We start from the raw sequence: 57,671 nt of genomic DNA, 5'->3' as shown, positions 1-57,671 counted from the left end.
GCCAACGCCCGGCCGTACGGGATGCTGCGCCACGCCGGATCGACCTCGTCGACCGGGTGGTGGATGGACCAGATGGACGCCTCGGTGGCGCCGCCGAGGCTCTCGACCCGGATCCCGGGCAGCGCCTCGCGCAGCCGGCCGGGGAGGGCGAGCGGGATCCAGTCCCCGGAGAGCATGGCCACCCGCAGCGACGCCGGCAGCGGGTGACCGGCGTCGGCGTGGTCGAGCAGCATGCCGGCCAGCGCCGGCACCGAGTTCCAGACGCTGACCCGGTGGGCGTGCGCCACGTCCGACCAGTGGGCCGGATCGCGGGCCAGCTCCGGGTCCAGCGTCACGACCGCCGCGCCGGCCGCGAGGGTGCCGAAGATGTCGAAGACGGAGAGATCGAAACTGAGCGCGCTGACGGCCAGGACCCGGTCGGCCGGCCCGACGCCGAAGCGCGCGGTGACGTCGAGGAGCGTGTTCACCGCGCCGCGGTGGTCGATCGCCACCCCCTTCGGCGTGCCGGTGGACCCGGACGTGTAGATCACGTACGCGAGGTCGGTCTCCGCCAGCTCGACCGGTCGCAGCGCGGGGGCGTCCGGGCCGACGGTGGTCTCGTCCACCGCCAGGCGCTCGACGCCCTCCGGCAGCGCCACCCGGTCCGACCCGGTCAGGACCAGCCCCGCCCCGGCCCGCTCAAGCACCCGGGCCACCCGCTCGGCCGGCCAGTCCGGGTCGAGCGGCAGGTACGCGCCCCCGGCGTGCAGCACCGCGAGGGTGGCGACGACCTGCTGCCAGCCCCGGTCGAGCAGCACCCCGACGAGCTGGCCGGGCCGTACGCCCCGCTCCTGGAGCCGCCCGGCCAGCCGGCGTGCCTCGACGCGCACCGTGGCGTGGTCCAACCGCCGGTCCGTGGCGAGCACCGCGGGCGCGGTGGGCGTCGCCAGCGCCTGCCGGTCGACCAGCTCGTGCAGGAGCCCACGGTTGGCCGGCGGGGCCGCCGGCACCGGCGGGGCGAGCGGACCGTCGAGGGTGGTGTGCCAGGCGTCGGGCTCCTCCAGCCGCCCGAGCAGCTCCCGGTACGCCGCGAACATCTCGGCGACGAGACCGGCCGGGAAGAGTTCGTCGATGCTGTCCCAGTTGACGTGCAGCCGCCCGTCGGCCTCCAGGACCGTGTGGTCGATCCACACCTGCGGCGTCTGGGTGATGCCGTGCACCACCTCGCCGCCGAGCGCCGCCGCGAGGCCGCTGTCGCCGACGTCGGGCGCGGCCTCGGTCAGCGTGCTGTTGAAGACGACCGGCAGGGCCGCGTGGCGGGTGCCCCGGGCGCGGGCGAGTTCGCGGTTGACCCGTACGCCGCTGACGGCCGAGTGGTCGATGTCCTGCCAGAGCTGCTCCTGCACGGCACGGGCCCGGGTCGCGAAGTCGACCCCGGCCGCCACGTCGACCTCCAGCAGCACCAGCGAGGTGAAGTCGCCGATCACCGCGTTGATGCCGGGGTGCAGCGGCAGCCGGTTGAACAGCGGCAGGCTCAGCGTGAACCGCGACTGGCGGCTCCACCGGGCCAGCACCTGCGCGAAGGCGGTGACCAGCAGCACCGACGGGGTCACGTGGTGCCGGCCGGCGGCCGCCTTCAGGCGGCTCCAGCGCTGCGCCGGCAGCACCTCGTCGTAGCGAGTGAAGCGCGGTCGTCCGACGCTCTCCGGCTGCCGTTCCAGCGGCAGCTGCGGGGCGGGGGCCAGCGTGGCGACCCGCTCCCGCCAGTAGTCGAGCGCCCGCTCGTAGCGCGGCGTGCCCCGCAGGGCCCGCTCGGCCAGCACGTAGTCGCGGAAGGTCACCGCGAGCGGCGGCAGGTCGGCGTCCGGGTCCGCGTAGAGCACCGCCAGCTCGTGTTCGAGGATCTGCCCGCTGGCCGCGTCGAGGATCAGCGCGTCGGTGCTGACGTGCAGGCGCGCCTCGCCGTCGAGCAGCGTCACCGCGAACTCGAACAGGGGCCAGCGGCGGGCGTCGAGCACCTGGTGGGACATCCGCTCGCGAATCTCGCCCAGCCGGCGGGCGGTGGTCTCCGGGTCGAGCCCGCGCAGGTCCTGCCGGGCCATCGCGTAGCGCGGCACGCTCGGCAGGACGCGCTGGACGCCGTCGTGGAAGACCGCGCGGAGCATGTCGTGGCGGTCGATCAGCCGGTGCAGCGCGCGGGTGAAGCGCTCCTCGTCGAAGTCGCGCAGCCGCAGCTCGCTGTAGCCGTGCGCGCCGACCCCGCCGAGTTCGATGGTCGACCCGCGCCCCACCCAGTAGGCCTCCTGGATGTCGGTGAGCGGGAACGGCTCGTGCCGGGCGTCGGGGTCGGCGACGAGGGGCGGGAGGGCGGCGACGGTGGGGGCGCCGGGGCCCGCCAGTTCGGCCGCCAGGTCGGCCAGGACGGGCCGGCGGAAGAGCGTACGCAGTGACAGCCGCGCCGACATCCGCTCGTTGATGGCGTGCACGAGCCGGGTCGCCAGGAGCGAGTGGCCGCCCAGCGCGAAGAAGTCGTCGAGGGCGCCGACCCGGTCGCGGCGCAGCACCTCGGCCCAGATGGCGGCCATCCGGGCCTCCCGCTCGTCGCGGGGCGCGACGTAGGCGGTGGCGACGTCGGCCTGCTCGGGCGCGCGCAGGGCGCGCCGGTCGAGCTTGCCGTTGGCGGTCAGCGGCAGGCGGTCGAGCACCACCCAGCGGGTCGGCACCAGGTGCTCGGGCAGCCGGCGCCGCAGCTGCTCGCGGGCCACCTCGGCGGTGACGTCGCCGGCCAGGTAGCCGACCAGGTGCGGGTCGCCGGGGACGTCCTCGCGCAGCAGCACGGCGGCCTCGCGTACGCCCGGGACGTGCCGCAGGGCGCTCTCCACCTCGCCCGGCTCGACCCGGAATCCGCGTACCTTCACCTGGTCGTCGGCGCGCCCGACGAACTCGATGGTGCCGTCGGCCCGGCGGCGGACGAGGTCCCCGCTGCGGTACATCCGCTCGCCCGGCCCGGCGAACGGGTCGGGCACGAACCGCTCCGCGGTCGCCGCCGGGCGGTTGAGGTAGCCCCGCGCCAGGCCGGACCCGCCGATGTAGAGCTCGCCGAGCACGCCCGCCGGTACCGGCTCGCACCGCTCGTCGAGCACGTAGAGCCGGGCGTTGGCGATCGGCCGGCCGATCGGCGGCAGCGCCGGCCAGTCGTCCGCCGTCGCGGTGGCCAGCGCGAACTGGCTGACCACGTGCGTCTCGGTCGGGCCGTACTGGTTGTAGAGGTACCGGCCGCCCAGCCCCGTGACCAGGGCGCGCAGGTCGTCGTCGACCCGCAGCGCCTCGCCGGCGGTGACGATCTCGCAGCCGGGCGCGAGCGGCGCGACGGGTCCCGTGAGGCCCGCCATCTGGTGCAGCACGGCGGCGGGCAGGAACGCCCGCCGTACGCCCTGCTCGGCGAGGACGTGGCGCAGCTGGCCCAGGTCGCGGACGCGCTCCTCGCCGATCAGCACCAGCGTGCCGCCCTGGCACAGGGTGCTCCAGACCTCCTGGACGGAGACGTCGAAGCCGATCGAGGCGAACTGGAGCACCCGGTGCGGCGTCGGGCTGCCCGGCGCGGCGTAGCGCAGCTGCCAGTCGATCAGGTTGTCCAGGCACCGCCAGGTCTGCGCCACGCCCTTGGGGCGGCCGGTGGAGCCGGAGGTGTGGATGACGTAGGCGAGGTGCCCGGGTCGGGTGCCGGGGTCGGGGCTGGTGGCGGGGTGCCCGGCCACGTCGGTGGTGTCGAGGTCGATCACGGGTGCGGTGGTCAGGCCGTCGAGGGTGGTGCGGGTGGCGGCGTGGGTGAGGACGGCGACCGGGGCGCTGTCGGCCAGCAGCTCGCCGAGGCGTTCGGCGGGATGGGCCGGGTCCAGGGGCAGGTACGCGCCGCCGGCCCGGGCGACGGCCAGCAGCGCGACGATCAGCTCCGGCGACCTGCGCAGGCAGACCGCGACGAGCGCGTCGGGGCCGACGCCGTACGCGCGCAGGTGGTGGGCGAGTCGGTTGGCGCGCGCGTCGAGGTCGCGGTAGGTGAGCGAGGTGCCCTCGAACGTGAGCGCCACCGCGTCGGGGGCCGCCTCGACCCGCCCGGCGAGGCGGGCGAGGACGCCCCTGTCCACCGGGGACGGCGCGGCCTGCCGCAGCGCCTGCTCACTTTCCCGTTCGTCGAGCAGGGACAGTCGGTCGATGGGTTGGTCGGGGTGGGCGACGAGTTGGGTGAGGACGTGGTGCAGGTAGCGGATGTGTCGTTGCGCGGTGGCGGTGTCGAAGAGTGCGGTGGCGTATTCGAGGCTGCCGGTGATGCGCCCGTCGTGCTCGGCCAGCGCGAGCGTGAGGTCGAACTTGGCGGTGGTGTGCGGCGGCGGCAGGGCGGTGACCCGCAGGCCCGGCAGGGTCAACTCGCCGTCGTCGGTGTTCTGCCAGGCGAACATGACCTGGAACAGGGGGGTGTGGGCGAGGTTGCGGGTGGGGTTGACGGCTTCGACGACGTGTTCGAAGGGGAGGTCCTGGTGGTCGAGGGTGGTGAGGGTGAGGTCGCGGACGCGGTGTAGCAGGTCGGTGGTGGTGGGTTGTCCGGTGAGGTCGATGCGGAGGGCGAGGGTGTTGACGAAGAAGCCGATGAGGTTTTCGAGTTCGGCGCGGCGGCGGTTGGCGGTGGGGGTGCCGATGATGAGGTCGTGGTGGCCGGTTAGGCGGGACAGGACGATGGCCCATGCGGTGAGCAGGGTCATGTAGAGGGTGCCGCCGTGGTGGGTGGTGAGGGTTTTGAGGGCGGTGGTGAGGTCGGTGTCGATGGTGATGGGTAGGTGGGCGCCGTGGTGGTCCTGTTCGGTGGGTCGGGGTCGGTCGGTGGGTAGGTCGAGCAGGGTGGGTGCGTCGGTGAGGATCTGTCGCCAGTGGGTTTCCTGGCGTTGCAGGGTGCCGTCGGTGAGCCATTGGTGTTGCCAGGCGGCGTAGTCGGCGTACTGCACGGGCAGGGGCGGTAGCGGGTCGGGCCGGCCCTCGTGCAACGCCGCGTACAGGGCCCCCAACTCGCGGGTCAGGACGCCGATCGACCAGCCGTCGGACACGATGTGGTGCATCGTGACGAGCAGGACGTGCCGGTCCGGGGCGAGGGTGACCAGGCGGCCCCGGATCAGGGGACCGGTGGTCAGGTCGAACGGGGCCGTGAACTCCTCGTCCTGGAGCCCGGCCAGCCGGGCGGCGGCGTCGGGCGCGCCGGTCAGGTCGTGCGTGTGCAGGGTGAAGCCGGCCCCGGGCGGGTCGACGTGCTGGTGCACGTCGGAGCCGGCGGGGACGATGCGGCTGCGCAGGGCCTCGTGCCGGTCGACGAGGGAGTCCAGGGCCGACCGCAGCGCGCCGTGGTCGAGCCAGCCGGCCAGCTCCAGGGCCAGCGGCATGTGGTAGGTGTGGCCGAGGCCGCCGAGCCGCTCCAGGAACCACAGCCGCCGCTGCGCGAAGGAGAGCTCCAGCGCGCCGCCCCGGTCGACCGGGCGGATCGGGGGCAGCACGTCGCGGCCGTCCGGCGTCAGCCGGGCGACGAAGGCGCTCAGGACCGGCGCCGCGAAGAGCGCCGCCGGCGAGACCTCCCGCCCCAGCACCTGCCGGAGCCGGGAGACCAGCCGCATGGCCAGCAGCGAATGGCCGCCCAGGGCGAAGAAGTCGTCGTGCCGGCCGACCCGTTCGACGCCCAGCACCTCGGCCCAGACGCCCGCCACCATGGTCTCCAGCAGGCCGACCGGCTCGACGTGCCCGCGCCGGCCGAAGGCCTCCCCGTCCGGCGCCGGCAGCGCCGCCCGGTCGAGCTTGCCGTTGGGCGTCAGCGGCCACGCGGCCAGCCGGACGTACGCCGACGGCACCATGTGCTCCGGCAGTTGGGCGGCGAGCCGCTCCCGCAGCCGCGCGGCGTCCGGCGCCTCGCCCGCCCCGCCCAGCACGTACGCGACGAGCCGCTGGTGGCCGCCGGCGTCCGGGCGCGCCACGACGACCGCCTCCCGTACGCCCTCGACGGCGACGAGCCGGGACTCGATCTCGCCCAGCTCGACGCGGAAGCCCCGGACCTTCACCTGGAAGTCGTCGCGGCCCAGGAACTCCAGTTCCCCGCCCGGCAGGCGACGACCCAGGTCCCCGGTGCGGTAGAGCCGCTCGCCCGGCACGAACGGGCTGGGCCGGAAGCGCCGCGCGGTCAGGCCGGGCCGGTTCAGGTAGCCGCGCGCCACACCCGCGCCACCGATGTGGATCTCGCCGACCACCCCGTCCGGCACCGGCTCGCCCTCGCCGTCGAGCAGGTAGATCCGCACGTTGGGCAGCGGCCGGCCGATCGGCAGGCAGGTCGCCTCGGCGAGATCGTCGGTCGGCAGCAGGTGGCAGGTGCTGTCGACGGCCGCCTCGGTCACGCCGTACGCGTTGACGATCCGCACCCGCGGCCCGCACCGGGCGCGCAGCCGGGCGGCGTCGGCGGCGCTCCAGGCGTCCGAGCCGCAGACCACCGTCTCCAGCCCGGCGAGGCTTTCGCCGGTGGACTCCAGGTGCTCCAGCAGCGGGTTGAGCACGGCCGGTACGAAGTCGGCGAAGTCCACGTCGTGGCGGCGCAGCAGTTCGTGGAGGCCGGCGCTGTCCAGCAGCAGCGGACGCGGGCAGATCACCAGCCGCCCGCCGAAGCCGAGCGCCCGCACCACGTCGGCGGTGAAGACGTCGAACGAGAAGCTCGCCATCTGCAGGTGCACCAGGCCGGGGCGCAGGTCGAGCAGGCGTTCCCAGGCGGCGGCGACGGCCACGAGCTGCCGGTGCTCGACCAGCACCCCGTTGGCGGTGCCGGAGGTGCCGGACGTGTAGATGACGTACGCCAGGTGCTGCGCGCCCAACCCGTCGACCAGCGGGTCGGTCGCCTGCTGCTGTGCCCACGCCGCGTCGAGGTCCAGGTCGAGCAGCGGGGTGTCGAGCCCGGCCAGCGCGGCGTGCAGCCGCTCGCGGGCCGGACCGTGGGTCAGCGCCGCCACCGGCGCGCTGTCGCGCAGCATGGCGGCGAGCCGCTCGGGCGGGTACGCCGGGTCGAGCGGCAGGTAGGCGCCACCGGCCTTGAGGACCGCCAGCAGCGCCACCACGGCGTCCGGCGACCGCTCGACGCAGATCGCCACGATCCGGTCCGGCCCGACGCCCCGGGCGCGCAGGTGGTGGGCCAACCGGTTGGCCCGCGCGTTCAGCTCGCCGTAGGTGAGCCGTACGTCGTCGCCGACGAGGGCCACCGCCTGCGGGTCGCGTGCGGCCTGGGCCTCGACGAGGTGGTGCACGAGGCGGCCCGGCGGGTACGCCACCGTGGCGTCGTTGCCGTCCTCGACCAGCCGGCGCCGCTCGGCGGCGGGTAGCACGTCGAGCCCGCCCACCGCCGCGTCGGGCGTGCGCTCCAGGGCGTCGGCGAGCGTCTCCAGCGCCCGTCCGACTATCGCGCAGACCTTCTCGGGCGCCACCCCGGCAGCGGCGGCGACGGTCAGCACGACGTCGTCGCCCAGGTCGTCGACGTCCAGCGCGAGCGGGTAGTTGCCGCGTTCCTGCGCGGCCAGGTAGGTCAGGTCGTCCGCGTCGGGCGTCGGCGCGGGCGTCTCCGACTCGGCCAGCACCTCGGCGTGCCGGTAGTTGAGCAGGGCGGTGAAGAGGGGTGCCGGCGGCGCCACCGCGCTGCACGACTGGGCCAGCGCCAGCGACGCGTGCTCGTGGCGGATCAGCCCGGTCAGCGCCTCGTGGGTGCGCAGCACGCACTCCGTGGCGCCGGTGGCGTCGACGGTGACCCGCAGCGGGAGCGTGTTCAGGAAGGGCCCGAGGACCCGGTCGCTGCCCGCGCCGGCGTCCATCCGTCCGGAGAGCACGGTGCCGAAGACCACGTCCCGGCGGCCGGCGGCCCGGGCCAGCACCTGCCCCCAGGCGACGTGGAAGAGACTGGTCACCCCGACCCGGAGGGACTGGGCCCGCTGCCGCAGCCGCCGCGCCAGCTCCGGACCGAGCCAGACCCGGGCGTCGCGCATGGTGTGCCCGTCGCCGTGGATGTCCCGCAGGCCGAAGGGCACGGTCGGGCTGTCGACGTCGGAGAGCATCCGGCGGAAGAAGCTCTCCTGCTCGGCCCGGTCGGCGCCGCGCCGGATGCGCGCCACGAAGTCGCGGAAGGGCAGCGGCGGCGGCAACCGGTCGCCCTCGCCGGCCAGGTACGCGCGGACCTCGGCCCGCAACTGCTTGAGCGAGGTGTTGTCGTCGACGATGTGGTGGATCAGCTCCACGACCAGCCACCCGCCGTCGCGCGGGTCCCGCCCGACCAGCAGCCGCAGCAGGGGAGCCCGGTCGAGGGGCAGGCGGCCGTACCGCCGGTCGACGTGCTCGCGGAGCTGCCGCAGCGGGTCGTCGCCCGCCGCGTCGAGCGGGACCTCCTCCACCGGCAGGGGCGCCCGGCGCCACACCACCTGCACCGGCTCGTTGATCCCGTGCCACACCACCGCGGTACGCAGCACGTCGTGCCGGGCGACCACCGCCTCCAGCGCGGCGCGGTAGCGGTCCAACCGGCCCCGGTCGGCGAAGCGCAGGACCGTGGTGACCAGGTAGGGGTCGCGGTCGCGGGCCATCAGGTGGTGGAAGAGCATCCCCTCCTGCACCGGCGCCAGGGGATAGATGTCCTGCACGTTCGGCGTCCCGCCGGGGACCGTGGCGACGACCGCGTCGATCTCCGGCTGGCTCAGCCGCACCAGCGGTAGCAGCTCCGGGGTGATCCGCTCGCAGTCGGCCGGAATCGGCTCCGGGGCCGCGTCGGCCCGGTCCGCGTCGGCACCCACGGCGGCGGCCAGGTCGGCCAGGACCGGGGCGGCGAAGAGCGCGCGTACGTCGGCGGACAGGCCCTGGCGGCGCATCCGTTCCAGCACCCGCAGGGCCAGCAGCGAGTGCCCGCCCAGCGCGAAGAAGTTGTCGTGCCGACCGACCCGCTCGACGCCGAGCACCTCGGCCCAGATGGCGGCGAGGGTGGTCTCCGTCGCACCGACCGGCTCGGCGTAGTGCCGGGTGGCGAAGGCCGACCCGTCCGGCGTGGGCAGCGCCCGGTGGTCGAGCTTGCCGTTGGGCGTCAGCGGCCACTCGGCGACCCGCACGTACGCGGCCGGGACCATGTGCTCCGGCAGGACGGCGGCCAGCCGGGTGCGCAGCGACTCGGCCGTCAGCCGGCGTACGGACGCGGTGTAGTAGCCGACGAGGCGCGGCTCGCCGGCGGCGTCGGTGGTGACCGTCACCACCGCGTCGCGTACGCCGGGACAGGCGGCGAGCTGGGCCTCGACCTCGCCCAGCTCGACGCGGTAGCCGCGCAGCTGCACCTGGGAGTCGTTGCGGCCCAGGTAGTCGAGGCCCCCGTCGGCGCGGTGGCGGACGAGGTCACCGGTGGCGTAGAGCCGGTCGCCCGCCACGAACGGGCTGGGCCGGAAGCGTTGCGCGGTCAGCCCGGGACGGTTGAGGTAGCCGCGGGCGACCCCCGCGCCGCCGACGTGCAGCTCACCGACGACGCCGGGCGGCACCGGCTCCCCCGCCCGTCGAGCACGTAGAGGCGCAGGTCGGCGAGGGGCCGCCCGATCGGGGACACGCCCGGCCGTTCGGCGTCGGCCGGGGTCATCGGCCGGTGGGTCACGTGCACCGTGGTCTCGGTGATGCCGTACATGTTGACCAGCTCGGTGCGTCCGTTGCGCGGGTCCGCGTACCACGGCCGCAGCATCGTCGGGTCCAGCGCCTCGCCGCCGAAGACCACCGTGCGCAGCCGGTGGGCCCGCGCGCTGTCGGCCTGCGCGGCGATCAGGCTGCGGAACGCGCTGGGGGTCTGGTTGAGGACGGTCACGCCCTCGTCGCACAGCAGCCGGTGGAACTCGGCGGGGGAGCGGCTGGTCAGTCGGGGGACGACCACCAGCCGGCCGCCGTGCAGCAGCGCGCCCCACATCTCCCAGACGGAGAAGTCGAACGCGAAGGAGTGGAAGAGGCACCACACGTCGTCCGGACCGAAGCCGAACCACCCCGCCGTGGCGGAGAAGAGGCGCACCACGTTGGCGTGCTCGACCATGACGCCCTTGGGGCGGCCGGTGGAGCCGGAGGTGTGGATGACGTAGGCGAGGTGCCCGGGTCGGGTGCCGGGGTCGGGGCTGGTGGCGGGGTGCCCGGCCACGTCGGTGGCGTCGAGGTCGATCACGGGTGCGGTGGTCAGGGCGTCGAGGGTGGTGCGGGTGGCGGCGTGGGTGAGGACGGCGACCGGGGCACTGTCGGCCAGCAGCTCGCCGAGGCGTTCGGCGGGATGGGTCGGGTCGAGCGGGACGTACGCGCCGCCGGCCTTGAGGACCGCCAGCAGCGCCACGACCAGCTCGGGCGAACGTTCCAGGCAGACCGCGACGAGGACGTCGGGGCCGACGCCGTACGCGCGCAGGTGGTGGGCGAGTCGGTTGGCGCGCGCGTCGAGGTCGCGGTAGGTGAGCGAGGTGCCCTCGAAGGTGAGCGCCACCGCGTCCGGGGCCGCCGCCACCCGCCGCGCGAACAACGCGGGGATCGTCTCCTCGACGGGGTGGGCGCTCGCGTCGCCCCAGGCCGCGAGGAGTTCGCGGCGCTCCCGTTCGTCGAGCAGGCTGAGCCGGTCGATGGGTTGGTCGGGGTGGGCGACGAGTTGGGTGAGGACGTGGTGCAGGTAGCGGACGTGTCGTTGCGCGGTGGCGGTGTCGAAGAGTGCGGTGGCGTATTCGAGGCTGCCGGTGATGCGCCCGTCGTGCTCGGCCAGCGAGAGGGTGAGGTCGAACTTGGCGCTCGTCCACGGGCTGCGCAGCGCGGTCACCTCGACACCGGGCAGGTCCAGGTCCACGTCCTCGTTGTTCTGCCAGGCGAACATGACCTGGAACAGGGGGGTGTGGGCGAGGTTGCGGGTGGGGTTGACGGCTTCGACGACGTGTTCGAAGGGGAGGTCCTGGTGGTCGAGGGTGGTGAGGGTGAGGTCGCGGACGCGGTGTAGCAGGTCGGTGGTGGTGGGTTGTCCGGTGAGGTCGATGCGGAGGGCGAGGGTGTTGACGAAGAAGCCGATGAGGTTTTCGAGTTCGGCGCGGCGGCGGTTGGCGGTGGGGGTGCCGATGATGAGGTCGTGGTGGCCGGTTAGGCGGGACAGGACGATGGCCCATGCGGTGAGCAGGGTCATGTAGAGGGTGCCGCCGTGGTGGGTGGTGAGGGTTTTGAGGGCGGTGGTGAGGTCGGTGTCGATGGTGATGGGTAGGTGGGCGCCGTGGTGGTCCTGTTCGGCTGGTCGGGGTCGGTCGGTGGGTAGGTCGAGCAGGGTGGGTGCGTCGGTGAGGATCTGTCGCCAGTGGGTTTCCTGGCGGTGCAGGGTGCCGTCGGTGAGCCATTGGTGTTGCCAGGCGGCGTAGTCGGCGTACTGCACGGGCAGGGGCGGTAGCGGGTCGGGCCGGCCCTCGTGCAACGCCGCGTACAGGACCCCCAACTCGCGGGTCAGGACGCCGATCGACCAGCCGTCGCTGACGATGTGGTGCATCGTCAGCAGCAGGACGTGCCGGTCGGGGGCGAGCGCGACGAGGCGGCCCCGGAACAGCGGGCCGGCCGCCAGGTCGAACGGGGCGGTGCTCTCCTCCTGCTGGAGGCCGGCCAGGGCGGCGTCGGGATCGGCGTGCCCGGTCAGGTCCTCGAACCGCAGTGGGAACCCGCCCCCGGGCGGGTCGACGCGTTGGGCGGCCTCCGCGCCGTCGGCCACGATGCGGGTACGCAGGACCTCGTGCCGGTCCACCAGGGCGTCCAGGGCCGCCCGCAGCGCGTCCCGGTCGAGCCGGCCGTCGAGCTGGAGGGCGAGGGGCATGTGGTACGCGTGACCGACCCGGCCGAGCCGCTCCAGGAACCACAGCCGCCGCTGCGCGAAGGAGAGCGGCAGGGGGCCGGACCGGTCCGGCAGGCGCTCGACCTCGGCGGATGGCGGTGCCGGTGGGACGCGACGAGGGGCCGGGACACGGATCGGGTTGTCGTCCGACAAGTGTTCCCCCTCGAGTCCCCGCTGGCCCGCCGCGCCGCCCGACATCGGCCGAAGTGGATCCACAGTAGATGACTCGCCGGGCCGAAACCAGGGGCCGACGGACGGGTCCGGGGGCCTCAATCCGACACGTCGCGCAGACTTTCGGCCAGCGCCCCGCCCAGCCGTCCGTACGCCGCCCGGAGTACGCGCGCCGCGCCCGCCCCGCCGGCCCGGTTCGCCGCCGCCAGGGCGTACGCGCGCGCCAGGGCGGCCGGGTACGCCTCGGCGTACGCCGAGGCGTCGGCCCGCGCCAGGGCCTGCGCCAGCGCGTCGGCGACGGCGAGGGCGTTGGCGTCGGCGAACGCCGCCGCGTTGGCCCCGGTGCTGAGGTCGGCGTAGTGCGCGGCGAACCCGGCCACCTCGTCCGGGCCGTAGCCGTTGGCGGTCGCGTAGGCGTGGGCGTTGGCGTGCGCGACCGCCCGGGCCTCGGCGTACGGGTAGGCGGCCCGGTACAGCTCGCGCAGGGCGGGCCGGAGCGCGTCGCGCCACTCGTCCGCCCCGGCCCGGTCGCCGGCGAGCGCCCGTCGGTGCAGGTCGCACACCAGCCGGCCGGCGTCGCCGCCGGGCGCCGGGGCGAGGACGCGCGCGTGCCAGTCGTGCACCACCCGGAACGGCACCCGGCCGGCGAGCCGGTCGAGTTCGACGTCCACCCGCCGCCGCCAGTGCGGCGCGGTGGCCGGGTCGTGGCCCTCGGCGAGCGCGGTGAGCACCGCCGCCAGCCAGGCCGGCGGCTCCGCAGGCCCGCTCATCCGTCCCACCCCGAGGGCCGGTCCATGCCGGCGAGGAGGTCGTCGACGTCGTCGTCGGTCAACGTGTCGAGGTAGCCCGCGCCGCCGGATCCCGCCGCGCCGGCGCCCTTGGTGGTCGCGGCCCCGGCGGCGCTGACCGCCGCGGCCAGCCCGGCCACGGTCGGGTCGTCGAAGAGCGTCCGGACCGGCAGGTCGATCCCGTACGCCGTCCAGATCCGGGCCATCAGCTGGGTGGCCTTCACGGAGTGCCCGCCCAGGACGAAGAAGTTGTCGGCGACCCCGACCGGGCCGGGCAGGCCCAGCAGGTCGGCCACCAGCGCCGCCAGCTCCCGCTCCAGCGGCGTACGCGGAGCCACCGGCACCCCGCCGAGGCCGGCACCCCTCGCCGGCACCGGCAGGGCGCGCAGGTCCAGCTTGCCGCGCGAGGTCCGGGGCACCTCGGGCAGCGCCACGAGGACCGCCGGCACCATGTGCGCGGGCAGGAACCGGCGCGCGTACTCGGCCAGCCCGGCCGGCGGGTCGGTCGCGGGCGGGTCGGTGACCACGTACCCGACCAGCCGCACCCCGTCGTGGTCCACGTCGGACGTGGCCGTCACGACGGCGTCGCGGACCTGCGGGTGGCCGCGCAGCACCGCCTCCACCTCCGCCGTCTCGACCCGGAACCCGCGCACCTTCACCTGCCGGTCGGCCCGCCCCAGCGGCTCGATGCGCCCGTTGGGCAGCCACCGCCCCAGGTCCCCGCTGCGGTAGAGCCGGCCGCCCGGGGTGAACGGGTCGGGCACGAACCGCCCGGCGGTCCAGCCCGGCGCGCCGACGTAGCCCCGGCCGACCCCCGCCCCGCCGATGCAGACCTCACCGACCACGCCCGGCGGCACCGGCCGCAGCCACCGGTCCAGCACGTACACCCGGCTGCCGGCGAGGGCCGGGCCGAGGTCCGGCGGCGCGGAGGACCCCGCCTCGACCTCGGCCCCCGTCGAGTAGACGGTGGTCTCGGTCGGGCCGTAGAGGTTCCACAGGCGCGTGCCCGGCTCCGCCAGGGCATCGGCCAGGGCCCGGGGCAGCGCCTCACCGCCACTGAGGCGCAGCCGCACGCCGGCCGGCACCCCGCCGGCCGCCACCAGCATCCGCCACGTCGTCGGCGTCGCCTGGAGCATCGTCGTCCCGGTCGTGGCGAGCAGCCGCCGCAGCCGGTTGCCGTCGATCACGTCGTCCTCGCCGGCGACCACCACCGGCGCGCCGCACAGCAGCGGCAGGAGCAGGTCGAGCAGGGCGATGTCGAACGCGAACGGGCTCACCGAGAGGACCCGGTCGCCCGGCCCCAGCGGGACCATCTCCCGGAACGCGTGCAGCAGGTGCGCCACCGCGCCCTGGGTGACGGTGACCGCCTTGGGCCGGCCGGTGGACCCCGAGGTGAACAGCACGTACGCCGCCGCCGTCGCCGGCACCGCACACGGCGGCGGCAGCACCGGCTGCGTCTCCGCGTCGGCCGGCTGCGCCCCGGGGGCGGCCGGCGCCTGCGCGGCCAGGTCGAGCAGGGTCACCGCCGCGGTCAGCTCGGCCAGCAGGGGCGCGGGGACGGCGCCACTGTCGGTGACGACCACGCGCACCCCGGCGTCGGCGAGCATCGCCCGCAGCCGCCCCGGCGGGTGGGTCGGGTCGAGCGGCAGGTACGCCGCCCCGAGCCGCCATACGCCAAGCAGCGCCGGGAGCGGCCGGGCTCCCCGGGGCAGGACGATGCCCACGGTCTCCTGGGCCCGTACGCCGAGCCCGCGCAGCCCGGCGGCGATGCCGGCGGCCAGCCGGCGCACCGCGCTGCCGGTCAGGGTCGCGTCGTCGCCCGCGATCACCACCCGGTCGCCGGCGTCGACGTCGGCCACGAGCGCCGCCGCGGTGCACCCCGGGGGCGGAAGGGACCCGGAGCGGGCCGCCGGCCACACCTGGGTGACGAGGTCCGCCGTCGCGGGGGAGAGCAGGTCCACGTCGCACACGCGGGTCTGCGGGGCGGTCGCCAGCGCGGCCAGGATCGCGGCCAGGGCGTCGGCGAAGCGGCCCGCGCTGGCCGGGTCGAAGAGGTCGGTGAGGTAGCGCAGCCGCACCGACAGCTCGTCCTCGCCGGCGACGGCGGCCAGCTCCAGCTCGAACTTGCCGGTGCCGGTGGGCACCAGCTCCGGTCGCCAGCGCAGCGCCCCCCGCTCCACCGGCGCCAGGGCCTCCTCGACCGTGCACATCACCTGCACCAGCGGCGCCCGCGACGGCTGCCGCTGCGGCCGGCACAGCTCGACCACCCGCGCGAACGGCAGGTCCTGGTGGGCCTGGGCGCGCGCGGTGGTGGCGTGCACCCGGTCGAGGAGTTTGGCGAGCGTCGGGTCGCCGTGCAGCGCCGCCCGGATCGCGACGGTGTTGGCGAAGAGGCCCAGCATCGGCTCGGTCTCGATCCGGGTACGCCCCGCCACGGGCACGCCGACGAGCACCTCGTCCGCGCCGCTGAGCCGCGACAGCAGGGCCGCGTACGCGGTCAGTAGCACGGCGAAGAGGGTGCTGCCCCGCGCCCCGGCCAGGCGGCGCAGCGCCCCGGCCAGCTCCCCGTCGACCGGCACCGCCACCTCGGCGGCGGCCGGCGACAGCCGGTCCGGGTACGGGCGGTCGACCGGGAGCGGCACCTCCGGCGGGGCACCGGCCAGCTCGGCCGGCCAGAAGCGTTCCGCCTCGGCGTGACCGCCCGCGTCGACGTGCTCCCGCTCCCAGAGGGCGAAGTCGGCGTACTGGAGGGGCGGCTCGACCGACACGGGCGGCCGGCCGGCGCGCAGCGCCTCGTAGTCGGCCGAGAGCTCGTCGCAGAGCAGCCGCAACGACCAGCCGTCGACGATCGCGTGGTGCGCCACCAGCGCCAGGACGTGCCGCTGCGGGGCAAGACGCAGCAGCTTGACCCGGGCCAGCGGCCCCCGCTCCAACGGCATCGGGGTGCGGGCGTGCTCGCGCAGCGCGGCCCGGGCCGCTGCCTCCCGGTCCGCCTCCGGCAGCCGGTCCAGGGCCACGACCTCGATGGCGTCCGCCCGGGCGTCGTCGTCGATCACCTGGATCGGCCGCCCGCCGTTGGCCCGGAACGTGGTGCGCAGGATCTCGTGCCGCGCGACCGCCGCCGCCCAGGCCCCGTCGAGCGCGGCCGGGTCCAGCGGGCCGTCCAGCCACACCGCCCAGCCGACGTGGTAGGTGGGCTGGCCCGGGTCGAGCTGGTCGAGCAGCCACATCCGCCGCTGCGCGGCCGACGCCGGGAACTCGAAGACGTCCATCTCAGCGCCCCCGCCCGTCGACCGCCACGACCCGCAGCTCGGCGGTGTACCGGCCGTCGGGCCCGGTGAGCCAGAGCTGGTCCGGCGTCGGCAGCATCTCCACCACGGAGACGGTGGCGTCGTCGCCGGCGTGCCGGCGGGCCCGGCGCACCGAGCGGGACACCAGGTCGACCGAGGCGAGACTGGTCAGGTCGGCGTGCACGGGTTTCCGCTCGCCCGCGCAGCGCAGGAACACGTGCCGCGGCAGGCCGTGGGCGCCGGCCCAGGCCCGCGCCTGCCGGAACCGCAGCGCCTCGTCGCGGGTGTCGGCGAAGGCGAGGTCGGCGGCGGCGAACGTCCACGCCTCACGGCTGACCACCAGGGAGTCGATGGTGATCCGGGGCTGGTGGGCCGCCGGGGGCAGGATGCGGAAGAGCTGGGACAGCCCCGCGCCGATGACGTCGCCGAGGACGTGCGTCAGGTCCGCGTCGAAGCGCCCGTCGCGCGAGCGTACGCGCAAACCGCCGGCCACCTCGACCAGGTCGCACTCGCCGACACGCAGGCTGCGGTGCGGGTCGTGCCCGAACGAGTCGTGCGCGAACACCAGCCGGACGTCGTCCGGTCCGGTCAACGCGTTGCTCTGTCTGGTCGGCACGCCGCCCTCCTGGCCGGTCTCGGCGGGATAGACCGCCCCGGCGCCCACGTCCCGGGCCAGCGCGGCGCGCAGCGCGTCCGCCTCCGGGTGGTAGGCGATCCAGGTGGCGTACCGCAGGGTGTTGACGCCCGGGTGCAGCTCACCCAGGACCCACTCGTCGCCGGCGCGCATCAGGTCCGGGCTGTGCTGGCGCGCGGTCGGCCAGCCGGGCCGCCCCGGCGGGAAGGCGGCGGCGACCGCCGGGGCCAGCTGCGCCGCCGTGAGCCGGACGCGTCGCCCGTCCGCCGGCAGCGGCAGCACGTCGGCCCAGCGCCGGTGCAGCGCGGCGGTCAGCAGCGCGGTGAGCCGCTGCGGCGGATGGAACAGCGCCTCGCCGGCCAGCAGCCAGAAGTCGGCCAGTGGGACCACGTCGGTGCCCAGCTCGGCGGCCCGACGCCGGTAGATGTCGACGCAGAGGCGGCGGTAGAGCGTCGCGCCGGCGGCGGTGAACCAGCGCGCGCTCTCCAGCACCAGGCCGAGCGCGTCGCGGATCCCGTCGAGGCTCGCCTCGCCCACGTCGACCGTGCCGGCGCGCAGGCACTCCTCGTAGACGGGGGTGCGCCCGGCGTACATCGTGCCCGCGCGCCGGGTGGCGGGGACACCGGCCAGCCGGGTGAACGTGGCCTCCAGCGCGGCCATCGCGGCGGTCAACCCGTCCGGGTCGCCGGCACACGCGGCGAGCGCGTCGCGGGCGGCGCAGAGCTCGTCCAGGGCGGCGAGCGCGGGCGCGCGTACGGCCTCGTCGGTGACCCGGGCTAGCCGGGCCCGCACGGTCACCTCCGGCCGGGTGTCGTGCGGCGCCACCTCCGGCTGCCAGGCGATCCGGTGGGCCGCGGCCAACGCCTCCAGCACCTCGTGCACCTCCCGCGCCGACCGCGCTTCCGACCCGGGCTCGGCCAGCACGGCCGCCGCGACCTCGGTCGCGTCGCGGACCCCGTCGCAGGCGCGCAGCACCGCCGCCTCGGCGTCGCTGAGCCGCACCGGCGCGGCGAGCGGCACCCGCAGCGTCGTCCCGGCCAGCTCCAGGAAGGGCATGAGCCGGGGTACGAGCCACGGGCGCAGCCGGGACGCGTACGGCGCCAGCACCGCCGCGACCGCCCAGCCCTCCAGGTAGACCGTCCGCTCGGCCAGCAGCGCCGGCGGGTCGGCGGGGTCGACCCGTACGTGCGCGCCCGGCTCGATCCGCGCCCAGCCGACCGGCCCGAAGAACCCGATGGTGTCGTTCTTGACGCAGTAGCGCTGGAGGTAGCTGGTGACCAGCGCCTCGTGCTGGCGGTGCTTGGTGTTGCGGGTCGGGTTGTCGGCACCCCGGCGCAGCAGCGCGTCGATGCCGGTGCGCAGCGCGTGCGGGTTCTGCCAGGCCACCGCCTCGCGGAAGCGGGGGTGGGCCGCCACCGCGTGCAGCGCGCCGGTGAGCCGGTCGACCGCCGCCGGGTACGCGGCCGCGTACGCCGCCTCGGCGTGGGCGACGCCGGCCGGATCCCCGTCGGCCCGGGCCGCCACCACCCGGTCGGCGGCGGCGGCGAGTTCCGCGTCGCCGATCGGGGCCAGCAGGTCCACGGGGAGGCCGGCGCCCCGCAGGCAGACCGTGCGCCACAGCGCCCACCCGTCGGTCAGCCGGGCCAGGTGCGCGGGGCGCTCGCGCCCGTCGCGGTGCGCGACGCGGTCGCGGCGGCGCATCGCCGGCCCGGCCTGCCCCCGGCCGGCCTGCGCCGGTCCGCTCGCCGCGTCGATCGCCGCCGCCGTCGCCGCCAGGGTCGGCGCCTGGTAGAACGGGCCCACGCCCAGCTGCACGCCGAACGCCTCGCGGATACGGAACATCAGCCGGGTGACGGTGAGCGAGTTACCGCCGAGGGTGAAGAAGCCGCTCTCCCGCCCGATGCTCGCGGGCGCACGCCCGCCGGGCAGCAGCCGGGACCACAGTTCGGCCAGCTGGTGCTCGGTCGGCGAGGCGGGCCCGGCGACGTCGGGAGCCTCCCCGGCGGGTTCGGGCGCCGGCAGCGCCGCCCGGTCGACCTTGCCGTACGCGGTCGTCGGCAGCCGGTCGAGGACGACGTACGCGGCCGGCACGAGGTGGGCCGGCAGTCGGGTGGCCACGTGTTCACGCAGGCCCGCCGGGGTCGGCGCCGTCGGGCCGGCCGGCGTGACGTAGCCGACCAGGTGGCGCTCCGGCCCGTCGCCCCGTACGCCCACCGCCGCCGCCGCGACCCGCGGGTGCGCCCGCAGCACCGCCTCCACCTCGCCCGGCTCGACCCGGAACCCCCGGATCTTCACCTGCTCGTCGCGGCGGCCGAGGAACTCCAGCACGCCGTCCGCGCGCCAGCGCACGACGTCACCGGTGCGGTAGAGGCGCCCACCGGGCACCTGCGGGTCCGGCACGAACGCCCGGGCGGTCGCCGCCGGGTCGCCGAGGTAGCCGCGGGCCAGCCCGTCGCCGCCGGTGTACAGCTCACCCGCCACGCCGACCGGCACCGGCCGACCGGTTGCGTCGAGCACGTGGACGGTGGTCCACGGCACCCGACGGCCGATCGGCACCCGGTCGCCCACCGGCCCGGCCCCGCTCATCAGGTGGCAGCTGGTCAGCGTGGTGTTCTCGGTCGGCCCGTACGCGTTGACCAGCGGCAGCCCGGCGCGCGCGGTGAGCACGGCGCGCACCGCGCGCGGGTCGGCCACGTCCCCGCCGGTGAGCAGCTGCCGCACGCCCGCCAGCGCGGTGACGTCCTCCTCGGCGAGCTGCCGGAAGAGCCCGGCGGTGAGGAACGCGATCGTGACCCCGCCGTCGCGGATCAGCGCGGTCAGCCGGTCGAGGTCCACCGGGTCCGGCGGCGCGACCACCGCCGTGGCGCCGGTCAGCAGCGCGCCCCAGATCTCCCAGGTGGACGCGTCGAACGCGATCGGGGCGAACTGGAGCAGCCGCTCGCCGGGCCCGAGAGTGGCGAAGTCCGGGTCGGACACCAGCCGCACCACACCCCGGTGGGTGATCCCGACCCGCTTGGGCGTCCCGGTGGAGCCGGAGGTGTGCAGGACGCAGGCGAGCTGCGAGGGGTGGATCCGCCCGGGCGGCGGTCCGGCCGGCGCGGGTTCCCCGGGCGGCGCGTCGACGTCCAGCACCCGGACCGGGCCCAGGTCGGGCAGCGCGGCGGCGGCCCCGGCGGTGGTCAGCAGCAGGCGGGTGCCGCTGGCGGCGAGGAGGCCCGCGATCCGGGCGGGCGGGGCGGCCGGGTCCACGGGAAGGTACGCCCCGCCGGCCTTGAGTACGCCCAGCAGGGCCCGGATCAGCGGCTCGCCCCGGGGGAGCAGCACGGCGACGGGGGCCTCCCCGGTCACCCCGTACCCGCGCAGCGTCCCGGCCAGTCGGTCGGCGGCCCGGTCCAGTTCGGCGTACGAGACCGTGCGGTCGGCGAGGACCAGGGCGGTGGCGTCGGGGTCGTCGGCGACCCGGGCCGCGAAGACCTCCGGGATGGACGCGTCGCGGGGGCGGGGCCGGCGGGTGGCGTTCCAGGCGGCGCGCAGCGGCGCCTCCCCGGCGGCGCCGAGATCCAGGTCGGCGAGGCGGGCGTCCGGCCGTTCGGCCAGCTCGCGCACGGTGTGGTGCAGTTGCGCGAGGATCCGCCGCGCCGAGGCGGCCAGCAGCCGGTTGTCGTCCCACGTCACGCCCAGGCACAGCGCCGGTTCGTCGAAGGCGTGCACCGTCAGCGGGTAGCCGGGCATGCGGTGGACGCGCGCCGAGCGTCGGGCCGCCTCCGGCCCGCCCTCGGCCAGGGCGGTGGCCAGTCGCTGCCGTTCGAAGACCACGAGGCTGTCCAGCAGCGGCGTGTCGGGTGCCAGGCCCGCCTGGTCGAGGATGGTGTGCAGCGGGGTGAGCTGGTGCTCGCGCAGCCGCCGGATCCGGTCCGCCACGTCGGCGAGGAACCGCCGCACCGTCCACCGTGGATCGGCACGGATCCGCAGCGGCACCGTGTTGAGCAGCAGCCCGAGGATCTCCTCGGCGCCCGGGACGCTGCCGTACCGGCAGGATCTGGTGACCGCGAACGTCACGTCGTCGACCCCGCCGTAGCCGCCGCGCAGCAGCGCCCAGGCCGCGTGGACCACGGCGGCGACGCCGACGCCGATCCGGGCGGCCGAGGCGCGCAGCCGGTCGGAGTCCGCCCGGGTCAGGACGATCTCGTCCGAGGCGGGCACGCCGCGGGCGTCGGGGTCCGCGTCGAGGCGGCCCGGCAGCGCCCGGGGCAGCGGGGCGCCGGCGAGGTGTTCCTTCCAGAAGGCGTCGCCGGCGCTCGGGTCGCGCGTGCCCCACCACCGCACGAAGTCCGCGTACGGCGGCCGGGGCGGCGGATCGGGCGCCCGGCCGGCCTGGCGCGCCGCGTAGTCGGCGAGGACCTCGTCGAGCAGCATCCGGGTGGAGCGGCCGTCGAGGATCGCGTGGTGGAAGGTGACGACGACGTGGTGGTCGGCCAGCGTGGTGACCCGCAACAGGGGCGCCCGGCCGACGTCGAGGGGCTCGTGGCGGTCGGCGTCGAGGAAGTCGGCGAGCGCCGCGTCCCGCCACCGCAGGTCCGGCGCCACGGTGGGCAGCACGACCTGCGCCACGCCGTGCTCGCCGTCGACCTCGAAGGCCGTACGCAGCACCGCGTGCCGCCGGGTCGCGGCCTGCCAGGCGGCGCTGAACGCGTCGCGCTCCGGCGGGCCGTCCCACCTGATCGTGACCTGCTGGACGTCCACGCCCCCGGCGGGCTGCCGGAGGGTCTGCAGCACCATGCCGCGTTGCACGGCGAGGGCCGGATACCGCTGGAGGCTGTCGTTCATGCGCCCTCGTCCGGTGCGGCGTCAGCCGGTCGCGGCGTGCTCGTCCATCCAGCGCCGCAACGACAGCGGCCGCATGTCCGTCCACACCTCGTCGATGTGGGCCAGGCACTCGGCGCGTGTCCCGGTGGTGCCCTCGCGCCGCCAGCCGGCGGGCAGTTCCCGGTCGTCCCACCAGATCGAGAACTGTTCCTCGTCGTTCACGACCACCGCGTACGTCCGGGTGTCGTCGTCAGCGCTCATCGGACCCCCCTTCGCCGGGAAGGATTCCAGCCACGTCGATCGCGTGTCAAGGAATCGGGCGATCTTCCGACGTCAGGCGGAGGTGGGCCGTACGACCGGCTCCGGATCCGGTGTGGACGGACCTGGCGGCGCGGTGGCGTCGCCGATGCGGGGCGTCCGGGCGACCCAACGGACGGCCGGCCCGGCGGCGAGCGCGCAGCCCACGAAGATCGCCGCGACGACCCACCAGCCCCAGCCGCCGGTCTGGATCGCCAGGAGCGTCAGGCCCACCGGCGCGAAGACGTCCGCCGTCGAGCTGACGGTCTGCGCCGTACCGAGGTACACCCCGCGCGACGCGGCGGGCGGCACGTTGGTCTGGAAGAACCAGAGCGCCGCCGAGAACCACAGCTCGGTGCTCGTCACCAGCACCACGACGCCGAGGAGCACCACGACGGTCCACCAGCCGCCGGTCCGGCCCGCGAGCGCGGCCACCGGGCAGGCGATCGCGGTGACGAGGGCGCCCCGGCGGATCAGGCGGGCCGCACCGGGAAGCGAGTCGGCGCCGCGCGCCGCCGGCACCTGCAACGTGATCACCAGCACCGTGTTGAGGGCCAGCATCGCGCCGAGCAACGGCTTGGGGGCGTCGGTGTGGGTGATCGCCCAGAGCGGCAGGATCTCGACCAGGATCACCGCGTGGAACATCATGACGGCGAGGAGCACGGCGGTCGCGACGTAGGGCAGGTCCTTCAGCACCGCCCACCGCGACGCGCTGGTCGTCCGGTCGTGCCGCACCACGGGCGCGGCCGGGAGCCGGGTCACGAGGGCGGCGTTGAGCAGCGACAACGCCGAGTTGAGCAGCACCATGGCGACGAGCGCGGCGGGGGAGTCGAACGCCAGCGCGACGGCACCGAGCCCGGTGCCGAGGGTGAACCCGGCGTTGAGGTACGAGCGCGCGTACGCCATCGTGCGCACCCGGTCCCCGGCCGGCATGGCGTCGGCGGTGTAGATGGTGCGCCCGGCGTTGGCGAAGGAGTCGGTGGCGGCGGCCACCACCATCAGCACCACGAAGCCCACGAAGGACGTCACCAGCGGATAGGCGGCGAACGTCAGCGCCGAACCGAGCGCGCCGAGGGCCCAGGACCGCTGCCCGCCGATCCGGTCGGCCAGCGCGCCCAGGGGCAGGGAGGTGAGCACCCCGGCGAGCCCCGCGATCGAGAAGCCGACCCCGATCTGCACGGCGCTGAGCCCGAGCACCTCGGTGAAGAACACGATGCTGCCGGTGAGGAAGGTGCCGCTGCCGACGGCCACCATGGCGGACTGGTACGCGATCGCCCGAGGCAGCCCGGGCGGCGGCAGGAGCCGGGACGCGGCGAATCGGTGACCGTCCATGGTGCCGGTCAGGCTACCCGGGCGACCGTCTCGCCGCGCCCGCCCGCAGCACGAGCCGGTCGGTGGTCCTCTCCTCGACGTACGCCAGGTCGGCGTCCCAGCCGAGCCCGGGCGAGGCGGGCACCGCGACGAGGCCGTCGGTGCTCACGATCGGGCGGGTGGTGACGTCGCGGGCGTAGTACTTGTCGGAGCCGGAGACGTCGGAGGGCAGCGTGAAGCCGGCGAGTGCGCTCAGCGCGACGTTGGCGGCCCGCCCGATGCCGAACTCGTGCATGCCGCCGCACCAGACCGGGACACCGTGCTCGCGCGCGAGGTCGTGCGCCCGTACGGCGTGGGTGAGCCCGCCCATCCGCGAGACCTTGACGTTGAGGACGCGTACGGCGCCGAGCCGCAGCGCGGTGACGAGGTCGTCCACCTCCTCGACGGACTCGTCGAGACAGACGGGGGTGTCGATCCGCTCCTGGAGGGCGGCGTGCGCGACGAGGTCCCGTGGCGCGAACGGCTGCTCGATCATCATCAGGCCCAGGCCGTCGAGCGCCGCCAGGACGGCCCGGTGCCCGGGGACGTCCCGGTAGGCGCCGTTGGCGTCGACGTGCAGCGGCACGTCCGGGTACGCCGCGCGGACGGCCCGTACGGGCTCGACGTCCCAGCCCGGCGCGATCTTGAGCTTGATCCGGCGGTAGCCCTCGTCGACCCGCAGCCGCACCTGCGCGAGGAGGTCGTCGACGGTGGGTTCGATGCCCAGGGAGACGCCCGCCTCGACGGTGCCGCGCGAGCCGCCCAGCGCGTGCGCGAGGGGGACGCCGTTCGCGGTCGACCACAGCGCCCAGGCGGCGATGTCGAAACCGGCGCGGGCGAAGTGGTTGCCGCGTACCCTGCCGAGCGCCGAGGCCAGCTCCGCCGGGTGTGCCCAGTCGGTGCGCAGCACCATCGGCGCGAGGTGGTCCCGGGCGACCGCCCAGCAGCTCTCGACGGTCTCGGCACAGTAGAACGGCCCGCTCGGCGACGCGATCTCGCCCCACCCGACGGCGCCGTCGGTGTCGGTGAGCGTGACCAGGACGTGCTCCAGCTCGCGCTTGGCGTGGGAGCTGGTCTGGAACCGGCGCACGAGCGGCAGCCGGACCCGGCGCAGCTCCACCACCTCGATCCGCCTCACGACGCCCCCTTTCCGTGTTCGGCGTGGCCCCGGGCCGGCCCGGGGGCGGCCCCCGGGCCCCGCCGCCGGCCGGTCACGTCCGCTCCGCGTAGAGACCGAGCTCGGCGGCGAGGGCGTCGCGCTCGCGCAGGCGGCGACCGGCGCCCTTCGAGCTGGCGATGGTCAGGGTCGCGAGCAGGTGCAGCGCGAGCACCACCGAGGTGGGGGAGTTGGCGTACGAGGCGCTGTCGGCGCCGATGACGATGCGCGCGGCGGCGCTCTCGGCCAACGGCGCGTCCTCGGCGTCGGTGACGAGCACCAGCCGACCGCCGTGGCGGACGTACGCGGCGGCGACGTCGATGGTCTCGCGCCGGTAGCGCGCCATGCAGACGGCCACGAGCAGGTCGCCCTGGCGGATGTCGCCGAGCACGTCGAGGGAACGCAGCGCCGCGCCGTCGACGAGGTGCACGCCGGAGAGCCCGGCGCTGAGGTCGGCGGCGAGCAGGGACGCGAAGCCGAGCGACTTGCCGTGGCCGAGCAGGTACCGGCGCCGGGCCGACACGATGAGCGCCGCGGCCCGTTCGATCGCGTCCTGCTCGGCGGCCCACGCCAGGGCCCTGGCGAACTCGGTGCGTTGCTGCTCCAGGACCCGCTGCTTGAGCACCTGCGCCGACCTGCGCTGCACGTTGCGGTCGAAGCGCTCCGCGGGCGTCGATCTCGTCGTGGTCATGCCTCGTCCCGTCCGAACAGGTAGCTGACGCGGCCGGGGGTCCGGGGGCGCCGCACGACGCCGACCAGCCGCCCACCCGTGGCGAACCGGTCGGCCAGCTCCCGGCGCAGCCGCGCCCGCTCGTCGGGCGCCCGCGCGGCCGTACGGTCGTCGGCGGGCGAGTCCACGGCCGTGTGCCCGGGGGCGGGCGTCGGCGTGCTGCCTCCGGCGCGGTCGAGGTCCCAGCGGACCAGGACGCGGTCGCTGCCGCCGTCGTCGTAGAAGTCGGGCAGGAAGCGGATCCCGACGGCGCCCAGCACGTTCAGGTTGAAGTGGGCGTTGCGCAGCGCGTACGGGTCGAAGGTCCACCGCATGGTGTGCGCGCCCACGCGCCGGGCGGCGTCGGCCTGGGCGTGCTTGAGCAGCCGGCCGACGCCGCGCCCCTGGACCCGCGCGTCGACGACGGCGGCCTGCGAGTAGTGGTAGAGCTCGCCGTGCTCGACGCCCGTGAAGCCGTAGCAGAAGCCGACGAGGCAGCCGTCCTCGTCGAATGCGCCGATCGCGGTCCCGGCGTTCTCGCCCAGCGCGGCCAGGAGGCGGGGGCTGACGGCGTGCTCGGGACCCTCGTAGCCGAAGACGCTGCGGTAGAGCGCCGACGCCGCCGTCCGCTCGGCCAGCCCGGCGAGGTCGCGCGCCACGATCCCGTGGGTGTCACCGGCCATCGCGCCCGCCCTTCCAAGGATAGCGATCGTATGTCTGTCAGGCTGCCGTAATATCCGCTCGTTGACAAGGTCCCGGGTCGATCATAGTGTCCGTATGTGTCGTCATCGTCGCATCTCGATCCCGCTCTCGCCGCGCTGCGCCGCTACACGCTGCACGAGTCGCCGACCGGCGACCGGCGGGCGCTGGCCGCGCTGGCCGACGTGCTCGACGCGGACGCCGCCGACGCCGGCTTCCACACCGCCCGGGAGCCGCACCCCGACGGCGACCATCTGGTCTGGACCCTGCCGGCGCGCGGGGTCGCGGGCGGTCCGCTGCTGCTGCTGAGCCACTACGACACCGTCTGGCCGGTCGGCACGCTGGCGGGCATGCCGTGGTCCGTCGAGGGCGACACCGTCCGCGGCCCGGGCGTCTACGACACCAAGGCCGGGCTCGTCGCACTGCTCGCGGCGGCGGCGCGCGTCGCACGTGAGGGCGCCCCGCACCCCGAGATCAGGGTCCTCGTCGTCGCCGACGAGGAGACCGGCTCGCCCACCGCCACCGGGCTGGTCCGGGCCGAGGCGGGCCGGGCCCGCGCGGTGCTCGGCCTGGAGCCGCCGCATCCCGGCGGCGACCTCAAGACCGGCCGGCGCGGCAGCACCCGGGTCCGCATCGAGGTCACCGGCGCCGAGGCGCACGCCGCGCTCGACCCCGACGACGGGGTCAACGCCATCGACGAACTGGTCGACCAGCTCGTGCGGGTCCGCGCGCTCGTCGCGGGCCGGCCGGTCCTGCTCAACACCGGCACGGTCGCCGGTGGGGGCCGGACCAACGTGGTCGCCGGCGCGGCCCACGCCGACCTCGGCCTGCGCTTCACCGACCCCGGGAACGAGGACGCCGTCCTCGCCGGCCTGGCGGCGCTGCGTCCGGTACGCGAGCGCGCCCTGCTCGCCACCCGGCTGCTGTCGCACCGGCCCACCTGGCAGCCGGATGAGGCGGGGGCGCACCTGCTGGACCGGATCGTGGCCGTCGCCGCCGGCCTCGGTCAGCGCCTGGCCGGTCGCCCGGCCGACGGCGCCGCCGACACCAACACCACGGGCGCGCTCGGCCGTCCCACCGTCGACGGGCTCGCCCCGCCCGGCGGGGGCGCGCACGCCCGGCACGAGTGGGTCTCGGCCGCCGGCCTCGGTGCCCGCGCCGACCTGCTGGCCGCCCTGTTCACCGGCCTGCACACGGCCGGGTCGTCCCACGGGGACGGTGCCTGACCCGACGCGCTCCCGGGAGCCGGGACGGCGGGCCAGACCCCGGGGACCGGGACGGTGGCACGACCCGGGGCCCGCGCGCGGATCAGCGCGACGTGGCTCGCCGCGTCCTCGGTCAGCGCGACCGGGAACGCCGCGCGCGGGCCAGCGCGACCAGCCCCACGGCGATCAGCGCCAGCCCGAGCGCGCCGGCCACCACGAGGTAGGTCTCCACGGCGCCAAGGCGGCCGGTCCCGTCGTCGGCGGCGCGGGTCGTAGGGTCGGGCGCGGCGGGCGACGTGGGGGACGCGACGGGCGCCGGCAGCGGGTAGCGCAGGACCGTGGGCAACGTCCCGGGTGGCTGGTCGGCGGTCTCGGACACGGTCAGCAGGAACTGCCCGTCGCGGCTGTAGGTGACCGACTCGCCCTGCGGCTCGTCCGGCAGCGCGATGACCCGTGGCGTTGCCCCGGTCAACGCCGAGACCACGTCGCCGTCGCTGACCTCGAACTCGTACGCGTCGGCGTACGTGCGCAGGACCACCCGGCGTCCGTCCGGCGCGGTGGCGGCACCGGTGACCGCCGTACGGCCGAGCGCCCCGTACGGGTTGCTCGTCGTGGAGGCCGGCAGCCGGGCCTGCCCCACCTTCTCCAGCCTCGCCGTGGTGCCCGGGCGCAGGGGGGCGCTCGGGGCGTACAGCGTGGCCGAGTACTTGGTCACGACCAGCGGCCGGTCGTCGGCGGTCACCAGCAGGGCCTCGGCGTCGTGCGGGCCGTCCGGGTACGCCATGCGGTACAGCAGCGGTCGGTCGGCACCCGGCGGCAGCTTCCACACCGCGATCGTCTGCCGGGAGCGGTCGTTGTCGCCGGTGTCCGCCACCCAGACCGTGCCGTCCGCGCCGACGGCCAGGTCCTCCGTGTCGCGCGGACGCGACGGATATGACACGGTCCGTACGACGGAGCACCGCTCGTCCAGGAAGAAGATCCGGCGGCGGGCCTCGTCGTCCGCGCCGTCGTTGACCATGACGAACCCGCCGTCCGTGGCGACCATCCCGGAGATCTCGCTCAGCCGGCCGCCGCGCACCTCGCACACCGGCGTCGCGGGCGCCGGTGTCGGCGTCGGATCGGCCACGGCCGGGCCGGGGGCCGTCGTGACGGCCAGGACGACGACCGCCCCCGCCGCGACCCGCAGCCGCCGGGTCCCGTTGCCTCGTCGCGTCACCAATTGTCCCCTCGGTGCGGGCCCGCCCCGTCCGGCAGCGGCGGTTACGCGAACCGGTGTCCCGCTCCTGCCGGACCGGGCGCCGCGTCGTGTGTCGTGACCGGCTGCCGTCCGCGCGGCACCGGTGCGTCGCCGGCCCCGGGCGCGAGCAACGCCCGGGCGCCTGACCAGGGGGTGAGTGTATGACCCGGGGGCAGCACGCGCGGCACGGCCCGCCGTTGCGACGCGATCCCGGGCCACCGCCGCGACCGCGCGGGCCGCCACGGGCGCGCCCACCGTCCGGCACCGGCCAGCCGACGGCGGCGTACGCTGCCGCGATGACCGCGCCGGCCCGCATCCTCGTCTACGGGGTGTACGGCGCCGGCAAGTCCACGCTGGCGGCGCGGCTGGCCGAGCGGCTCGGGCTGCCGTGGCACCCGGTCGACGACCTGCTGTGGCAACCCGGCTGGGTCGAGGTGCCGGTCGCCGAGCAGCGCAGCCGGATCGAAGCGGTCTGCCGACGCGACCGCTGGATCCTCGACGGCGCGTACCACGGGTGGCGGGACGTGGTGCTGGCGCGCGCCGACCTCGTCGTCGGCCTGGACTATCCGCGCTGGTTCTCCTTCTGGCGGCTACTGCGGCGCACCGCCCGACGGCTGGTCAGCGGCGAGGAGACCTGCAACGGCAACCGCGAGTCGCTGCGCAGCGTGTTGTCCCGGGACTCCATCCTGCTGTGGCACGCGACCGCCTTCCGCCGGGCCCGGCGGCGGATGCGCGCCTGGCAGTCCGATCCCGCCGGCCCGCCGGTGCTGCTGTTCCGCTCCCCGGCGGAGCTGGACCGCTGGTTGGCGGGCCTGACCCGCCGCTGAGGACGCTGCGGGGCCCGTCCCGGAGGCGACCTGGCCCGCGGAGCCCCGGCCGACGGATGCGTCAGCCGCCGGGGCAGACCGTCGACGGTCTCGTCGCCGCCCCGCTGACGAGCCGCCCCGCCACCGGACCGGGCCGGCGACGCCGGCGGAATCCACGCATGGACGTACGCCATTGCCTTGCTTCTCGTGATCACCTAGGTTGTCACCCGATCGCACCCAGCCGCAGCGAGCACCTCCCCGGCTCTGGCCAGGCAGCGAGGCAGGACCCATCGCGCCGCCGACGTGACTTAGGAGCTCACCGTGGCACCGTCCTCCGGTCGAAGAACGTTCCCCTCCCGCTGGCGCACGCCGGTCCGGCTGGTCGCGGCGATGGCGGCGGGCACCATGCTGCTCGCCGTGGCCCCCGCGCCGGTCGTGGCGGCACCGCTGCCAGCGGGCGACACGACAACCGAGGGGGCAGCCCGCCCGGCGTCGCGCAAGGCGCAGCCCAAGAGCGGGCTCTGGCTGGTGAAGATGGACAAGCCGTCGGTGGTGGCCGCCTCGCGGGCGAGGCCGGCACGCACCGGCAGGATCGACACCCGGTCCGCGGCGAGCACCTCCTACGCGCAGGAGTTGGCGCGGCAGCAGGACACGCTGGTGGACGAGATGGAGGCGGTCCTGGGCCGCTCCGTGCGGGTCGCCCACACCTACCGCAACGTGGTCAACGGCCTGGCGGTCGAGGTCAGCGCGGACGAGGCGGCGCACCTGTCCGGCCTGCCGGGGGTCAGCGCCGTCGTACCCGACGAGGTCCTGGAGCTGACGACCGACACCAGCAACGCGCTGATCCAGTCGCCCGCGGTGTGGGAGGGCAGGACGGCGGAGAACGTCGGCACCCGTGGCGAGGGTGCCATCGTCGGGATCCTGGACTCCGGCATCAACCCCGACCACCCGTCGTTCGCGGCCGTGGACGGCGACGGCTACCGGCACACCAACCCGTACGGCGCCGGCAGGTACGTCGGCGTCTGCGCCCCGACCCATCCCCAGCACAAGGCGATCTGCAACGACAAGCTGATCGGCGCCTGGTCGATGGTCGGCGCCGACGCCCGGGACGACAACGGTCACGGCAGCCACACCGCGTCGACCGCCGCCGGCAACCGGCACGAGGCGACCATGACCGTCGGCACGAGCACGCACAAGGTCACGGTCTCCGGGGTCGCGCCGCGGGCCAACGTCATCTCGTACAAGGTCTGCATGGCCATCGGCTGCCTCTCCTCGGCGACGATCGCCGCCGTGGACCAGGCGATCGCCGACGGCGTGGACGTCCTCAACTACTCGATCTCCGGTCGCGACGACCCCTGGAAGGACCTCGTCGACCAGGCGTTCCTGGAGGCGTACTCGGCCGGCATCTTCGTCGCCGCCTCCGCCGGCAACAGCGGCCCGGGCGCCAGCACCGTCGCGAAGACCGCGCCGTGGAACATGTCCGTCGCCGCGGTCAGCCACGAGCGGGTCATCGCCCACCGGCTCGACGTGACGGGCCCGACCCCCGTCCCGGCGGCGCTCACCGGCATCGCCGCCGTGATCGGGGAGAACTCGCCGAACCCGCCCATCGAGGGTGAGATCCGGTACTCCGGCGCCGTCGACGTGGACAACGTACAGGCCTGCGTCCCGTTCCCGGCAGCGGCGTTCAGCGGCAAGGTCGCCCTGCTGCCCCGGGGCGGCTGCGACTTCTCCGTGAAGGTCAAGAACGCCACCGCCGCCGGCGCGACCGGCGTGGTCGTGCACAACCAGCACAGCGGCCCGCCGATCACGATGGGCGCGCTCGCCGGGACCACCATCCCCGCCGTGATGGTCTCCCTCGCCGACGGGCAGCGGTTGCGCGACCACGTGGCCGCCACCGACGGCCCCGTCACCGTGCGCGTCGACCCCGGCAGCGAGGTGCTGCGCAACGGTGAATGGACCGACGTGGTGGCCGACTTCAGCTCGCGCGGACCCAGCAAGTTCGACATGCTCGCGCCCACCGTGGCCGCCCCGGGCCGCAACATCCTCGCCGCCACCATGGCGTCGAAGGACAACTCGGCCACGTACGCATTCATGCAGGGCACGTCCATGTCGTCGCCGCACGTCGCAGGCGCCGGCGCGCTGCTGGCGGCACTGCACCCCGACTGGTCGCCGACGCGGATCCGGTCCGCGCTGGCGGTCACCGCGGACCGTGACGGGGTGGTCAAGGAGGACGGCCGCACGCCGGCCGACGCGTTCGACATCGGCTCCGGCCGGATCAACCTGGCCCAGGCCGCCCGGACCGGCATCGTGCTCGACGAGACCGCCGCGAACTTCGTCGCGGCCAACCCCGACGCCGGTGGCGACCCGCAGACGCTGAACCTGCCGGCCGTCGTCGAGCACCACTGCCTCAAGGTCTGCACCTTCACCCGGACGGTGTCCAGCGTGGCCAAGGTGGCCGCGACCTACCAGGTGACGCCGCAGGCGCCGACCGGGGCGCGGATCACGGTCGCGCCGACGCAGTTCACCCTGGCGCCCGGCGCCAGCCAGGAGCTGACCATCACCCTGGACGTCACCGGGACCGCCCGCAAGAACTGGCTCTTCGGTGCGATCGACCTGACCACCGACGCCCGGCACGCGCCGGACGGGCAGCCGATCGCCCGGGCGCACTTCCCGGTCGCCGTCCTTCCCGCGGCCCCGGACCTGACGGTCGACAAGACCGAGCTCAGCTCCAGCATGGACGTCGCGCAGAACGAGAGCCACACCGTCAAGGTGGGCAACGCCGGCGGCGCCGAGCTCACCTGGCGGGCGACCGGCGACGGCGACGAATGCGCCTGGCCGACCTGGGTCAAGGTGACCCCGGCGCAGGGCGTCCTTGGCGCGTTCAAGAGTCAGGACATCCAGATCACGCTCGACTCGACCGGCCTGGACGACGGGGGCGTGTTCCGGGCCGACCTGTGCCTGGCCAGCAACGACCAGGACCAGCCGACGACGACGATCGCGCTGGAACTGACGGTGGTGCCGGTGCCGAAGATCGAGGTGGCACCCAGGTCGCTCTCCGCGCGGCAGCCGGCCGGGCTGGTCACCAGCCAGAAGTTCGCGGTACGCAACGCCGGGCACGGCGTGCTGGACTGGCGGCTGGACGACCCGGACGCCGGCCCGAGCGACGAGCGGATCCGGCTCCTGCGTGACGGCGTCCTGCTGATCCCCAACTCGGGCAGCGCCACCCGCGGGGTGATGGCGTTCGACCCGCAGACCGGCAATCAGATCGACCCCCAGTTCATCCCGCACGTCAAGTTCGACCCGACCAGCAACCTCTACACGCCGTTCCAGGTCATCGCCAAGCCGGACGGCAGCGGCTTCCTCATGTCCGACCAGGTCAACTCGGTGGTCACCGAGCACGGCCTGGACGGCAGCTTCCGGCGCGTCTTCGCCCCCGCCGGTGGTGCGGGGGATCCGACGGTCATGGGCAACACCCGGGGCATCGCGCTCTCGCCGCGCGGCACCGTGCTGGTGACGGTCGCGTCCCAGGCGAACGCCCACTCCGTGGTCGAGTTCGACGCCGAGGGCAGGTATCTGGGCACGTTCGTCGCCCCGGGCGCCGACGGGCTCAAGGGGCCGTGGGGGATCCTGTTCCGCGGCGACGACATGCTCGTCTCCGCCAGCGACAGCGACGCCATCCACAGCTTCACGAAGGACGGCTCCCGCGCCAACGCCCGCTTCTTCGAGGGGCTGAGCTGGCCCGGCCAGCTCGCGGAGCTGCCCAACGGCAACGTGCTCGCGGCGAGCTGGGGCAGCGGCTCCACCCCGGGAGTCTGGGAGATGGACCGCGACGGCAAGCTGGTCGGCGTCTACACGCCGCCCGGCGGAAGCGGATACCAGGGCGTCCACCCGCTCGGTAACGGCAACATCCTGACCACCAGCTCCAAGGGGGTCCACGAGATCGACCGCTCCGGCCGCCTGGTCGAGGTCGAGAACGACAAGGGGGCGGCCCGCTTCATCACCCACGTACGGCTGCCGGACCTCCAGCCGTGCGTCACGCCCGACGAGGTGCCGTGGCTGACGGCGTCGCGTACGGCGGCCGGCACCGGTGCGGGCAGATCCAGCGAGGTGACCATCTCGATGGACAGCACCGGGCTGGCCGCCGGCACGTACCGGGCCCAGCTCTGCGTGACCAGCGACGACCCCAGCACCCCCCTGGTGACGCTGCCGGTGACGCTCGAGGTCACCGACCAGACCTGCACCCAGGTGGTCAGCGGCGAGCGCCGTGGGCCCCTGCTGGTCGGCGCCGGGGTGGCCTGCCTCGCGCCCGGCGCCGCGGTCTCCGGACCGGTGAGCGTCGGCAGGGGCGCGGGGCTGATCGCGCTCGACGCCGGCGTCGTCGGGCCGGTGACCGCCACCGGGGCCTCGGTGGTGGAGCTGACGCGCAGCCGGATCGACGGCCCGCTCTCGGTCACCGGCGTCACCGGCCGGGTCCTGATCGCCGGGACGCGGGTGACCGGCCCGGTCGGTGTGGTCGACAGCCGCACCGGCGACACACCGGTCGTGCTCTCCGGCAACCGGATCGACGGGCCGCTGCGGTGCGTGGGCAACCAGCCGCCGCCGGTGGACGGCGGGGTGCCCAACACGGTCGGCGGCCCCGCCTCCGGCCAGTGCCGGGGGTGGTGAGCCGGCCGCCCCGCCCGGCTCGTCGCTGACCTGGCTGCCGCCGGCCCTCGGGCGGCCGGGTCGGGAAGCGCGGTGAGTACGCGGGCTCACGTCCCGGAGCCCCGCCTCCGCCAGGCTGTACGCCATGACCCCGTCGACATCCGCCGCCCGCCCCCGGTACGTCCTGGTGCTCCTGACGGCGCTCTGGGTGGTGGCCTGCCTGGCGTTGCTGTGGTGGTTGTTCACCATCGGCATGGAGGGATGGGCCGACCACCACTCGAACGGTGACGCGCGGGCGGCGGAGATCGGGCGTCGCTCCGCCCGGGCGCTGCTGCTCCTGGCGGTGGTGGCGGCGGGCGGAGCGGCCGTCATCGCGCTGGTGGCGTTCGGCTGCCGGTACCGCCGCACCGCACTGGTCTACGCGTTCCTGGCCGTCGTGATCACGGCGGCGCTGACGCCTGCGGTGGCGGACGCGGCGCGCACGCTGAGGCCGCCGCCCGCGCCCGTCCCGGCGCCGACGACCTGCCAGGAGCACAGCGGCGGCGACAGCCGCTGCCCGGGCGGCTGAGCGCTCCGGGTGGGCGGGCCCGCCACGCGCCCGATCGGGGCCGGATGGTCGACAGATCCATCCGCGGCTATGTATCGTCACTGCCTCGACCGGCGCACCCCGACCAGCAGGGAGCACGTGATGGACCAGCTCGACCCGCCCACCTGCTGTGGCGACGGCCCGCCGGTCACCGGCATCGACCGCCGGGCGGTGCTGCTCGGCGCCGCCCTCGGCGCGGGCGCCCTGGCCGGGCTGGCCGTCCCCGGCCGCGCCTCCGCCGCGCCCGTGATCTACCACCCGTTCGCCGCGTACCCGGTCACCGGCACCTGGCAGGACCACCTGAACCGGGGTTCGCTCGGCGGCGTCGACTTCGGCATGCCGGTCGGCACCCGCCTGCCCGCCTGCGGCGCCGGCACCGTCCAGAACATCCCGTACAACGGCACGGGCGGGCACACCGTCACCATCCACCACGCCGACGGCTACCGCAGCCAGTACATGCACCTGTCGCAGTTCCTGCTCGGCAACGGCGCGACCGTGTCCAGCGGCACCGTCGTCGGTCTCTCCGGCGGCGCGGCCGGCGCGCCCGGCTCGGGATCCTCCACCGGGCCGCACCTCCACTGGCACATGATCAATCCGGCCGGCGTACGCATCAACCCGCTGGCCTACCTCGGGCAGCAGCCCGCGCCCGGGCGACTGCCCAAGACCTCCACCGAGTACGACGGCATTCCCGGCACCATCTTCTACCAGCGCATGCAGAACTGGCTGCGGCTCACCGCCGGATACGTCGGCCCGATCGACGGCGTGCCAGGGCCGAACACGTACGCCGCCCTCCAGCGGGCCATGCGGGCCTACGGCTACACCGGACCGATCGACGGCCAGCCCGGCCCGAACACCTGGCGTGCCGTGCAGCGCCTCGCCTCCGGCTACGGCTACACCGGCCCGATCGACGGGGTGATGGGCCCCAACTCGTGGCGCGGCTTCGCCCGCTTCCTCAACCAGGACAGGTGGGACTGAGCGCCAGTCGGGCGCACAGGACCGCCGACGAGGGCCGTCCCCCGATGCTGCGGGGGACGGCCCTCGTCGACGTACGGACGCGTCAGGCGACCGAGGCGGGGAACCTCTCCCACACCCGGTGGGCGGCCAGCAGCCGCTGCACGGCGGCGAAGACCTCGGCCCCCGAGCCACCCGCGACGACGCCCGGCGTGCCGGCGACCCCGGCCTGGCCCAGCACGTCGACGCCGGCGCCCCACGCGCCGATCGCCTTGGCGTGCCGCCAGCACTCGTCGACCAGCAGCAGCACCCGCGGATCCACGGTGGCGGAGTCCGCCGCGCCGGCCTTGGCGTCGCGCGCCGGCGACGCGTCCGGTGCGGGCGCCGGCGCCCCGGCAAGCAGGAGCAGGTCGAACTCGACCGAGCGGCCGGTGGCGAAGGTGCGCTGCACGGGCAGGTCGCCCACGCGGCCGCCGTGCGGGGCGATGAGGAGCGGCACCATGCCGGCGGCGAAGACCGCCCGGCGTACCTCGTCGACGTCGTCGAGCCCGGCGCGGGGGTCGACGACGATCCCCACCGTGCGACCGTCGGCCGGCCACTGCCCGCCGACCTGCGACAGCGCGGGGCTGGGCGCGGCGTCGGCGAGCGGCACGGTCGGCTCCGGCGCGGGCAGGCCCAGCCCGGTGGCGACCTCCGCGCACAGCACCGGGTCGATGTTGGCGAGGCACTGGAGCTGGCGTTCCCGGATCGCCTGGTGGTAGCACTTGCCCAGCTCGAAGGTGTAGGCGCGGACGATGTGCTCCTTCTCGACCGGCGACATGCTCAGCCAGAACAGGCGGGCCTGGCTGTAGTGGTCGTCGAACGAGACCGGATTGGCGCGCACCTTGGGCGCCTGTGTCACCTGCACCGGCACGTCGACGAACGCGCCGTCGGTGTCCCCGGCGGGGAAGGGGTTGCCGCCGTCGAGCGAGTTCGGCCGGTACGGCGCGACCCCGGCGTGCACGGCCTGCTGGTGGAAGCCGTCGCGCAGCATGTCGTTGACCGGGGCGTGCGGGCGGTTGATCGGGATCTGCGAGAAGTTCGGCCCGCCCAGCCGGGTGAGCTGCGTGTCGACGTAGGAGAACAGCCGTCCCTGCAACAGCGGGTCGTTCGTGACGTCGATGCCCGGCGGCAGGTGGCCGACGTGGAAGGCGACCTGCTCGGTCTCGGCGAAGAAGTTCGTCGGCGTCCGGTTGAGCGTGAGCTTCCCGACCGGCTGCACCGGCGCCAGCTCCTCCGGCACGATCTTCGTCGGGTCGAGCAGGTCGATCCCGGCGAAGGTCTCCTCGGGGGTGTCGGGAAAGACCTGGAGGCCCAGCTCCCACTCGGGGAAGGCGCCGGCCTCGATGGCGTCGTACAGGTCCCGGCGGTGGAAGTCCGGGTCCACGCCGCCGAGCAGCTGCGCCTCCTCCCAGGTCAGGGAGTGCACGCCGAGCTTGGGCTTCCAGTGGAACTTGACCAGCGCCGTCTCGCCGGCCGCGTTGACCAGCCGGAACGTGTGGACGCCGAAGCCCTCCATCATCCGGTAGGAGCGCGGGATGCCGCGGTCGGACATGTTCCACATGGTGTGGTGCTGCGCCTCGGTGTGCAGGGAGACGAAGTCCCAGAAGGTGTCGTGCGCGCTCTGGGCCTGCGGGATCTCCCGGTCGGGGTGCGGCTTGCCGGCGTGGATGATGTCCGGGAACTTGATGGCGTCCTGGATGAAGAAGACCGGCATGTTGTTGGCGACCAGGTCGAAGGTGCCCTCGTCGGTGTAGAACTTCGTCGCGAAGCCGCGGGTGTCGCGGACCGTGTCGGCCGAGCCGCGCGAGCCGAGGACGGTCGAGAACCGGACGAAGACGTCGGTCGTCCTGCCCTTGGCCAGGAAGCCGGCCTTCGTCACGCCGTCGGCCGTGCCGTACGCCTCGAAGACGCCGTGCGCGCCGGCCCCACGCGCGTGCACGACGCGCTCGGGGATGCGTTCGTGGTCGAAGTGGGTGATCTTCTCGCGCAGGTGGTGGTCCTGGAGCAGGACCGGACCGCGCGGGCCGGCCTTCAGCGAGTGGTCCGTGTCGCGCAGCCGCGCGCCCTGCGCCGTCGTGAGGAAGGCGCCCTGCTGGCCGTTCGCCGTCGTCGGGGCGCCGGTCGGCGCGCCTGTCGGCGTACGGGTCTCGGGCGCACCCTGTTCCGTCTTGGACGGCAACGGCTCGCGTGGCGTCGTCGGCTCCTCGACCGTCGGTGGGGCGCTACCCGGCGCGCCCGGCACGTCCGGGGTCAGCGCGTCGGCCACCTTTCCGGCTGCGGTTCCCACGACGTCCCTGACCGCCTTGGCGGGCTTGCTGACATCCATCTGACGAGTTCCTCCGTGAAAGTGGCGTTGAGCAGGCGTCTTGGCCCGTACCCCCAGCCGGGCCGGGGAAACGGGGACGCGACGACGGGGACCACCGGTGCCGGACGCGGCCCCCCGGCGCCGCGTATCGTCCGCCCGTGAGCGCAGGGTCGGCTGAGTCTCGACGACCGTCTCCTGGACCACCTGCCCGAGCTGCGGCCGATCGCCGCCGACGGGGTCGAGGACGTCACGCTCCGTCAACTTCTGACGATGACCAGCGGCACCGGTCACCGCTGGTTCGCCGACGAGCGGATCACCGCCCCCGACCTGCTCCACGAGATCGTCGCCGCGCCGCTCGCGGCCACGCCGGGCACCCGCTTCGCGTACACGGGTTCGGGCGCGTACGCCCTCGGGCGGGTGATCGCCCGGGTCACGGGGGCGGACCTGCGCTCGTTCCTGCTGCCGCGTCTGTTCGCGCCGCTGGACCTGCGCGACCCGCCCTGGCGCACGTGTCCGCTGGGCCACCCCCTCGCCGAGAGCGACCTCTTCCTCCGCACCGGGGAACTCGCCCGGTTCGCCCGGTTGCTGGTGCAGGAGGGCCGGTGGGACGGCCGGCAGGTGCTGCCGGCGCCGTACGTGCGGCGGATGACGGGGGAGCGGGTCGACACGGGCACCGCCACGTACGGCGAGGCGTACACCCACGGGTACGGGCTGGGCGTGTGGATCGACCGGGCCGACACGTACCGGCTGGACGGCCGCTACGGCCAGTACGTGGTGGTCAGCCCCGCGCGCCGGGCCACCGTCACCGTGACCGCGCACGCGGAGCGCGATCAGGACCTGCTCGCCGCCATCCACGAGTTGGTCGTCGCACGGCTGTGACGCGTCGACGCCGTCCGCCGGCGGGGCGGACGGCATCGGCCGCGGCGGTCAGCAGCGCGGTACGCCGGGGATGAAGCCGTCGTGACCGGTCAGGACGAAGGCGTCTGAGACGTACCGGTTGGTGCCGATCCGGTCCCAGACGTTGGTCGTGCCGTAGGGACCGGTCACCGTGGTGCCGACGGCCTGGCAGTAGATGCTGACGGTCGTGCCGTCGGCGACGGAACCCACGACGCTGTAGCCGGTGCCGGGGCCGGAGCGCACGTTGAGGCTCACCCCCTCGGTGTTCACCGTGCCGGAGCCGACGCCGCTCTGCTGGTTGACCAGCTGCATGTAGTAGGTCCAGTTCCAGTGGGGGCCCGGGTCGGTGTGGGTGGCGCCGGGGACCTCGTGGTGGCCGATGATGTGCGCCCGGTCCTTCGGGATGCCGTACTTGTTGGCGAGGCTGCGGGTCAGCGTCGCCGACGCCCGGTACATCGCGTCGGTGAACCAGGCCGCGTTGTCGACGTACCCCTCGTGCTCGATGCCGATGGACTGGGTGTTGTAGGTCCAGTTGCCGGCGTGCCAGGCGATGTCCTTCTCCCGTACCGACTGGGTCACCGCCCCGTCGGAGGAGCGGAACGTGTAGTGCGCGCTGGCCTTGGCGGCCGGGTTCTGGAACCAGCTGATCGAGCCGGCGTAGCTGCCCTGCGTGACGTGGATGACGATGTACCGCACCGGGTGGCTGGTGGGTCGGCTCGCCACGGTGTAGTTGCTGGTGCTGGCCGGTGCCCAGGCGGCCGGCCCGTAGTCGGTGCTGAGGATGCCGACCTCGTCCGAGGCGCCCGGCAGGTCCCGCTCCGGCGCCACCGGGCGGCCCTGGACGCTGCCCACCCCGGCGGGACCGGTGTCGAAGCCGGAACCGAGCAGGTCGTAGACGGCGTCCGCGTAGAGCCGGGCGAGCGCCGGGCTGGCCGCCCCGCCGTAGCGGGCGACCGGGGCGTACCACTCGTCGACGTCGTCGCGCTCGGCCGCGTCCAGGCCGGCCCGGTCGGCGTAGGAGCGTAGGACGGCAGCCGCCCCGGTGATGTTCGCGGCGGGGTCGGCGCGCAGCGCGCCACGGCTGAGCCCGGTCAGCGTCGCCGCCTCGTCCAGGGTGCGCAGCTTGGGGTTGCTGACCAGGTGCATCATGCCGTAGCCGCCCGCCGCGCTGGGGGCGCCGCCGTGCCCGTCCAGGCGGGTCTCGGCGTATCCGAGGGCGACGAGCAGGTCGCGGGGGACGTCGTAGCGGCCGGCGGCGGTGTCGAAGGCGGCGGCCAGCCGGGCGGCGGCCGGTGGGCCCGCCTCCGGGGCGGCCGACACCGGCGCGGCGGCCAGGACTGATCCGCCGGACAGGACCAGGGTCGCGGCCAACGTGGCGCCGAGCAGCCCACGCCTGCGTCGCGCGACGGGTCGAGCAGTCATCTGCACCCCTCCCGATATTCGTCGACATCGATAGGAGTCGACGGGTGGCGGTACCGTACACCGCGACGTGAGTCGATGTAAATCCCTTCCGTCGTCGCGGGTGGCGATGACGGAAACCTTCATCAATCGGGCGGACGGCTCCGCTCCGGTCGGCGGTGTGCGGGGTGCTGCGCTCGCGGCGCGACCGGCGTCACGAACCGCCGAGGCGGGGCATGACCGGCCGGACCTCGACCGGGGCGCCCGGCCGCCCGCCGGCCCGCGAGCGGTACTCCGGCACGCCCACGCAGGTGAAGAGCAGGCCCGCGAGGTCGTCCGGCTCAGCCAGCAGACCCGGGACCGCCGCGTCGAGGAAGGTCATGCCGGAGGCGCCCGCGCCGAGGGCGTACGCCGCGAGGTGCAGCCGGCCCTCGACGAGCCCGGCGGCGAGCTGGGCGTCGCGGTAGCCGCGGTCGTCGAGCGCCGACAGCGGCGCGGCGGCCACGACGACGTAGGCCGCGTCGCCGGCGAGCGCCTGGTCCAGGCAGACCCGCAGCAGCTCGTCGCGCAGGTCACCGGCGCGCAGCGGCGCCGACAGGTCGGGCCACCGGTAGAGGCCGGGCGTCACGCCGTCGACCCCGTGCACGGCGACCCAGTGCGGCACCGGCACACCGCGCAGGGCCGCGGCCAGGGGCCACTCCAGCAGGGCGCGCGGCAGCGTCCGGGACCTGTCCATCCGCCGTTGTGAGCCGCGCCGGCGGACGACCTCGTCGAGCGGGTCGGACGGCGGGAACGTCGACAGTGGCTCCGCCGACGGCCAGGGCGCGCCGAGCACGTCCCGCTCGCCCGCGCGCTGCGCGGCGGTGCACAGCGGCAGCTCGACCGGGGGCAGCTCGCCGGGGAGCGCCGGCCCGGTGGGCCCGATCGCCGGCTCGCCGTCGCCGAACGACAGCAGGGCCAGCGGGTACTCGTGCACCCCGTCCGCGCCGACGAGCGCGCGCACGGTGGCGTCCGGGAAGAGCGACCGCAGCCGGGGCGCCAGGCCGGCGCTCGCGGCCGCCGCCGACAGCTGGGACAGCAGCGTGCCGGCGTCCCAGTAGAGGTGGCGCCAGCCGCGCTCGGCGTAGCGCCAACCCGTGCGCCAGGGCACGCCGGTGACCACCAGCGTCGTGACCGCCCCGGCCGCGGCGGGCGCCACCCGGACGAGTGCGTGCCGCCGCGCGTCGTACCAGTGCACGCCGTCGGGCACCCCGGCGACGCCCCGGGTGCTGGCGTAGACCTCCAGCGGGAACCGCGCCCCCGCCGAGCCGGCGGCGCGGTAGAGGACGGGGCGGCCGTCGCGCTCGGCGGTGCGCACGACGCCGGCGCCGAGGAAGAGGACGCGGCCGAGCTGCGCGGCGTCGAGGGGCCGGGCGGCGGACGCGACGCCGGCCAGCACGGCGGTCGCGGGGGCACCGGGATCGGGCAGGTCACGGGGCAGGGCGAGGACGCCCGCGCCGTCCGGGTAGCCCTTCATGGGCGGCGGCAGGGTCGCGGGGTCGTTCGGGACGAGGTCGTGGCGTACGCGGGGATCGTCCACGGGCACGTTCCACTCGCGGCCCGGCTCGTAGGACGTCAGCCGGTGCAGCAGCCCGGCGCCGGTGTCGAGGTCCATCCGGTCATCCTGCCAGCCCGCGACGCCCCACGGGGGAGCGCGCGGCCCGCCGGGGCCGCCGCCGGTCAGGCGCTCTCCACCTCGGCGGCGAACTCGCTCAGCGCGATCCGGTTCGGCAGGCCCGTCTTGCCCAACAGGCTGGACACGTGCCGCTCCACCGTGCGCGGGGACAGGTGCAGCCGGGCGGCGATCTCCCGGTTGCTCAGCCGCCCGACCAGCAGCCGCAGCACCTCGTACTCCCGCACCGTCACGCCCACCGACCGCAGCTCGGCGGGGATGTCGCCGGCACCGGAGCGGCGCTGCGTCAGCCGTACGCCCGCCCGGCGCAGCAGGGCCCGGCAGGCGCTGGCCACGGCCGGCACGTCGCTCGAGTGGAAGTGCTCCTCGGCGGCGCGCAGCCACTGCACGGGCGTTCCCCAGCCGTCGGCGAGGGCGGCCTCGCAGACCAGCCGCAGGGCGAGGTGCCGACCCATCGCGTACGGCGCCCCGGCCCGCATCGCCTCGGCTGCCGCCTGCGCCGCCGCCTCCGGCCGACCGGAGCGGCCGAGCAGCACCGCCTTCGCGAAGAGCGCGAACTGCAGGTCCCAGCGCAGCCTGCTCGCCGAGTCGCCCTGCACCGCCTCGTAGGCCGGCCAGCCGGCCTCGCCCGACATGACCTGGAGCAGCAGGTGCAGGCCGTGCCGGCCGGAGAGGTGGAAGACCGTCGGGCTCTGCGCCTCGGCGTCGAACGCGCGGGCCAGCTCGTCGAGAGCGCGGGGCCGGTCCTCCTCCAGCAGCGCGCAGAAGGCCCGGGCCAGACCGTGTACGCGGGTGGCGTGCAGGGCCTGGTCGCCGCTCCACCGGCGGAACTCGGCCAGCGCGTGCTCCATCTCCCGGCGCCGCCCCCGGTGCGCGGCCAGCACGGCGCTGACCAGCAGCACGTACTGGGTCGTCTCCAGCAGCTTCAGCCGGGTGGTGGCGGCCAGCACCTGCTGGACGAGGGCGGCCGCCGTGTCGAAGTCGCCCCGCAGCACCGCGTGCAGGGCGAGGCTCGCCTCCGCCTGGTGGCGGGCGGTCACCGCGCCGGCCTGGGAGGCCCGCTCCCGGGCCTGTTCGAGGCGGTCCAGGCGCGCGTCGCGCAGCGCGTCGTCGTTGCCGAGGCGGATCAGCGCGTGGATCTCCCAGATCGGCAGCCGGTGCTGCGCGGCGATCGCCAGGGCCCGTTCCAGGCACCGGGTCGCCTCCGCCGGGTCGCGGTGCCGGATCAACGCGCCGAGGAGCTGCCAGGCCTGGCAGGCCACCACGGGCAGCGGGACGGTCTCGGCGACGGTGGCGGCCCGCCGGGCCAGCGACTCGGCGGTGGCGAGCTGGTCCTGGCCGGCGGTGTCCAGCACCAGGTGGGCGGCGACCACGTCGACCGGGGCGGTGTCCTCCGCGGCGGCGTCCGGGCCGAGCAGGGCCCGCGCCTGCTCCACCTGGGCCAGCCCCTCGGCCGACCGGCCGGCGACCGTCGCCGCCCAGGCCAGCCGGGTGTGCAGCTGCGCCCGCCGGCGCGGATCGACGCCACCGATCTGGTCGAGGGTGCTGACCGAGGCGAGCGCCCGCTCGACCAGCCCCGCCTCGGCCAGGGCGTGCAGCAGGGCTTCGAGGGCCGCCGCGCGCGCCACGGGGTTCTCGCCGAGCAGGCCGATCGCGCGGTCCAGCAGGGCGACCGCCGTGGTGGCGCCGCCCTGGGCGATCGCCCGCCGGCCCGCCTCGGTGAACAGCCGGCCGGCCGTCTCCGGGTTGTCGGCCTCCAGGTGCAGGGTGGCCGACACCTGGCACCACTCGCCGGGCAGCCCGGGGAAGACCGCCTCCACCGCGTCGGCCATCCGCTGGGCGAGCCGGGCCCGGTCGCCGGGACCGAGGAGGGTGAGCAGCGCCTCCCGGGTGAGCCGGTGCCGGAAGGCGTACCAGTCGGTGAGCTGGTCGTCGACCGTGACCAGCCGTGCCGCGACGTCACCGCACAGGTGCTCCAGCACGCCCCGGTCGCTCAGCCCGGTGGCCGCCTGCATCACGGCCAGCGGGAAACGTTGACCCAGCAGCGCGCCCATCGAGAGCAGCTCCCGGGCCCGGGGATCGAGCTGCTCGACCCCCTGCGCCATGCCCTTCGCCAGGGTGCTCGGCAGGCCCGCGGGCAGCTCCTCGGACATCCGCCAGCCCTCGGGGCCCCCGATCAGCAGGTCGCCGTCGACCATGCCGGCGACTAGTTCCTCGATCAGGAAGGGGTTGCCGGCACTGCCCGTCGAGACGAGGGCGTGCGCGGCCGCCGGCACGCGCTGCGGGTCGGCGTCGAGGCACGCGCCGACCATCTGCCGCAGCTCGTCGTCGTCGAGCCGGCCCAGCTCGATGAGCGTGCACTGACCGCGCTGGGCGGCCGACCGGGCGATGGTCGACGCCGCGCAGGGCTCGGCCCGGATGGCGCCCAGCAGCAGGGTCGGTTGCAGGGCGAGGTTGTCGATGAGGTACTCCAGCACCGTCAACGTCTCCGTGTCGGCGTCCTGGAGGTCGTCCAGCAGCATCAGGCAACCCCGCCCCGCGCCGGCCACCCCGGTCAGCCGGAGGACGGCCTCGGCGAGGATCACCAGGGACGCGTTCTCCTGATCGGCCGGCGGCCGCCCCCAGTCGGGGACGAGCCGGCCGAGGATCGGGCCGTACGGGCCGAGCGCGCCGGGGTCGACCGGCCCGGAGCGCAGCAGCGACAGCACCGCCTCGGTCAGGGGCCGCAGCGGCACCGCCGTGCCGATCGTGCTGCCCCGGCCGCGCATCACCCGCATGCCCGCCGTGGTGGCCAGTTCGGCGACCCTCGACGCGAGGCGGGACTTGCCGACGCCGCTCTCGCCGACCACGAACACCGCGCCGCCACGGCCCGCCCGCGCCGATTCGAGGCTTTTGCGCACCGCGCTGAGCTCGACGTCCCTACCGATGAACTTCGAGGAGCGGTACACACTGCGCACGCTATCCGAGGAGGCAGGCCACGGCCCAACGCGGTGCCGACGACGCCGGCCCCCCCGGGCGGCTATCCGATCGTCACAGCGGGCGCTCGGGGCAGCAGGTCGTCAGGGGCGCGGCGTCCGCAGCCGCGGCGCCGCCGTCACCGACGAGACCGCCGATCACCATGCCCACGGGTACGACCAGGCTGGCGAGGGCCGCCGCGCGGATGCCGAACGTCACGACGGGCTGCAACCACATCGTTCCGGCCGGGTCGTCGATCGGCGCCGCGGGGTCGATCTCGTCGGCACGGTACGAGGGGAGCTGGTTCTCGGACAACTGTCATTCCTCCTGTGGTGCTTCGTAGGGTGCTTCCGGAGCTTGCCGCTCCACTCGAGATCGTCGTCGCTCGCCGGGCGGTCCTCAACCCGAGGAACACGGTTCAGGGGTCGGTTCCAGCAGCAGCACCGACGGCACCGGCCCGACCCCGCGAAGCCGCAGCAGCCCGTACCCGATGCCGGCGAGGCCGTCGACCAGACCGGGGGTGGGCACGTTGCCCGGCGTACCGCAGCGAGCCCCGTGGCGGTCGACGGCGGCGAGGATCCGACCGGCGAGTCGGCGCGTCGCGGACCCCTCGCCGTCGAGGACGCTTGTGGCCTCGGCGACGCCCAGCTCGCCGTGGCAGAGGCTGAGGTCGTCGAGCAGCGGCCGGTCGGTGAGCAGGCACAACGCGTCGGCGTCGAGCGGGCCCGTGTCGGGGGCGAGGGCGTGGTGGGCGAGGGCCAGGCCGGCCGCCCCACGACACCAGCCGTACCCCGCCGGACCGCCTTCACCAGGGGTGCCGGCCCCCCGCAGCGCGCGCCGGCCGGCCCGCGCGTACCGGGCGCCGCCGGTGCGGGCGTAGCGGCCCAGCGCCCAGCCGATGCCGGCCAGTCCGCCGGCGAAGCCGGCCTCCGCCGGCAGCTCGTCGCGCTCGACCGCGTCGACGAGCCGGTCGGCCCAGTCGCGGGCGAGCGACGCCGCCGGCGCGTGGTCCAGCTCGGCGTGCACCGCGTGCATGGCGGCGAGGCAGCCCGCGCCACCGTCGGCCCAGGCGAGGGCGGAGGATCCCGCGCTGGCGGCGGCGGCCAGGTCCACCGCCGCGCGGGCCTGCCCGGCGAGCCCGGGGTCGGCCAGCAGGGTGGACAGCCGGGCGAGCCCGTACGCGATGCCGCCGAGGCCGTACAGCCCGCCGGGGCCGATGGCGGCCACCAGGTCCGGGCGCGCGCCGAGCAGGCGGAACAGCCCCGGCACCCCGGCGACGGCCCGGCGGGCCAGCTCGGCGTAGCGGGCGGTGCCGGTCGCCTCGGCGAGCTGGCCGAGGAAGAGCGCGACCCCGAGGTGGCCGTTGGCGAGCCCGGCCCCCATCGGCAGGACGAGCCACTGCCGGTCGTCGACCAGCTCCAGGCCGAGCCAGTTGACCCGGCCGGCGCCGGTGACGCCGCGGGCCTGGATCTCGTCGGCCAGCGCGCACGCGGCGGCGAGCAGGCGCTCCGGCGAGGCGGCGGCGTCCGCGACCGGCCGGGACGTCGGCGTGCCGGCGTGCCGGCCCCCGGCGGGGCGACGGGTCGCCAGCGTCGCCGCGACGATCCACTCCTGCTGCCGCCGGTCGGCCTCGCCCAGCGCGGCGATCTTGTCCAACGCGATGTCGAGCCCGCGGCGGGCCAGCGGTACGGGCAGCGGCTCGCCGCTCCCGGCCACCCGGACGGTCCGGCTGCCCGGCGTGCCCTCGAACAGCGGTACGTCGCCCGACCACAGCGCGGCGACCTCGTGCCGTGGGAACTGGGCGAGGAACGGGTGCCCGGCGGCGCTGGACCAGAGGACGCCGAACGCGCGGTCGCGCTCCAGCGCGTCGCCGAGCACGTCCGGGTGCGTGGTCTCGGTGAGCAGACCGTGGTACGCCGAGGTGGGGCGGGCCACCAGCCGCACCGGGACGTCGGCGCAGGAGCTGACCAGCTCGGTGAACTCGCGCCGGTGGGCCCGGATCGTGTCGTACGCCAGCCGGAACCCCGCCCGCAGGGCCGGCTCGTGGGCACCGGGGTCGACCACGGCGTCGCCGACGCGGGGCCGGTTGCGCCCGCCGACGAAGTCGACGGCCCGGCGGGTCAGCCGCATCCGGTCGGTGCCCGGGTCGGCCCAGTCGAGGGCGCTGACGGGGGCGGTCGCGCCGTGGTCGCCGCCGACGCCGGAGAGGTCCATCGCCCCCTGGTCGCCCACGACGATCACCGGTATCAGGCCGGTGCGGTGCACCGAGGCGGCCAGCAGGTCGGCGGCCGGGTCGCCGGTGCCCGCCGCCTCGCCCAGCGCGGGGTGGAAGAGCGTCTCGGTGTCCACCACGACCGGGGTGTCACCGGCGGCGATCAGGTTCTCGTAGTGCATGTCCGTGGCGTGCAGGGCGTGCAGCAGCGCGACCAGGGCGCCCTGCCGGCGGTAGAAGTCGTCCGCCTGCTCGGGGCGGCCCAGTGCCGTCGCGTCGACGTACGCCGACCAGCCGTAGCCGGGGCGGGTCAGGGCGGCCACCCCGCGCAGCCCGAGCCCCGGCGCCCGCCGCTCCAGCCAGTCGACGAATGCGGTGAAGCGGACCTGGGAGGCCAGCTCGCGCGGCTTGTAGACGACACGCCGGCCGTCGGCGAAGCACAGCACGGTGGTCGTCCGGCCGCCGGTGTGCGCGTCGCCCAGGTTGCTGCGGAACGCGACCAGCGGGCCGGGGTCGGCGCCGCCGAGCAGGGCCGCCACCACCTCGTCGCGGTCGGCGAGGAAGCGGGTCAGCAGTTCCAGCCCGGCCCGGGCGGCCGCGGTGGCGGCCTGCGCCAGCAGGCGGGCGAGCACCGGACGGCGCTCGACCAGCTCGGCCAGCCCGGCGGGGGCGCGGAGCTGCGCCACGAAGTCGGCGAAGCGGGCCCGGCCGTCGGCGCCGGCGAGCAGGCCGGCCGCGCGGCGCCGGTGCAGCTCCGAGACCAGCGTGCGGGCCGCGACGGCGAGCAGGCGGTCTTCCAGCGCGGTGGCGAACCGGTCGGTGAGGGGGGTCAGGTCGACCGTCTGCCGCGTCGCGATCCGGCCGGCGCCGGCGCGGAACCGGTCGGCGGCGACGTCGACGAACGGTCGCAGGGGCGCGGCGAGGGCGGCCCGCCAGTCCGCCGGGTCGGCCTGCGGCCGGGGCGCCGCCGGGGCGGCCAACGCCGCCTCGACGGTCTGCGCCCACGGCGGGCGGGTCGTCCTGGCGGCGAGCGCGGCCGGGGCCTCGGCCAGCAGCCCGCGCAGCCCCGGCTCGTCCAGGCCCACCTCGGCCAGCCGGGCCGCGAGGCCCGGCCCGTGCCCGGCCCGCCACCGGGCCAGCCTCCGCTCGACGTCCGGGCCGCTGGCATCATCGGCGGCGGTCGGGCCGCCCGCGCCGGTCGTGGCGTGTGCGCCGTCGGGCCCGCCGGTCGTGGCGTGTGCGCCGTCGCTGCCGGGCCCGCCGGTCGGACCGTCCGCGTCCGTCGGTGCGTCGGCGGGCGGCCGGCCCGGTGCGCCGACGGCCCGGCCGGGCACGCGTTCGTGCAGCGCGAGCCCCGGCGCCCACCAGTGCGGAGCCAGCCGTACGCCGGAAGAGGCGTGCTCGGTGGCGCCGGCCGGGGGAGTCGAGGTCACCGTTGCACGGTGCCAGAGCGGGGCGCGGAGTTCATGCGTGGAAACTACCCACATTCATGCTCCGGTGCTGGCCGCGACGGTGGGTGCGAACCCGCCGGGGCCCGGGACGGCCGGGCGGACCGTGCCGGCCGGTGAGCCCCACCCCGGGCGCGACAGCCCCATCCTAGTCACGATCAGTGATCTTTTGGACGGTCAGCGTGACATCGGCGGGAAATTGGGTGCCGCCCACGCATGTGGACGCTGCCGGTGCCGATGAGTCTTCGGACGACTGTCTACCCGGGGCGGCGCGATGAACGGAGCCAGGGATGGAGTTTCGGGTACTGGGGCCGGTGGGGGCCTGGCGGGGTGACGCCGAAGTGGCGCTGGACGGCGCGAAGCAGCGGACCGTGCTCGCGGCGCTGCTGCTCGCCGAGGGGCGTACGGTGCCGGACACCCGGCTGTGCGAGCTGCTCTGGGGGGAGCGTCCGCCCGCCACCTTCGCCGCCCAGCTCTACAACTACGTCTCGCGGCTGCGCAAGTACCTCGGCGCCGAGGTGGACATCGTCCGGCAGTGGTCGGGGTACCAGCTCCGCATCGGCGCCGCCCAGCTCGACCTCGACGAGTTCGAGCGCCTCGCCGAGACCGGGCGCGAGGCCCTGCGCGACGGCCGGTACGCCGAGGCCGCCGAGCGGCTGCACGCCGCCCTGTCGCTGTGGCGCGGCCCCGCGCTGTCCAACGTGACCGAGCAGCTCGCGGCGGCAGAGACGCACCGGATGGCGGAGCTGCGGATGGCGGTCCTGGAGAGCCGGATCGAGGCCGACCTGCGGTTGGGCCGGCACGTGCGGCTGGTACCCGAGATCACCCAGCTCGTCGCCGAGCACCCGCTGCACGAGGGGCTGCGGGGCCACCTGATGACCGCGCTGCTGCACTGCGACCGGCAGGCCGACGCGCTGGCCGTCTACCACGAGGGCCGCCGGGTGCTGGCCGACGAGCTGGGCGTGGACCCGGGGCCGCTGCTCGCCGAGGCGTACCGGTCGATCCTCGCCGGCCCCCCGGCCCCGGCGGTCGTCGCGGAGCCGAGCTGGCACGGCGTACGGCCCGCGATGCTGCCGCCCGGCGTCGGTGACTTCGCCGGCCGGGAGGAGGAGCTGAGCGGGCTGCTGCGGGTGCTGACGGCCGAGCCGGCGGCCCGCCCGCCGGTCGCCGTGGTCACCGGGATGGCGGGCGTCGGCAAGAGCACGCTGGCCCTGCACGCGGCCCATCTCACCCGTGGCGCCTTCCCCGACGGCCAGCTCTACGCCGACCTCGGCCGCGCGAGCGGCAACGCCGTCGAGCCGTACGACGTGCTCGGCTGGTTCCTGCGCAGCCTCGGCCACGCCGAGGCGGCGATCCCGAAGGGCCTCGACGAGCGGGTCCGGCTCTACCGCAGCCAGCTCGCCGGCCGGCGGCTGCTGGTTATGCTCGACGGCACGGCGGACTACGCGCAGGTCTGCCCGCTGCTGCCCGGCGACCCCGGCTGCCAGGTCATCGTCACCAGCCGGCTGCGGATGCCCGAGCTGGCCGGCGCCACGTCGATCGAGGTCGGCACCCTGGACCGGCGGCAGGCGCTCGCGCTGCTCGGGCGGATCATCGGGGCGCAGCGGATCGCCGAGGAGGCCGACGCGGCCGAGCGGATCGTCGAGCTGTGCGGTCGGCTCTCGCTCGGCGTCCGGGTCGCCGGATCGCGCCTGCTGGCGCGCCCGCACTGGTCGCTCGGGTACCTGGCGGACCGGCTCGCCGACGAGCGGTACCGGCTGGACGAGCTCCGGCTGGGCTCGATGGACGTCCGGGAACGGCTGGACAGCAGCTACCACCAGCTCGCCGACCTGGGCCAGCTCGCCCTGCGCCGGCTGGCGCTGCTGCGCACGCCGGCCTTCCCCAGCTGGTGCACGGCGGAGGTGCTGGGGGTGTCCCGGCACGCCGGCGAGGAGGTGGGGGAGCACCTGGTCGACGCCCGGCTGCTGGAGATCGTCGAGTCCGACGGCGGCCGACGGCAGCGGTTCCGCTTCCACGACCTCGTGCGCGTCTTCGCCCGGGAGAAGGCCGACCAGGCCGACCGGGTGCTGGTGGCCGGCGCCGGGGCGCTGAGCGCGGTGGGAAGCTGAGCCGGCGGCGGTGTAGAGAAGATATAGCCGGCGGCCGCACGGTCACGGGGTGAAAAGCGTGACAACGAGGGACTGCGCAACGGCCGTCCCCGTCGACGTGGAGCGCGTCGCCCCCGACACGATCGTGGCCCGGGTCCGCCCCGACCTCGACGATCCGGTCTTCGCCGGCCACTACCCGGGCTTCCCGCTGCTGCCCGGGGTGCACATCTTCGAGTTCGTCCACCGGGCGGTGCGCGCCGTGGCCCCCGAGCTGGTGCTGACCGAGATCGTCAGCTGCCGTTTCCTGCTGCCCTTCCGTGGCGACGACGAACTCGTCGTCACGATCCACCGCGACGGCGAACTGTGGCGGGGCGAGGTCGCCGTCGCCGCCGTGCCCGTCGCCGAGGTGCTGCTGCGCTACGCGAGCGAGGAGTGACCGCCATGATGGGGATCGAGGAGATCAAACGGATCGTCCCGCACCGGCCACCGATGCTGCTGGTCGACCGGGTCACCGAGCTGGTGCCCCGGCGACGGCTGGTGGGCTCGCTCACCGTCACCGGCGACCGTCCGCTGCCGATGTCGCTGCTGCTGGAGTCGTGGGGGCAGGCGGCGCTGGTGCTGATCCGCCACGACCGGCCCATGCCGGACGTGCTGACCGACGGCGTGCCGGTGGCCGGCGTCTTCGAACACATCCGCTTCGGCCGGCCGGTGCTGCCCGGTGAGACGGTGCAGCACCGGGTCACCATGACCCGGCTGGTCGCCGACACCGCCTTCGTCACCGGCGACAGCGTGGTCGGCGACACCGTGGTGCTGCGGGTCGGCCGGCTGGTCGGGGCGATGCGCTCGGTCGACTCGCTGCGGGCGTCCCTGGCGGCGACCCGGGACGCGCGGCCGGCGGCGCCGGACGACCCGCAGGCCGGCCCCGATCCGCGGGCGGCCACGGGCGTCCCGACGGCGGCGGGCACCGGGGTGGCCCGGTGAGTGCCGGCGGGCGGCCCGTCGCCCTGGTCACCGGCGGCTCGCGGGGCATCGGCCGGGCCGTGGTGCACCAGCTCGTCCGCGACGGCTACGACGTCGCCATGTGCTACCAGTCCAGCAAGGACGCCGCCGACGAGGTCGTCGCCGAGGCGACCCGCGACGGCGGGCGCGTGCTGGCGATGATGGTCGACGTCGCGGACGCCGCGGCGGTCCGGGACTTCGTGTCGACCACGGAGCGGGAGCTGGGCGAGGCCGACGCGGTGGTCAGCGTCGCCGGCATCATCCGCGACCGGCCGCTGGCCCTGATGGCCGACGCCGACTGGCGCGCGGTCATGGAGGTGAACCTGGACGGCACGTACCACCTCTGCCGCGCCGTGGTCCGCCGGATGATGCGCCGGCGCGCCGGGTCGATCGTCACGGTCTCCTCGGTGTCGGGGGTGGCCGGCAACGCGATGCAGACCAACTACTCCGCGTCCAAGGCCGGGGTCATCGGGTTCACGAAGGCGCTGGCCAAGGAGGTCGGCCGGTACAACATCCGGGCCAACGTGGTCGCGCCGGGCTACATCGACACCGACATGATCGCCGCGCTCTCCGGCGAACTGGAGACCGTCGCCCGGGACCGGGTGGCCCTGGGCCGGCTCGGACGCAGCGAGGAGATCGCCGAGGTGGTCTCGTTCCTGCTCTCCTCGCGCGCGTCGTACCTGACCGGCCAGGTGATCACCGTGGACGGCGGCCTCGCGATGTGACCGGCCGCCGGCCGTCGCGGGTGATCCTCGGGTACCAGGGGCCGAGCAGCCGGGTCAGGATGTCGGTGCGGTAGGCGTCCGCTCCGATCAGGATCCTGGCCCGGTCGCGGGCCACCCCGCGCAGGATGGCGCGGGCGGCGTACTCCGCCGTGACCGCCACCGAGCGCTCGAAGTGCTCCCGGACAGCCTGGTAGTCGCGCAGCCCGTCGTTGCGGGCGTTGCGCATGATGTTCGTCCTGATCCGGCCCGGATACACGCAGCTGACCCCGACCGGCACCCCGTCGGCCCGCAGTTCCCGCGCCACCGCCTCCGTGAAGCCCCGGACGGCGAACTTGGCGGCGTTGTACCCGCTCTGCATCGGCTCGCCGGCCAGGCCCAGCACGCTGGAGACGTTGACCAGGCGGCCACGCGAGGCGGCCAGCAGCGGCAGGAACGCCCGGGTGCCGTGCACGACCCCCCAGAAGTCGACGTCCATCACCCACTCGAGGTCCTCCCAGGCCCCGTCGGTGACCGATGCGAGCAGGGTCACCCCGGCGTTGTTGACGACCAGGTCGGCGCGGCCGAAGTCGGCCTCGACCCGCTCGGCGTGCGCCAGCACCGCGGCCCGGTCCGTCACGTCCAGCCGGTAACCCCGCACCTGGCCCCCGGTGCCCGCGCAGCGGCGTACGGTCTCCCGCAGCCCCTCGTCGTCCACGTCGGAGACGGCGAGCCGGGCGCCCCGGGCGGCCAGCTCGACGGAGAGCGCGCGCCCGATGCCGGAGCCGGCGCCGGTGACCACGGCCACCCTGTCAGTGAAGTCTCGCATCCTGGACCTTCCCGATCCGGTCTTCGGGCCTCGGCGGTCCGCGCCCGACGCAGGATTCCTCCGCCGGCTATGACATTCCTATGCCGCGTCGATATGTAGAGAAGCTATGAGGCGGCTGCCCGACCTTTCTCCCGGCAGTCCTCGACGCGGCTGCCGGCCGGGTTGACGAAGGGAGAACGATGTCGGGCATCTTCGGTTCGGCGATCACCGGGCTCGGTGCCTATCGGCCCACCCGCGTGGTCACCAACCCGGACATCGCACTGCGTACGGACGTGACCACGGAGTGGATCGAGGAGCGCACCGGGATCAAGACCCGGCACAGCGCCGGCCCGGGCGAGACCGTGCCGATGATGTCGGCCGAGGCCGGCGCGAAGGCGCTGGCGATGGCGAACGTCGACCCCTCCGAGGTCGACCTGCTCATCCTGGCGACCGCCACCAAGCGGGACCGGATCCCGGGCGGTGCGCCGGAGGTCGCACACCGCATCGGCATCCCGGCCACCGGCGCGTTCGACCTGAACGCCGCCTGCGCGGGCTTCGCGTACTCGGTGTCGGTCGCGTCCAACGCGGTGCGCCTCGGCGAGGCGCGCAACGTGCTGGTCGTCGGCGCCGAGCACCTCACCGAGTTCATCGACCCCGAGGACCCGGCGACGTACGTCATCTTCGGCGACGGCGCGGGCGCCGCGGTGATCTCCCGCTCCGGGACCGAGGGCATCGGCCCCGTGGTGTGGGGCAGCGACGGCCGCCGGGCCCCGATCCTCGGCACGAAGTGGGCCAAGGACGGCAAGGAGTACGCCTCGATGAACGGGCCGCTGGTCTACCGGTGGTCCACCAAGAACATCCCCCCGGTCGCGCGGGAGGCCTGCGCCCGCGCCGGGATCGACCTGTCGGAGATCGACTGGTTCGTGCCGCACCAGGCGAACCTGCGGATCATCGAGCAGCTCGCCGAGATCCTGGAGATCCCGGAGGAGAAGGTCGCCCGGGACGTCATCGACACCGGGAACACCTCGGCGGCCTCGGTGCCGCTCGCCCTGAGCCGGCTGCACGAGAGCGGCCGGACCAAGCCCGGCGACAAGGCGCTGCTGCTCGGCTTCGGCGCCGGCCTCGCCTACGCCGGCCAGATCGTCCGGATGCCCTGAACACCCTCCCGAAAGGACACTGACATGACCGTTGACCAGGTGGCCGCCGACGTCGAGCAGCTGACCCGCAAGCTGATGACCGAGGAGCCGGACCGGCCGATCTCCGCCGACGACACCTTCGTGGACCTGGGCCTCGACTCGCTCAAGCTGGTCGACCTGCTCGGCGCCGCCGAGGTGCACTTCGACATCGAGGTGCCGGACGAGGAGGTCGGCAACTTCGTCCGCGTCCGGGACCTGACCGACTTCGTGCTCGGCGCCAAGTGAACGCCGGCGACGGGGACGCCCGGGAGCTGTCCGTCGGTCAGGCCGCGCAGTGGGCGCTGTACCGACTCGCGCCCGAGAGCTCGACCAGCAACGTGGTGACGGCCGTGCTCGCCGAGCCGGCCTTCGACACCGACGTGCTGCGGGCCGCCCTCGTCGCCGTGCAGGAACGGCACGACCTGCTCCGGTCCCGGTTCACCGAGACCGGCGCGGGGCCGGTGCGGCTGGTGGCGCCCCGTGGTTCGGGCGCGGTCGAGGTCCGCGACGTCGGCGACGTGGACGACGCGACGCTGCGTACGCTGATCCACGCCGTCGGCGAGCGGCCGCTGCGGCTCGAACAGGACGGCCCCCTGCGGGCGGTGCTGCTGCGGCGGGGCACGGACTGCGCGCTGGTGCTGGTCATCCACCACATCGCCACCGACGGGCTCTCCCAGTACCTGATCTGGCGGGACCTGGGCGACGCGTACCGGGCGCTGCGGGGCGGGGGCACGGTCGACTGGCCGACGTACCCCCGCTACGACGAGTTCGTCGCGCGGGAGCAGGCCATGCTGGCCGGCCCCCGCCGCGCCGAACTGGCGGAGCACTGGGCCCGCACCTGCGCCGGGGCCACCGCCGCCACCCTGCCCACCGACCGGCCCCGCTCCGCCACCCGCTCGTACCGGGGCGCGGCCGTGGCCCGGACGCTGCCGGAGGACGTCGCCCGGCAGGTACGCGCCACGGCCGCCGCCCTGGCGGTCACCCCGTTCGCCGTCCTGCTCGGCGTCTTCGAGGCGCTGCTGCACCGGTGCACCGGGCAGCGCGAGTTCACGATCGGCTGCCCGGTCTCGGTGCGGCGGGGACGGGCGCTGCGGGAGGTGGTCGGGCTGCTGGTGAACCCGGTCGTGCTGCGCTCGTCGTTCGCCCCGGACACCAGCTTCGCGGCGGCGATCGCCGCCGCGGGACGCCAGCTCTCGGACGGGGTGGCGCGCGCCGCCTACCCGTTCCCGCTGGTCCAGGCGGCCCGCCGGGACCGGGACCCGCTGGTGCGGGTCACCATCACGCTGCTCACCCGCCAGCACGGCGACACCCTGTCCGACACCAGCAACGGCTTCGTCGGGCACCGGGTCCGCCAGGTGGTGGTGCCGTACGACGAGGGGCAGTTCGACCTCGCCGTGACGGTGCACCAGCTGCCCGACCTGGCGCTGCGTACCGAGTTCAACTACGACACGGACCTGCTCGACCGCGCCACCGTCGAGCGGCTCTTCGACCAGTACCTGGCCCTGCTCGGCGCGGCCTGCGCCGATCCGGCCGCGACGGTGGCCGACGCCCGCCTGGCCGGCGACGTCGACGAGCGGATGCTGCTCGAACTCGGCATGAGCTGAGCAACCCGGCCACCCGGCGCCCGTCATCGACGCGGTGCCGCACAGCGCCCGCACGGTGGCTGCGGGCGACCTTCCGTCAGCCCGGAGAGGGGGTTGAAATGGATCAGGGAATTCTCTCCACGGTCGGCAACACGCCCCTGGTGCGCCTGGACCGGTTGTTTCCCGAGTTTCCCGCCCGGGCGTACGCGAAACTCGAACAGTTCAATCCGGGTGGGAGCATCAAGGACCGGGCGGCGCTGAACATGCTGCGCGGGAAGATCGAATCCGGCGAACTGGTGCCGGGACGGTCCGTGGTGGTGGAGTCCAGCTCCGGCAACCTCGCCATCGGCCTGGCCCAGATCTGCGCGTACTTCGGCATCCGCTTCATCTGCGTGGTGGACCCGAAGACCACCCGGCAGAACCTGGCGGTGCTGGCCGCGTACCAGGCCGAGATCGACATGATCGAGCACCCCGACCCGGTGACCGGCGAGTATCTCGCGGTCCGGCGACGCCGGGTGCGCGAGCTGGTGGAGACCGTGCCCGGCGCCTACCGCCCGGACCAGTACACCAACCCGCTCAACGCCGGGGCGCAGCGGCAGACCATGGCCGAGATCATGACCGAGCTGGACGGCCGGGTCGACTACCTGTTCTGCTCCACCGGCACCTGCGGCACCCTGGTCGGCTGCGCCGACTACCTGCGCGAGAACGGCCACCGGACCCGGATCGTCGCCGTCGACGCCGTCGGCAGCGCGATCTTCGGCCACCCGCCCGCGCCCCGGCTGATCCCGGGGCACGGCGCCTCGGTGGTGCCCCCGCTGGCCGCCAACGCCCGCCCGGACGAGGTGCTGCACGTCTCCGACCTCGACTGCGTGGTCGGCTGCCGGCTGCTGGCCGTGCGGGAGGCCATCCTCGCCGGCGGCTCCTCCGGGGCGACGGTGGCCGCGCTGCGGCGCCGGATGGCGGACCTGCCAGCCGGGAGCACCAGCGTCCTGATCTTCCCGGACAACGGCGACCGCTACCTCGACACCATCTACTCCGATCGCTGGGTGACCGAACAGTTCGGCGAGGTCAGCCACCTGTGGAAGGGCGACAAATGCTGATCATCGGCCATGCCGTGGTCCGGGACGTGCTCGACGGCGACGAGGCCCGGGTCATCGACCTCGTCCGGCAGGCGTACCTGCTGCACGAGCAGGGCCGCACGAGCGTGCCGCACTCGGTCTTCCTGCGCTTCCCCGACGACGCCCGCAACCGCATCATCGGGCTGCCCGCGTACCTGGGCGCCGACCCGCCGGCCGCCGGCATGAAGTGGATCTCCTCGTTCCCGGCCAACATCGAGCGCGGCCTGGACCGGGCCAGCGCCGCCATCGTGCTGAACTCGCTGGAGACCGGCCGGCCCGAGGCGGTCATCGAGGGCTCGGTCGTCTCCGCCCGGCGCACCGCGGCCGGCGCGGCCCTCGCCGCGCAGCTGCTGACCGCCGAGCGCCCCCCGGACGGCGTGGCGCTGATCGGCTGCGGGCTGATCAACGAGCAGGTGCTGCGCTTCCTGACCGTGGCGCTGGCGCCGCCGGCCGCCCTGGTGCTGTACGACGCCGACCCGCGCCGGGCCGAGGCGTTCGCCGCCCGCGCGGCGGCCCTGCTGCCGGCCACGGCGATCAGCGTGGCGGCGAGCGCCGAGCGGGCGCTGGCCGCCCACCGGCTGGTCTCGATCGCCACCACCGCCAGCGAACCGCACCTGGAGCTGACGGCCTGCCAGCCGGAGAGCGTCGTGCTGCACCTGTCGCTGCGCGACCTGCGCCCGGCGTCGGTGCTGGCGGCCCGCAACGTCGTCGACGACCCCGACCACGTGTGCCGCGAGCGGACCTCGCTGCACCTCGCCGAGCAGCTCACCGGCGGCCGGGACTTCATCCACACCACCATCGGCCGGCTGGCCGGTGGTGCGGCGCTGCCCACCGCCGACGTGCCCGGGCCGGTGGTGGTCTCGCCGTTCGGGCTGGGCGTGCTGGACATCGCGCTGGCCGAACACGTCCGCCGCGAGGCGGCCCAGCGTGGCCTCGGCGTGCGGATCGACGACTTCACACCTGTACCGGCCGCCGCCGTGGCGACCGCCGAACCCACGAGGGAGACGACATGAGCGACGACGACCGCAGCTACCTGGTGGTGCTCAACGACGAGGAGCAGTACTCGA

The 57,671-nt window shown here is 75.3% G+C and carries 34 protein-coding genes (2 of these 34 cut by a window edge); 16 read left to right on the top strand and 18 right to left on the bottom strand.

What is annotated here, in order from left to right; all coding sequences use genetic code 11:
* From CLT72_RS09435 to CLT72_RS09390, 10 genes are all read right to left on the bottom strand, one after another.
* A protein-coding gene (locus tag CLT72_RS09435; RefSeq protein ID WP_158241998.1) for a non-ribosomal peptide synthetase crosses the window boundary here: on the bottom strand, positions 1 to 9,545 show its 5' portion. It extends 1,549 nt beyond the left edge of the window; the window shows 9,545 of its 11,094 coding nt (coding positions 1-9,545); the start codon lies at positions 9,543 to 9,545; its stop codon lies off the left edge, out of view.
* Complete coding sequence (locus tag CLT72_RS09430) at positions 9,467 to 12,028, bottom strand: condensation domain-containing protein (RefSeq protein ID WP_158241997.1); 2,562 nt, start codon at positions 12,026 to 12,028, stop codon at positions 9,467 to 9,469. The genes CLT72_RS09435 and CLT72_RS09430 overlap by 79 nt, the downstream gene beginning before the upstream one ends.
* A gap of 116 nt (positions 12,029 to 12,144) precedes the next feature.
* Complete coding sequence (locus CLT72_RS09425) at positions 12,145 to 12,816, bottom strand: SpcZ (protein WP_101410892.1); 672 nt, start codon at positions 12,814 to 12,816, stop codon at positions 12,145 to 12,147.
* Entirely contained in the window at positions 12,813 to 16,106 is a 3,294-nt protein-coding gene (locus CLT72_RS09420) for a non-ribosomal peptide synthetase (RefSeq protein WP_101410890.1), read from the bottom strand. The genes CLT72_RS09425 and CLT72_RS09420 overlap by 4 nt, the downstream gene beginning before the upstream one ends.
* A gap of 1 nt (position 16,107) precedes the next feature.
* Positions 16,108 to 21,585: a non-ribosomal peptide synthetase gene (locus CLT72_RS09415; RefSeq protein ID WP_101410888.1), complete on the bottom strand. Its 5,478-nt coding sequence runs from the start codon at positions 21,583 to 21,585 to the stop codon at positions 16,108 to 16,110.
* A 21-nt stretch (positions 21,586 to 21,606) separates the two neighbouring features.
* On the bottom strand, positions 21,607 to 21,825 hold the full coding sequence (locus tag CLT72_RS09410; RefSeq protein WP_101410886.1) for an MbtH family protein: 219 nt from the start codon (positions 21,823 to 21,825) through the stop codon (positions 21,607 to 21,609).
* A gap of 72 nt (positions 21,826 to 21,897) precedes the next feature.
* Positions 21,898 to 23,193, bottom strand: coding sequence for an MFS transporter (locus CLT72_RS09405; protein ID WP_101410884.1), 1,296 nt, complete (start codon positions 23,191 to 23,193; stop codon positions 21,898 to 21,900).
* 13 nt (positions 23,194 to 23,206) lie between these two features.
* On the bottom strand, positions 23,207 to 24,349 hold the full coding sequence (menC, locus tag CLT72_RS09400; RefSeq protein WP_101410882.1) for an o-succinylbenzoate synthase: 1,143 nt from the start codon (positions 24,347 to 24,349) through the stop codon (positions 23,207 to 23,209).
* A 73-nt stretch (positions 24,350 to 24,422) separates the two neighbouring features.
* Positions 24,423 to 25,058, bottom strand: coding sequence for a MurR/RpiR family transcriptional regulator (locus CLT72_RS09395; protein ID WP_101410880.1), 636 nt, complete (start codon positions 25,056 to 25,058; stop codon positions 24,423 to 24,425).
* Positions 25,055 to 25,759, bottom strand: coding sequence for a GNAT family N-acetyltransferase (locus CLT72_RS09390; protein ID WP_101410878.1), 705 nt, complete (start codon positions 25,757 to 25,759; stop codon positions 25,055 to 25,057). The genes CLT72_RS09395 and CLT72_RS09390 overlap by 4 nt, the downstream gene beginning before the upstream one ends.
* 96 nt (positions 25,760 to 25,855) lie before the next feature.
* Here CLT72_RS09390 and CLT72_RS09385 point away from each other — a divergent pair, with 96 nt between their 5' ends.
* Positions 25,856 to 27,001 (top strand): M20/M25/M40 family metallo-hydrolase, encoded by a 1,146-nt coding sequence (locus CLT72_RS09385; RefSeq protein ID WP_101410876.1) that lies wholly within the window; start codon positions 25,856 to 25,858, stop codon positions 26,999 to 27,001.
* 112 nt (positions 27,002 to 27,113) lie between these two features.
* On the opposite strand, the gene CLT72_RS09380 is transcribed toward CLT72_RS09385, so the two are convergent.
* Positions 27,114 to 28,196 (bottom strand): SdiA-regulated/phytase-like domain-containing protein, encoded by a 1,083-nt coding sequence (locus CLT72_RS09380; protein WP_350823800.1) that lies wholly within the window; start codon positions 28,194 to 28,196, stop codon positions 27,114 to 27,116.
* A 317-nt stretch (positions 28,197 to 28,513) separates the two neighbouring features.
* On the opposite strand from CLT72_RS09380, the gene CLT72_RS09375 reads away from it, so the two are divergent.
* The 4 genes from CLT72_RS09375 (at position 28,514) to CLT72_RS09360 (ending at position 35,228) form a co-directional block, all read left to right on the top strand.
* Complete coding sequence (locus tag CLT72_RS09375; protein ID WP_101410874.1) at positions 28,514 to 29,044, top strand: GTPase domain-containing protein; 531 nt, start codon at positions 28,514 to 28,516, stop codon at positions 29,042 to 29,044.
* Positions 29,045 to 29,344: 300 nt separating this feature from the next.
* The gene (locus CLT72_RS09370) at positions 29,345 to 33,688 is read left to right on the top strand and encodes a S8 family serine peptidase (protein WP_144082222.1); all 4,344 of its coding nucleotides are present in this window, start codon (positions 29,345 to 29,347) and stop codon (positions 33,686 to 33,688) included.
* A gap of 124 nt (positions 33,689 to 33,812) precedes the next feature.
* On the top strand, positions 33,813 to 34,235 hold the full coding sequence (locus CLT72_RS09365) for a DUF6234 family protein (protein WP_101410870.1): 423 nt from the start codon (positions 33,813 to 33,815) through the stop codon (positions 34,233 to 34,235).
* Between the two features lie 120 nt (positions 34,236 to 34,355).
* On the top strand, positions 34,356 to 35,228 hold the full coding sequence (locus CLT72_RS09360; RefSeq protein WP_101415055.1) for a peptidoglycan DD-metalloendopeptidase family protein: 873 nt from the start codon (positions 34,356 to 34,358) through the stop codon (positions 35,226 to 35,228).
* An 82-nt stretch (positions 35,229 to 35,310) separates the two neighbouring features.
* Here the strand turns inward: CLT72_RS09360 and CLT72_RS09355 are convergent, their stop codons facing one another.
* On the bottom strand, positions 35,311 to 37,572 hold the full coding sequence (locus tag CLT72_RS09355) for a catalase (protein ID WP_101410868.1): 2,262 nt from the start codon (positions 37,570 to 37,572) through the stop codon (positions 35,311 to 35,313).
* Positions 37,573 to 37,725: 153 nt separating this feature from the next.
* Here CLT72_RS09355 and CLT72_RS09350 point away from each other — a divergent pair, with 153 nt between their 5' ends.
* Positions 37,726 to 38,430: a serine hydrolase domain-containing protein gene (locus tag CLT72_RS09350; RefSeq protein WP_101410866.1), complete on the top strand. Its 705-nt coding sequence runs from the start codon at positions 37,726 to 37,728 to the stop codon at positions 38,428 to 38,430.
* Positions 38,431 to 38,478: 48 nt separating this feature from the next.
* Here CLT72_RS09350 and CLT72_RS09345 read toward each other — a convergent pair whose 3' ends face one another.
* From CLT72_RS09345 to CLT72_RS09325, 5 genes are all read right to left on the bottom strand, one after another.
* Entirely contained in the window at positions 38,479 to 39,870 is a 1,392-nt protein-coding gene (locus CLT72_RS09345; RefSeq protein ID WP_101415054.1) for an N-acetylmuramoyl-L-alanine amidase, read from the bottom strand.
* A gap of 190 nt (positions 39,871 to 40,060) precedes the next feature.
* Positions 40,061 to 41,500: a nitroreductase family protein gene (locus CLT72_RS09340; RefSeq protein ID WP_101410864.1), complete on the bottom strand. Its 1,440-nt coding sequence runs from the start codon at positions 41,498 to 41,500 to the stop codon at positions 40,061 to 40,063.
* A gap of 65 nt (positions 41,501 to 41,565) precedes the next feature.
* Entirely contained in the window at positions 41,566 to 44,466 is a 2,901-nt protein-coding gene (locus CLT72_RS09335; RefSeq protein WP_486484204.1) for a LuxR family transcriptional regulator, read from the bottom strand.
* An 82-nt stretch (positions 44,467 to 44,548) separates the two neighbouring features.
* Positions 44,549 to 44,788 carry a hypothetical protein gene (locus tag CLT72_RS09330; RefSeq protein WP_101410862.1) on the bottom strand — a complete coding sequence of 80 codons (240 nt, stop codon included), beginning with the start codon at positions 44,786 to 44,788 and terminating at the stop codon, positions 44,549 to 44,551.
* An 84-nt stretch (positions 44,789 to 44,872) separates the two neighbouring features.
* Positions 44,873 to 48,118, bottom strand: coding sequence for a type 2 lanthipeptide synthetase LanM family protein (locus CLT72_RS09325; RefSeq protein WP_486484203.1), 3,246 nt, complete (start codon positions 48,116 to 48,118; stop codon positions 44,873 to 44,875).
* A gap of 305 nt (positions 48,119 to 48,423) precedes the next feature.
* Here CLT72_RS09325 and CLT72_RS09320 point away from each other — a divergent pair, with 305 nt between their 5' ends.
* From CLT72_RS09320 to CLT72_RS09305, 4 genes are read left to right on the top strand one after another with little or no spacing between them, the layout of a single operon-like run.
* Entirely contained in the window at positions 48,424 to 50,241 is a 1,818-nt protein-coding gene (locus tag CLT72_RS09320; RefSeq protein ID WP_101410860.1) for an AfsR/SARP family transcriptional regulator, read from the top strand.
* A gap of 58 nt (positions 50,242 to 50,299) precedes the next feature.
* Complete coding sequence (locus CLT72_RS09315) at positions 50,300 to 50,656, top strand: ApeI family dehydratase (RefSeq protein WP_144082221.1); 357 nt, start codon at positions 50,300 to 50,302, stop codon at positions 50,654 to 50,656.
* Between the two features lie 5 nt (positions 50,657 to 50,661).
* Complete coding sequence (locus tag CLT72_RS09310) at positions 50,662 to 51,201, top strand: 3-hydroxyacyl-ACP dehydratase FabZ family protein (protein WP_144082220.1); 540 nt, start codon at positions 50,662 to 50,664, stop codon at positions 51,199 to 51,201.
* The gene (locus tag CLT72_RS09305) at positions 51,198 to 51,944 is read left to right on the top strand and encodes a 3-oxoacyl-ACP reductase family protein (protein ID WP_101410854.1); all 747 of its coding nucleotides are present in this window, start codon (positions 51,198 to 51,200) and stop codon (positions 51,942 to 51,944) included. The genes CLT72_RS09310 and CLT72_RS09305 overlap by 4 nt, the downstream gene beginning before the upstream one ends.
* Here CLT72_RS09305 and CLT72_RS09300 read toward each other — a convergent pair.
* Complete coding sequence (locus tag CLT72_RS09300; RefSeq protein ID WP_101410852.1) at positions 51,916 to 52,749, bottom strand: SDR family NAD(P)-dependent oxidoreductase; 834 nt, start codon at positions 52,747 to 52,749, stop codon at positions 51,916 to 51,918. The genes CLT72_RS09305 and CLT72_RS09300 overlap by 29 nt on opposite strands.
* Positions 52,750 to 52,928: 179 nt before the next feature.
* Between CLT72_RS09300 and CLT72_RS09295 the strand changes: the two genes are divergently transcribed.
* The 6 genes from CLT72_RS09295 to CLT72_RS09270 form a co-directional block, all read left to right on the top strand.
* The gene (locus CLT72_RS09295) at positions 52,929 to 53,885 is read left to right on the top strand and encodes a beta-ketoacyl-ACP synthase III (protein WP_101410850.1); all 957 of its coding nucleotides are present in this window, start codon (positions 52,929 to 52,931) and stop codon (positions 53,883 to 53,885) included.
* Between the two features lie 24 nt (positions 53,886 to 53,909).
* Positions 53,910 to 54,149: an acyl carrier protein gene (locus CLT72_RS09290; RefSeq protein ID WP_101410848.1), complete on the top strand. Its 240-nt coding sequence runs from the start codon at positions 53,910 to 53,912 to the stop codon at positions 54,147 to 54,149.
* Positions 54,146 to 55,507: a condensation domain-containing protein gene (locus CLT72_RS09285; protein WP_101410846.1), complete on the top strand. Its 1,362-nt coding sequence runs from the start codon at positions 54,146 to 54,148 to the stop codon at positions 55,505 to 55,507. The genes CLT72_RS09290 and CLT72_RS09285 overlap by 4 nt, the downstream gene beginning before the upstream one ends.
* Positions 55,508 to 55,605: 98 nt before the next feature.
* Positions 55,606 to 56,586: a 2,3-diaminopropionate biosynthesis protein SbnA gene (gene sbnA, locus CLT72_RS09280; protein WP_101410844.1), complete on the top strand. Its 981-nt coding sequence runs from the start codon at positions 55,606 to 55,608 to the stop codon at positions 56,584 to 56,586.
* Entirely contained in the window at positions 56,580 to 57,617 is a 1,038-nt protein-coding gene (gene sbnB, locus CLT72_RS09275) for a 2,3-diaminopropionate biosynthesis protein SbnB (RefSeq protein ID WP_101410842.1), read from the top strand. The genes sbnA and sbnB overlap by 7 nt, the downstream gene beginning before the upstream one ends.
* Positions 57,614 to 57,671: the beginning of an MbtH family protein gene (locus CLT72_RS09270; RefSeq protein WP_101410840.1), read on the top strand. The gene runs 149 nt beyond the window's last position; 58 of the gene's 207 nt are visible here — the first part of the coding sequence; it begins with the start codon at positions 57,614 to 57,616; its stop codon lies off the right edge, out of view. The genes sbnB and CLT72_RS09270 overlap by 4 nt, the downstream gene beginning before the upstream one ends.

The sequence above is a fragment of the Micromonospora sp. CNZ309 genome, assembly GCF_002846525.1.
The sequence above is the reverse complement of the archived record's forward strand: the minus strand, read 5'-3'. Positions and strand labels throughout refer to the sequence as shown.

What these genes read in the sequence shown, in the direction of transcription:
- CLT72_RS09425 (WP_101410892.1), bottom strand. Translation starts at nt 12,816, where the DNA reads ATGAGCGGGCCTGCGGAGCCGCCGGCCTGGCTGGCGGCGGTGCTCACC.
- CLT72_RS09420 (WP_101410890.1), bottom strand. Translation starts at nt 16,106, where the DNA reads ATGGACGTCTTCGAGTTCCCGGCGTCGGCCGCGCAGCGGCGGATGTGG.
- CLT72_RS09415 (WP_101410888.1), bottom strand. Translation starts at nt 21,585, where the DNA reads ATGAACGACAGCCTCCAGCGGTATCCGGCCCTCGCCGTGCAACGCGGC.
- CLT72_RS09410 (WP_101410886.1), bottom strand. Translation starts at nt 21,825, where the DNA reads ATGAGCGCTGACGACGACACCCGGACGTACGCGGTGGTCGTGAACGAC.
- CLT72_RS09405 (WP_101410884.1), bottom strand. Translation starts at nt 23,193, where the DNA reads ATGGACGGTCACCGATTCGCCGCGTCCCGGCTCCTGCCGCCGCCCGGG.
- CLT72_RS09395 (WP_101410880.1), bottom strand. Translation starts at nt 25,058, where the DNA reads ATGACCACGACGAGATCGACGCCCGCGGAGCGCTTCGACCGCAACGTG.
- CLT72_RS09390 (WP_101410878.1), bottom strand. Translation starts at nt 25,759, where the DNA reads ATGGCCGGTGACACCCACGGGATCGTGGCGCGCGACCTCGCCGGGCTG.
- CLT72_RS09375 (WP_101410874.1), top strand. Translation starts at nt 28,514, where the DNA reads ATGACCGCGCCGGCCCGCATCCTCGTCTACGGGGTGTACGGCGCCGGC.
- CLT72_RS09365 (WP_101410870.1), top strand. Translation starts at nt 33,813, where the DNA reads ATGACCCCGTCGACATCCGCCGCCCGCCCCCGGTACGTCCTGGTGCTC.
- CLT72_RS09360 (WP_101415055.1), top strand. Translation starts at nt 34,356, where the DNA reads ATGGACCAGCTCGACCCGCCCACCTGCTGTGGCGACGGCCCGCCGGTC.
- CLT72_RS09355 (WP_101410868.1), bottom strand. Translation starts at nt 37,572, where the DNA reads ATGGATGTCAGCAAGCCCGCCAAGGCGGTCAGGGACGTCGTGGGAACC.
- CLT72_RS09345 (WP_101415054.1), bottom strand. Translation starts at nt 39,870, where the DNA reads ATGACTGCTCGACCCGTCGCGCGACGCAGGCGTGGGCTGCTCGGCGCC.
- CLT72_RS09340 (WP_101410864.1), bottom strand. Translation starts at nt 41,500, where the DNA reads ATGGACCTCGACACCGGCGCCGGGCTGCTGCACCGGCTGACGTCCTAC.
- CLT72_RS09320 (WP_101410860.1), top strand. Translation starts at nt 48,424, where the DNA reads ATGGAGTTTCGGGTACTGGGGCCGGTGGGGGCCTGGCGGGGTGACGCC.
- CLT72_RS09310 (WP_144082220.1), top strand. Translation starts at nt 50,662, where the DNA reads ATGATGGGGATCGAGGAGATCAAACGGATCGTCCCGCACCGGCCACCG.
- CLT72_RS09300 (WP_101410852.1), bottom strand. Translation starts at nt 52,749, where the DNA reads ATGCGAGACTTCACTGACAGGGTGGCCGTGGTCACCGGCGCCGGCTCC.
- CLT72_RS09295 (WP_101410850.1), top strand. Translation starts at nt 52,929, where the DNA reads ATGTCGGGCATCTTCGGTTCGGCGATCACCGGGCTCGGTGCCTATCGG.
- CLT72_RS09290 (WP_101410848.1), top strand. Translation starts at nt 53,910, where the DNA reads ATGACCGTTGACCAGGTGGCCGCCGACGTCGAGCAGCTGACCCGCAAG.
- sbnA (WP_101410844.1), top strand. Translation starts at nt 55,606, where the DNA reads ATGGATCAGGGAATTCTCTCCACGGTCGGCAACACGCCCCTGGTGCGC.
- sbnB (WP_101410842.1), top strand. Translation starts at nt 56,580, where the DNA reads ATGCTGATCATCGGCCATGCCGTGGTCCGGGACGTGCTCGACGGCGAC.